This window comes from Cyclobacterium sp. 10D3-21 (assembly GCF_055809755.1).
In genome coordinates this window covers 5,915,001-5,972,671 of sequence record NZ_CM147924.1, presented here as the reverse complement: position 1 = coordinate 5,972,671, position 57,671 = coordinate 5,915,001, and the positions used below count along the sequence as shown (strand labels likewise).

General features: G+C 39.0%; 48 protein-coding genes and 1 tRNA gene (2 of these 49 cut by a window edge). 31 read left to right on the top strand and 18 right to left on the bottom strand.

Translation table 11 applies throughout. The features are described 5' to 3' along the window. Positions 1-1,090: the 3' portion of a carbon starvation CstA family protein gene (locus AC0L7T_RS23090; RefSeq protein WP_473338726.1), read on the top strand. The gene continues 545 nt to the left of window position 1, outside the view; only the last 1,090 of its 1,635 coding nucleotides appear in the window; the start codon falls outside the window, past its left edge; the stop codon is at positions 1,088-1,090. Positions 1,091-1,286: 196 nt separating this feature from the next. Here AC0L7T_RS23090 and AC0L7T_RS23085 read toward each other — a convergent pair whose 3' ends face one another. After that, on the bottom strand, positions 1,287-1,871 hold the full coding sequence (locus AC0L7T_RS23085) for a porin family protein (protein ID WP_473338725.1): 585 nt from the start codon (positions 1,869-1,871) through the stop codon (positions 1,287-1,289). A gap of 231 nt (positions 1,872-2,102) precedes the next feature. On the opposite strand from AC0L7T_RS23085, the gene AC0L7T_RS23080 reads away from it, so the two are divergent. Further along, positions 2,103-2,879, top strand: a complete 777-nt coding sequence (locus AC0L7T_RS23080) for a hypothetical protein (RefSeq protein WP_473338724.1) — start codon at positions 2,103-2,105, stop codon at positions 2,877-2,879. A gap of 276 nt (positions 2,880-3,155) precedes the next feature. On the opposite strand, the gene AC0L7T_RS23075 is transcribed toward AC0L7T_RS23080, so the two are convergent. Together AC0L7T_RS23075 and carB are read right to left on the bottom strand one after the other, a co-directional pair. Continuing rightward, positions 3,156-3,410 (bottom strand): DUF4834 domain-containing protein, encoded by a 255-nt coding sequence (locus AC0L7T_RS23075; protein ID WP_473338722.1) that lies wholly within the window; start codon positions 3,408-3,410, stop codon positions 3,156-3,158. A gap of 194 nt (positions 3,411-3,604) precedes the next feature. Next, positions 3,605-6,424, bottom strand: coding sequence for a carbamoyl-phosphate synthase large subunit (gene carB / locus AC0L7T_RS23070; protein WP_473338720.1), 2,820 nt, complete (start codon positions 6,422-6,424; stop codon positions 3,605-3,607). 444 nt (positions 6,425-6,868) lie between these two features. Between carB and AC0L7T_RS23065 the strand changes: the two genes are divergently transcribed. The 4 genes from AC0L7T_RS23065 (at position 6,869) to AC0L7T_RS23050 (ending at position 9,128) form a co-directional block, all read left to right on the top strand. Further along, positions 6,869-7,366: an META domain-containing protein gene (locus AC0L7T_RS23065; RefSeq protein WP_473338718.1), complete on the top strand. Its 498-nt coding sequence runs from the start codon at positions 6,869-6,871 to the stop codon at positions 7,364-7,366. A 69-nt stretch (positions 7,367-7,435) separates the two neighbouring features. Beyond that, positions 7,436-7,639, top strand: a complete 204-nt coding sequence (locus AC0L7T_RS23060; protein WP_473338717.1) for a hypothetical protein — start codon at positions 7,436-7,438, stop codon at positions 7,637-7,639. 48 nt (positions 7,640-7,687) lie between these two features. Continuing rightward, on the top strand, positions 7,688-8,077 hold the full coding sequence (locus tag AC0L7T_RS23055; RefSeq protein ID WP_473338716.1) for a PIN domain-containing protein: 390 nt from the start codon (positions 7,688-7,690) through the stop codon (positions 8,075-8,077). A 451-nt stretch (positions 8,078-8,528) separates the two neighbouring features. Next, a complete protein-coding gene (locus AC0L7T_RS23050; RefSeq protein WP_473338715.1) occupies positions 8,529-9,128 on the top strand; it encodes a DUF4202 domain-containing protein in 600 nt (199 codons plus the stop codon). 3 nt (positions 9,129-9,131) lie between these two features. Here AC0L7T_RS23050 and AC0L7T_RS23045 read toward each other — a convergent pair whose 3' ends face one another. From AC0L7T_RS23045 to AC0L7T_RS23030, 4 genes are all read right to left on the bottom strand, one after another. Next, entirely contained in the window at positions 9,132-10,076 is a 945-nt protein-coding gene (locus AC0L7T_RS23045) for a sugar phosphate isomerase/epimerase family protein (protein WP_473338714.1), read from the bottom strand. 78 nt (positions 10,077-10,154) lie between these two features. Continuing rightward, the gene (locus AC0L7T_RS23040) at positions 10,155-10,814 is read right to left on the bottom strand and encodes a YiiX/YebB-like N1pC/P60 family cysteine hydrolase (protein WP_473338712.1); all 660 of its coding nucleotides are present in this window, start codon (positions 10,812-10,814) and stop codon (positions 10,155-10,157) included. A 2-nt stretch (positions 10,815-10,816) separates the two neighbouring features. Beyond that, on the bottom strand, positions 10,817-11,098 hold the full coding sequence (locus AC0L7T_RS23035) for a hypothetical protein (protein WP_244948115.1): 282 nt from the start codon (positions 11,096-11,098) through the stop codon (positions 10,817-10,819). Positions 11,099-11,100: 2 nt separating this feature from the next. Next, the gene (locus AC0L7T_RS23030) at positions 11,101-12,756 is read right to left on the bottom strand and encodes a helix-hairpin-helix domain-containing protein (protein WP_473343397.1); all 1,656 of its coding nucleotides are present in this window, start codon (positions 12,754-12,756) and stop codon (positions 11,101-11,103) included. 360 nt (positions 12,757-13,116) lie between these two features. Between AC0L7T_RS23030 and AC0L7T_RS23025 the strand changes: the two genes are divergently transcribed. From AC0L7T_RS23025 to AC0L7T_RS23000, 6 genes are all read left to right on the top strand, one after another. Next, positions 13,117-14,706: a transcriptional regulator gene (locus AC0L7T_RS23025; RefSeq protein WP_473338711.1), complete on the top strand. Its 1,590-nt coding sequence runs from the start codon at positions 13,117-13,119 to the stop codon at positions 14,704-14,706. Positions 14,707-14,756: 50 nt separating this feature from the next. After that, a complete protein-coding gene (gene pyrR, locus AC0L7T_RS23020; protein WP_473338710.1) occupies positions 14,757-15,305 on the top strand; it encodes a bifunctional pyr operon transcriptional regulator/uracil phosphoribosyltransferase PyrR in 549 nt (182 codons plus the stop codon). A gap of 5 nt (positions 15,306-15,310) precedes the next feature. Next, the gene (locus tag AC0L7T_RS23015) at positions 15,311-16,234 is read left to right on the top strand and encodes an aspartate carbamoyltransferase catalytic subunit (RefSeq protein WP_473338708.1); all 924 of its coding nucleotides are present in this window, start codon (positions 15,311-15,313) and stop codon (positions 16,232-16,234) included. A 117-nt stretch (positions 16,235-16,351) separates the two neighbouring features. Then, positions 16,352-17,719 carry a cystathionine beta-synthase gene (locus tag AC0L7T_RS23010; RefSeq protein ID WP_473338706.1) on the top strand — a complete coding sequence of 456 codons (1,368 nt, stop codon included), beginning with the start codon at positions 16,352-16,354 and terminating at the stop codon, positions 17,717-17,719. 34 nt (positions 17,720-17,753) lie between these two features. Next, positions 17,754-18,389: a DUF2189 domain-containing protein gene (locus AC0L7T_RS23005; protein ID WP_473338705.1), complete on the top strand. Its 636-nt coding sequence runs from the start codon at positions 17,754-17,756 to the stop codon at positions 18,387-18,389. Positions 18,390-18,560: 171 nt separating this feature from the next. Beyond that, entirely contained in the window at positions 18,561-21,116 is a 2,556-nt protein-coding gene (locus tag AC0L7T_RS23000) for an ATP-binding protein (protein ID WP_473338703.1), read from the top strand. Here AC0L7T_RS23000 and AC0L7T_RS22995 read toward each other — a convergent pair. Together AC0L7T_RS22995 and AC0L7T_RS22990 are read right to left on the bottom strand one after the other, a co-directional pair. After that, on the bottom strand, positions 21,113-22,477 hold the full coding sequence (locus AC0L7T_RS22995; RefSeq protein ID WP_473338700.1) for a sigma-54-dependent transcriptional regulator: 1,365 nt from the start codon (positions 22,475-22,477) through the stop codon (positions 21,113-21,115). The two genes, AC0L7T_RS23000 and AC0L7T_RS22995, sit on opposite strands and share 4 nt — an antisense overlap. Positions 22,478-22,574: 97 nt before the next feature. Then, positions 22,575-22,949 carry a hypothetical protein gene (locus tag AC0L7T_RS22990; protein WP_473338699.1) on the bottom strand — a complete coding sequence of 125 codons (375 nt, stop codon included), beginning with the start codon at positions 22,947-22,949 and terminating at the stop codon, positions 22,575-22,577. A 281-nt stretch (positions 22,950-23,230) separates the two neighbouring features. Between AC0L7T_RS22990 and murI the strand changes: the two genes are divergently transcribed. The 3 genes from murI to AC0L7T_RS22975 all read left to right on the top strand — a co-directional run bounded on the left by murI (position 23,231) and on the right by AC0L7T_RS22975 (position 27,142). Next, positions 23,231-24,046, top strand: coding sequence for a glutamate racemase (gene murI / locus AC0L7T_RS22985; RefSeq protein ID WP_473338697.1), 816 nt, complete (start codon positions 23,231-23,233; stop codon positions 24,044-24,046). 144 nt (positions 24,047-24,190) lie between these two features. Beyond that, the gene (locus tag AC0L7T_RS22980; protein WP_473338696.1) at positions 24,191-26,077 is read left to right on the top strand and encodes an amidophosphoribosyltransferase; all 1,887 of its coding nucleotides are present in this window, start codon (positions 24,191-24,193) and stop codon (positions 26,075-26,077) included. A 12-nt stretch (positions 26,078-26,089) separates the two neighbouring features. Beyond that, positions 26,090-27,142 (top strand): M42 family metallopeptidase, encoded by a 1,053-nt coding sequence (locus tag AC0L7T_RS22975; protein WP_473338694.1) that lies wholly within the window; start codon positions 26,090-26,092, stop codon positions 27,140-27,142. A gap of 46 nt (positions 27,143-27,188) precedes the next feature. Here AC0L7T_RS22975 and AC0L7T_RS22970 read toward each other — a convergent pair whose 3' ends face one another. Then, positions 27,189-27,638: a hypothetical protein gene (locus AC0L7T_RS22970; RefSeq protein WP_473338693.1), complete on the bottom strand. Its 450-nt coding sequence runs from the start codon at positions 27,636-27,638 to the stop codon at positions 27,189-27,191. Further along, positions 27,631-28,230 (bottom strand): acyl carrier protein phosphodiesterase, encoded by a 600-nt coding sequence (locus AC0L7T_RS22965; protein ID WP_473338691.1) that lies wholly within the window; start codon positions 28,228-28,230, stop codon positions 27,631-27,633. The genes AC0L7T_RS22970 and AC0L7T_RS22965 overlap by 8 nt, the downstream gene beginning before the upstream one ends. Positions 28,231-28,354: 124 nt before the next feature. Here AC0L7T_RS22965 and AC0L7T_RS22960 point away from each other — a divergent pair, with 124 nt between their 5' ends. Next, positions 28,355-30,232, top strand: a complete 1,878-nt coding sequence (locus AC0L7T_RS22960) for an AAA domain-containing protein (RefSeq protein ID WP_473338690.1) — start codon at positions 28,355-28,357, stop codon at positions 30,230-30,232. A 10-nt stretch (positions 30,233-30,242) separates the two neighbouring features. Here the strand turns inward: AC0L7T_RS22960 and AC0L7T_RS22955 are convergent, their stop codons facing one another. The 3 genes from AC0L7T_RS22955 to AC0L7T_RS22945 are packed head-to-tail and all read right to left on the bottom strand — an operon-like array spanning position 30,243 to position 31,384. Further along, a complete protein-coding gene (locus AC0L7T_RS22955) occupies positions 30,243-30,782 on the bottom strand; it encodes a DUF4924 family protein (protein ID WP_473338689.1) in 540 nt (179 codons plus the stop codon). Positions 30,783-30,794: 12 nt separating this feature from the next. Further along, entirely contained in the window at positions 30,795-30,998 is a 204-nt protein-coding gene (locus AC0L7T_RS22950) for a hypothetical protein (RefSeq protein ID WP_473343396.1), read from the bottom strand. 23 nt (positions 30,999-31,021) lie between these two features. Beyond that, a complete protein-coding gene (locus AC0L7T_RS22945; RefSeq protein ID WP_473338688.1) occupies positions 31,022-31,384 on the bottom strand; it encodes a hypothetical protein in 363 nt (120 codons plus the stop codon). Positions 31,385-31,532: 148 nt separating this feature from the next. Here AC0L7T_RS22945 and lepA point away from each other — a divergent pair, with 148 nt between their 5' ends. From lepA to lpxB, 10 genes are all read left to right on the top strand, one after another. Further along, positions 31,533-33,326: a translation elongation factor 4 gene (gene lepA / locus AC0L7T_RS22940; RefSeq protein ID WP_473338687.1), complete on the top strand. Its 1,794-nt coding sequence runs from the start codon at positions 31,533-31,535 to the stop codon at positions 33,324-33,326. 117 nt (positions 33,327-33,443) lie between these two features. Next, the gene (locus AC0L7T_RS22935; protein ID WP_473338685.1) at positions 33,444-34,343 is read left to right on the top strand and encodes a bifunctional 5,10-methylenetetrahydrofolate dehydrogenase/5,10-methenyltetrahydrofolate cyclohydrolase; all 900 of its coding nucleotides are present in this window, start codon (positions 33,444-33,446) and stop codon (positions 34,341-34,343) included. Between the two features lie 56 nt (positions 34,344-34,399). Further along, positions 34,400-35,029 (top strand): 7-carboxy-7-deazaguanine synthase QueE, encoded by a 630-nt coding sequence (locus AC0L7T_RS22930; protein WP_473338684.1) that lies wholly within the window; start codon positions 34,400-34,402, stop codon positions 35,027-35,029. A gap of 7 nt (positions 35,030-35,036) precedes the next feature. Beyond that, a complete protein-coding gene (locus tag AC0L7T_RS22925; protein ID WP_473338683.1) occupies positions 35,037-36,956 on the top strand; it encodes an OmpA family protein in 1,920 nt (639 codons plus the stop codon). A 159-nt stretch (positions 36,957-37,115) separates the two neighbouring features. Then, the gene (locus AC0L7T_RS22920; protein ID WP_473338682.1) at positions 37,116-40,091 is read left to right on the top strand and encodes a SusC/RagA family TonB-linked outer membrane protein; all 2,976 of its coding nucleotides are present in this window, start codon (positions 37,116-37,118) and stop codon (positions 40,089-40,091) included. Positions 40,092-40,097: 6 nt separating this feature from the next. After that, on the top strand, positions 40,098-41,537 hold the full coding sequence (locus AC0L7T_RS22915) for a RagB/SusD family nutrient uptake outer membrane protein (protein WP_473338681.1): 1,440 nt from the start codon (positions 40,098-40,100) through the stop codon (positions 41,535-41,537). 11 nt (positions 41,538-41,548) lie between these two features. Beyond that, on the top strand, positions 41,549-42,361 hold the full coding sequence (locus tag AC0L7T_RS22910; RefSeq protein WP_473338679.1) for a DUF4843 domain-containing protein: 813 nt from the start codon (positions 41,549-41,551) through the stop codon (positions 42,359-42,361). Between the two features lie 203 nt (positions 42,362-42,564). After that, a complete protein-coding gene (locus AC0L7T_RS22905; RefSeq protein ID WP_473338678.1) occupies positions 42,565-45,960 on the top strand; it encodes a S8 family serine peptidase in 3,396 nt (1,131 codons plus the stop codon). Positions 45,961-46,277: 317 nt separating this feature from the next. After that, a complete protein-coding gene (locus AC0L7T_RS22900) occupies positions 46,278-46,697 on the top strand; it encodes a 6-pyruvoyl trahydropterin synthase family protein (protein ID WP_473338677.1) in 420 nt (139 codons plus the stop codon). Between the two features lie 29 nt (positions 46,698-46,726). Then, a complete protein-coding gene (gene lpxB / locus AC0L7T_RS22895) occupies positions 46,727-47,833 on the top strand; it encodes a lipid-A-disaccharide synthase (protein WP_473338676.1) in 1,107 nt (368 codons plus the stop codon). Here lpxB and clpX read toward each other — a convergent pair. The 4 genes from clpX to AC0L7T_RS22875 all read right to left on the bottom strand — a co-directional run bounded on the left by clpX (position 47,830) and on the right by AC0L7T_RS22875 (position 51,316). Next, positions 47,830-49,053: an ATP-dependent Clp protease ATP-binding subunit ClpX gene (gene clpX, locus AC0L7T_RS22890; RefSeq protein WP_473338674.1), complete on the bottom strand. Its 1,224-nt coding sequence runs from the start codon at positions 49,051-49,053 to the stop codon at positions 47,830-47,832. The genes lpxB and clpX overlap by 4 nt on opposite strands. Positions 49,054-49,060: 7 nt before the next feature. Further along, complete coding sequence (locus tag AC0L7T_RS22885; RefSeq protein WP_473338673.1) at positions 49,061-49,732, bottom strand: ClpP family protease; 672 nt, start codon at positions 49,730-49,732, stop codon at positions 49,061-49,063. A gap of 82 nt (positions 49,733-49,814) precedes the next feature. Then, entirely contained in the window at positions 49,815-51,143 is a 1,329-nt protein-coding gene (gene tig / locus AC0L7T_RS22880) for a trigger factor (protein ID WP_473338671.1), read from the bottom strand. A gap of 91 nt (positions 51,144-51,234) precedes the next feature. Beyond that, positions 51,235-51,316 (bottom strand) — tRNA-Leu (locus tag AC0L7T_RS22875). Positions 51,317-51,545: 229 nt separating this feature from the next. On the opposite strand from AC0L7T_RS22875, the gene AC0L7T_RS22870 reads away from it, so the two are divergent. The 5 genes from AC0L7T_RS22870 to AC0L7T_RS22850 all read left to right on the top strand — a co-directional run. Further along, positions 51,546-53,765 carry a RelA/SpoT family protein gene (locus AC0L7T_RS22870; RefSeq protein ID WP_473338669.1) on the top strand — a complete coding sequence of 740 codons (2,220 nt, stop codon included), beginning with the start codon at positions 51,546-51,548 and terminating at the stop codon, positions 53,763-53,765. Positions 53,766-53,823: 58 nt separating this feature from the next. Then, positions 53,824-54,318 (top strand): Fur family transcriptional regulator, encoded by a 495-nt coding sequence (locus AC0L7T_RS22865; protein WP_473338667.1) that lies wholly within the window; start codon positions 53,824-53,826, stop codon positions 54,316-54,318. Positions 54,319-54,321: 3 nt separating this feature from the next. Next, complete coding sequence (locus tag AC0L7T_RS22860) at positions 54,322-54,672, top strand: STAS domain-containing protein (protein ID WP_473338665.1); 351 nt, start codon at positions 54,322-54,324, stop codon at positions 54,670-54,672. A gap of 109 nt (positions 54,673-54,781) precedes the next feature. Then, positions 54,782-56,053 carry an adenylosuccinate synthase gene (locus AC0L7T_RS22855; protein ID WP_473338664.1) on the top strand — a complete coding sequence of 424 codons (1,272 nt, stop codon included), beginning with the start codon at positions 54,782-54,784 and terminating at the stop codon, positions 56,051-56,053. A gap of 380 nt (positions 56,054-56,433) precedes the next feature. Further along, positions 56,434-57,671 carry the 5' portion of a PKD domain-containing protein gene (locus tag AC0L7T_RS22850; RefSeq protein WP_473338662.1) on the top strand. 1,147 nt of this gene lie beyond the right edge of the window, so 1,238 of the gene's 2,385 nt are visible here — the first part of the coding sequence; it begins with the start codon at positions 56,434-56,436; the stop codon falls past the right edge of the window.

Genomic DNA, 57,671 nt, shown 5'->3' with positions numbered 1-57,671 from the left:
AAATAAAAAATCTGCTTTCCTAATCTCCACCGTAGTAGGAGTGGTGGTGATGTATTATTTCGTCTACTTAGGAATGCAGATTCCATTCGAACTCAACTATCAGACTTGGGTTTATGTGTTGTTATTGTATGCATTTATTGCCTCGGTAACTCCAGTATCCATGCTTTTGCAGCCAAGGGATTATCTCAATAGCTTTTTGTTGTATGGATTAATCCTTGCAGCTATAGTTGGTGTAGTGATCGCAAATCCGACGATAGTAATGGACAATGAGGTTCATATCACCGATGAGAATCTTGGGTATTTGTTTCCGGTTTTGTTTGTTACCATTGCATGTGGGGCTATCAGTGGCTTTCACTCCTTAGTAGCTTCTGGTACCACCTCCAAGCAGTTGGACAAAGAAACCGATGCGAAGGTTGTAGGGTTTGGAGGGATGCTGATAGAATCCTTTTTAGCGATCATCTCTATTGGAGCGGTAGTGGTTTTGACCCGTTCAGATTATTTGTCCAGATTAGGTGAAGAAGGACCTGTTCCATTGTTTGCAGATGGCCTTGGTTCCATTATATCCTCTATGGGGATCTCAGAGACTTTTGCCATAGGTTTTGTTGCGCTCACAGTTTCAGCCTTTGCTTTGACTACTTTGGATACCTGTACCAGGCTTGCTCGTTTTACCCTTCAAGAGTATTTTGAAGATGTGGAACAGCCAATTGGTAAAAAATTGTCACAAAACAGGTACCTGTCCACGAGTGTGGTAGTTGTGTTGTCAGTACTATTATTGGGTAGTGGTGGATTCACCACACTTTGGCCGATATTTGGATCCGCCAACCAACTTTTGGCGGCACTTGCCTTATTAACTATTTCAGTTTGGCTGATAAAAAAGGACATCAACCCAACCTTTGTAACCATCCCTATGTTTTTCATGTTTACCGTAACATTGACTTCTTTGGGACTTTTTGCTTATCAAAATTTTCAAAAGGATGCCTATGTGCTTTCTTTTATAGCGGCCATTTTATTTGTTTTGTCCTTCGCTTTAATTTTCCTAGCACGTAAAAGTTTGATTAAAGAGGTCAAGTCCAAAGAACTTGTTAAATAAAAAAACCTACATCAACGGAGGATCCTTTGTTGATGTAGGTTTAATCTACTATAGCTTTTTCGGAGATTGAAATTTTTTGAAATCAGCTTATAAATGCTTTATAAGTAATGTCTCTGCTCGATTATCAATCCTTTAGCGCTTAAGTAATTGTTAAAAACAGGATATGTCCTTCCCAGACTTTTACTAAAGTGAGGAATTAAAAGAGATTGAACCCAAGGGAGAGCATGACCTGACTTTGCCTTTGGTCTGTAGGTATATCTCCGTAATTATTTACTGAATTGGTCAAAGCACCCTCATATTTTAAATCCAAAAACAAATTGCCTATATCTAGTCCAATGCCTGCCTGATAGCCGAAGGTAAAATCTTCAGTAGGTGGTATGAGTTTCTGCACGGAGTTTCCATCATTGACTTTTATGTCTCCATTCAAAAGATAACTAGCTACTGGTCCCGCCTGTATACGGAAAATGTTGCCTAATTTTAATCCCAACATTAAAGGGACGTCTAATCTATCAAAATCAGCGTCGTAACTAAAGGTATTGTTCTTAAAGGAACCGCCTGTGTTGGTGTATAGAAATTCTGGTTGTAAATATACTGCGGACAAATTGACGCGAGCAAAAATCCCCACATGGTAGCCCATTTGGGAATCATCTCCATTAAATCCATCTGAAACCTGAACATCTCCTTGTGAAATACCAATTTTTGGACCTACTGACAAGATCTGAGCATTTAGCTGTGCTATGCCTATTCCCGAAAAGAATAAAATAATTAATACTTTTTTCATTAGTTTGGCTTTTAGTTAAATAATAGTGCTTTCTTTCATTTCTTTTATAACTAATTCTATGCCGATTTAGTGTTGGGTAATGGAATAATGTTAAACTTTTTTAAAATTTTGAATGGATGAATAAAATTCCTGCTATAGCTATATTAAAAGGGTTGATTTCATCGTTATCTAAGCTAGTCTATTTTTCAAGGTGTTGAATATTAGTGAATTGTGTTATTTTGGATTTAATTTATGAAAAAGTTTACTTATAAAACATTGGTTTTCTTGTTCCTGACTTCTGGGTTTTATTCCTGTATGGAAAGTTCAGTTGAGAATAAAGAGGCCTTGTATACAGGCGTGTCGGCGGCAAGATGGGATGTGGGAAAATCCGCTAATTTTTTATTGTCCTCTGATCAATTTACAGCAATGGAGTTGGAGATGGTTTACATGGAAGGCTTCAAACCTTCGGATCAAATGGTCGAATTGATGGTGGCATTTCTGGAGAAATACACTTTTAAACCTGATGGAATCACTGTTGTATTGAAAGAAATACCTGCGATGAACCTGGGAGAATATACCACGGAAGACATTGCGAAAATTGAAGAGGATTATCGTGACCGTTACAATGAAGGAAATACCGTTTCTGTTTTTTTATTGGTGGTAGATGGAGACTTTAAGAAGAGTGAAGATGACTCTTTTACAATTGGAGCTGCTTATAGAAATACCAGTTTAGTGCTTTTTGGCAATCGAATAGTAGAGAATTCAGGAGGTGTCATAAAGCCCAGTAAAACCACGTTAGAGACCACAGTAGCACTGCATGAGATGGCTCACCTTATGGGCTTGGTGAATCTTGACAGTGACATGGTGGTCCCGCATGAGGACGATGAACATGAAAGTCACTGTGATAACAAGGATTGTTTAATGTATTGGGCCATTGAAACCAATAGTATATTTAATTACATGAAACAATCCATTCCAACATTGGACATTAACTGTGAATCGGACCTTAGGGCAAATGGAGGAAAGTAAAATTCTTCATGGTTCTAAAAGCGACTTTATCGAAATAGTGCAGTCAAATTATCCTTTGCCTTGAACCTATCAGGAAATCAGGGGCAAAAAAAAGAAACGTAATCATGAAGCAATTTTTGATTGAATAGTGACCTTTTAATTCTAAATAAGTATTTCTGACTTAATTAGAGCCATGTAGAAGGTTTCTGAAGTTTTGGTTTTTGTCTTTTTATTGAGAAATCGTGAAATTTTTTGGGTATCCCTCTAGGAGTAGCGCGTTTCTCACAAATCTAAACACTAGTCTTTTACTTCCTCATAGTCAATATAGTCTCCCCCAGTAATAGTGCCTGAAGAACCATTTTTTTTGTCTTTGGGTACAAAATCGACATTTACATTGCCGTCTCTTGGCTGGGTTTTTCTTTGGGTTTCTTCCCTGTGCGCTTCCTTTACCTGATCAGCAAATTTTTTGAGTTTGCTGTTTAAGAAAAACTTAAATAGACTAGAAAAGACCCATCCCAGTGCAATAAAGAAAATTATTATTTTTAAAATCATGATAAACAATTTTGAAAATTCACTAATTCGGTATAAGCAAACAAAGTGCCTTATCCAATAACGGAAAATAACCTCTTAGCATTCAATATTAAGAGAAAAAAAACACAAAAACCAATCCAAAGTGCGTTAAAAGTGCATTAAGTAAAAGTACCCGGCCTGAATATCAAGCCGGGTAAAGTGTTTATGTTATGGCTTTACCTGCTTAGGTAAAGATTTCTTTCCGCATAAATTTTCAGGAAATAGTCATCCATTAGGTCGTCTATGAAATAAATGGCTTCACCAGTTGATTTCATTTCAGGGCCTAGTTCTTTATTTACATTCGGGAATTTGTGAAAAGAGAAAACAGGTTCCTTGATCGCATATCCCTTTTTCACAGGATTAAATTTAAAGTCTGTAACCTTCTTCTCTCCAAGCATTACTTTGGTGGCATAGTTCACATAAGGTTCCTGATAAGCTTTGCAGATAAAAGGTACCGTACGTGATGCCCGTGGGTTGGCCTCAATTACAAACACTTTATCATTTTTGATGGCAAACTGAATGTTTATTAAGCCCTTTGTTTCCAAGGCCAAAGCTATTTTTTCCGTAATGGTTTCAATTTGGCGGATGACCAGGTCTCCAAGATTGTACGGAGGCAAGACTGCATAAGAATCTCCTGAATGAATACCAGCAGGCTCTATGTGTTGCATGATACCGATAATGTAGACATTTTCACCATCACAAATGGCATCGGCTTCTGCTTCTATGGCACCTTCGAGAAAGTGGTCAAGCAGTATTTCATTGTTAGGTATATCCTTAAGAACGGTTACTACATGCTCTTCAAGTTCCTTTTCGTTGATGACAATTTTCATGCCCTGTCCTCCAAGAACATAGGATGGTCTTACCAATAAAGGGAAACCAATTGTTTTGCAAAGTTCGAGTGCTTCATCCGTTCCATGAATGGTGCCGAATTCAGGGTAGGGTACGTCGTTTGCTTTTAGAAGCTCAGAAAACCTTCCTCTGTCCTCTGCAAGATCAAGTGCTCTATAGCTGGTGCCGAGAATTGGAATGTTGTATTTATCTAGTTTCTCAGCCAGTTTAAGGGCCGTTTGTCCACCTAGCTGCACTATTACCCCTTCAGGCTTTTCATGCAGAATAATTTCATAGATATGCTCCCAGAAAACTGGTTCGAAGTATAATTTATCAGCGATATCAAAATCGGTAGAAACCGTTTCAGGGTTACAGTTGATCATGATGGTTTCGTAACCACACTCCTTGGCAGCTAGTATACCATGCACACAAGAATAATCAAATTCAATTCCCTGTCCAACTCTGTTTGGACCGGAACCTAGTACAACTATCTTTTTTCGGTCACTAACTTTTGATTCATTCTCTTCTCCAAAAGAGGAATAAAAATAAGGGGTTTTCGCTTCAAATTCAGCAGCACAGGTATCCACAAGTTTGAATACCCTTTTGATATCCATTTCATCCCGTCTTTTATTGAAAACCTCACTTTCCAAACAACCCAATAGGTGCGCAATTTGCCTGTCAGCATAGCCCTTGTGCTTGGCGGTCTTCATGAGTTCTTTACTGATACTCTGTAGTGTCTCTTTGGCAAGAGTGTTGTCCAGGTGTACCAATTCCTCAATCTGCTTCAGGAACCATTTGTCTATTTTTGTAAGATCATGAATGGTTCTAAAAGAAATCCCCAACTTGAAAGCATCATATATATGGAAAAGCCTGTTCCAACTAGGATTGGCTAAGCTATACAGTATTTCAGCTTGATCTTTAAGTTCCTTGCCATCTGCTCCAAGTCCGTTTCTCTTGATTTCTAAAGATTGACAGGCCTTTTGTAATGCTTCTTGAAAGTTTCTTCCAATGCCCATTACTTCACCTACAGCTTTCATAGAAAGACCAAGTCTTCTATCAGAACCTTTGAATTTGTCAAAATTCCAACGAGGGATTTTTACGATTACATAGTCAATTGCAGGTTCGAAAAAAGCAGAGGTATTACCTGTAATCGAATTTTTCAATTCGTCAAGGTTGTAGCCAATAGCCAATTTGGCTGCTACTTTAGCAATTGGATAACCTGTTGCTTTTGAGGCAAGCGCTGAAGACCTGGATACCCTAGGGTTAATCTCTATGCCTATTATGGTTTGATTGTCAGGGCTGACAGAAAACTGTACGTTACACCCTCCAGCGAAATTACCAATGCCATTCATCATTTTGATGGCCAGGTTTCTCATGCGTTGATATACCGGGTCTGGTAATGTCATGGCCGGAGCTACAGTGATAGAATCACCTGTATGCACGCCCATAGGGTCAAAGTTTTCGATGGAACAAATGACCACCATGTTTCCGATACTGTCCCTCAATACCTCTAATTCGTATTCTTTCCAGCCAAGAATACTTTGTTCGATAAGTACTTCATGGGTAGGTGAGGCCTGAAGTCCAACACTAAGTGCTTTCTCAAAATTGTCAGGACCATCAACAAATCCACCTCCGGTACCACCAAGGGTATAAGAAGGCCTGATGACCAATGGGAATCCAATTTCCTGTGCGATCTCTTTGCCTTGCAAAAAGGAAGTAGCTGTACGTCCAATACAAACGTCCACTCCTAATTCCTCCATTAAAGCTTTGAATTTTTCTCTGTTCTCAGCAGTTTCGATGGCGTCAATATCAACGCCTATCATATTTATACCGTATTTTTCCCAGATTCCAGCATTGTCACAATCAATTGCCAAATTTAGAGCCGTTTGACCACCCATGGTAGGGAGTACGCTGTCAATGTCCGGATGCTCTTGTAAAATTTTAATGATCGATTTTTTCTCAAGTGGCAAAAGGTATACATTGTCTGCAGTCACCGGATCGGTCATAATGGTTGCAGGGTTGGAATTGATAAGGGTTACTTTTATACCCTCTTCCCTTAACGACCTGGAAGCCTGGGATCCTGCATAATCAAATTCACAAGCCTGCCCGATTACAATTGGGCCGCTTCCGATAATAAGTACATGTTTGATGCTACTGTCTTTTGGCATGCTTGATTATGTTTTGAAATAGTTTACTATTGGCTAAATTGGGGCAAAATTAATCAAATTTATTGAACATCCACGTGAATTCTTGATTTTACGCCATTCAAATCACAACTAATACTTTTTGCTTGTGCGCAATAGAAGCAATGGCCTTTATGGGGCTTTTCAATACTTCCTCCAAATCAAGCGTTTATTTTATAATTATCAATTATTAATTAACAATTACTCAATTAACAATTACCTCATTAACCATTAATCATTATTCCATTAAGATAAGTTGCTTTCCCATAGTTTTTTGTAGCGTTTATATGTTTGTTTACGTCTTAAAAAGAAAAAGAAAAAGAAAAAGATAAAAGGATTAGTAAATTTTTAAAAAAAACCTATATGTTTAGTAGTGTATTTAATCCTTTCTTTTTGCCAGAATGAGGTAGCAAATTAAATTTGTTTAAGATGAAGAAATTAGTGGTTTTTAAAGGCAAATGGATTTTTTGGGTAGGTATGGTTTTTCTTTTACCAATACTTGGTGGGTGCCAGGATGAGGAATTACCGGAGGGGGAGATCCGATTAAGTGAAATCCAGGATAACCCAGACTATGCGTCTCTTCCTCTTGTTGGTGCCCAGTGGAAACTGATCGGATTTGTGGATGGGAGACGGGAGAGGTTAAGATTAGCAGAGCCTGATGGGGAAAGCACCTATTTGCTAAAATTTAATGGCAATGGTGATTTAAGTGGACGGACATCTACTAACTCGGCCTATGGTCGGTATCTTTTGGGCAGTGATGGTCTCTTGGAAATTCTAACATTTACCAATACTACCGAGCTTAATGAGCTATTTGATGGTGGCTATTATATAGCTTCCATGAACGATGTTTTTTCGTTCGCTCTATCACCAAAAGGGTTGACACTCTACTATGATTCCGAAAAATCCATGCTTTTCCAACCCCAATAAGTGGTAGTTTTAATTACCATAACAATCTAAAAAAAAAACTTTATTTAAAGATTTTAAGTATATTTAAATATGCAGATTGAAAGAACAAATGGAGAGATTTTGATTCGGGTTCCCTCAGAAACTGACCTGGTGGGCTTACAACGTATTTTGGACTATATTAGGTTCAGGGAAATCGCCTCAAAAAGTAAAGCCAGTCAAATACAAATTGATAAGTTGGATATGGTTTCAAAATCATCTTGGTGGGATCAAAATAAGGAAAAATTCCTTAAGTGAAAGTTGTTGTTGACACCAAGATAGTTTTCAGTGCTCTCCTGACACCAAATGGGTCAATTAATTATAATTCTGCTAAATTCCTCTGGAACTTTTGATTTCTTTACGCCCACTTTTTTACTGGAAGAATTGGCACACCATCATCAGAAACTTTTAAAATTATCAGCCTATTCTGAACAAGACCTTTCTTTCATGAAAAGAATGGTTTTAAAAAAAATTGAATTTATTGATTTGGAATTGATAAGCGATCTCTTCTGGAAGAAAGCAATCAAGATGACCACTCCAATAGATGAGTTTGATGCTCCATTTGTTGCATTGAGCTTAGCGTTAGGAGCTTCTCTTTGGACGGGTGACAAAAAACTCGCGAAGGGATTGAGGCTACAAAAAATTGATTGGGCTGTGAATACTGCAGCCCTAGAGGTAATTAGGGATAGAAGCTGAAATTTACATTGATCTTTATTTTTCACAGTCCACAGGTTTTCTTCTCGGTTAGGTTTTTAATCCTTTAGAAAACCATTCGAGGTGCGCATAGCACTTACCTAAATGCCTTTTGTTCCCGGCATTACAAATGCCTAGTTTGCGATCCCATTCAGATACCTGGGATGTAGTTTCAAACTACACCCAGTTTGGGGCTTATGAAAGCTATAACACTTGAAATGGATTGTCTTTTACCGCTGCTACCTATTTGATGAGGATGATATTTCAACTATTTTTGGGATAAATCCGAAAAATACAACAGGCTATCTAATACATGGCAAAACCAATTCAAAATAAATCCCTTCATTGCTATTTGGAGATTAACTTGTGGGTTTACCCACTTATTACGAATCCTGTGGTATAAACCGGGTTTGAATTTTATAAAGTAAACAGCTTATTTGTAAAAGAAAGCGTTATGAAAAATGTTAAAGCCGGTGACTATGGAGCAGCAGTAGCAAAAATTGATGCCGCCAATGCGGAAGATCCGAACCTGGAAGAAGAAAAAGGGGAGAAAGTGCCCAAAGAGCTGTTGTATGGGAAGCGGATGGCCGCCATGATGGAAGAAACTTACCCGGAAGCAAATGAAGTATTTAAGCTAGCTGCAAGAAGTCAGCATATTCGGCGTTGGGAAATTCCAAGGGAATCCTATCCTATGGACAGAAAAGGCTATTTGCTATGGAGAACCAACCTCAAGGGGTTTCATGCCAACCTTGCCAAGGAAATCTTGCAAAGCAGCGGTTATGACGCTTCCGCATTACAAAAAATTGATGATTTAATTAATAAACGCAGATTGAAATCAGACCCTGAGACGCAGGCGCTGGAGGATGTGGTATGTCTAGTCTTTTTGAAATATTATTTTGATGACTTCATCAATAAACATGAAAAGGAAGAAGAAAAACTACTTGGAATCCTTCAAAAAACCTGGCATAAAATGTCGCCAAAAGGACATGAAAAAGCCTTGTCATTAAGCCACTCTGAACAAGCGTTGGCTTTAATCTACAAGGCTTTGAATTAAGTGTTATTTATAGGTAGTCGATTTATAGACTTTAACTTCTTTCGCAATTGCTGAGAGAATGACTTCTTTTCCAACAGTTGGGTTTTTATGGCCATGTTCCGCTCCACCGAGATCATATTCACAGTGTAGAATTTTAGGAATGTCGCCCATAAAACCAGGATGTTCCTGAAGGAGTTCGAATTTCACATTTCCCTCACCATAAGGTACATTGATAGGTTTATCACCTTTTCCATCCAGGTTGCCCCAAACAAAATCCTTCAAGTCAAAACTAGTGATTTGATCACTGATCATATTAAAAACATTTTCATAAGATTGGTAGCCTTCAACAGTGGCATGGCGCAAATCAAATTGAACGCCAATATGTTTAGGGTTGATGCCTTCTAATAAATGGTAAATTTCCCAAACGGAGCCACCTATTCTTGTGCCTGCATGGTTTTGATAATGACCTGTGACGCCATGTTTTTCATGTAGCTCGGCCAATTTCTTCATTGAGGAATTAAGCGACTTTAATTCTTTTATGATGTTTTTGGTCGTAAATGGAAGGTAACCCATTCGGTAATTCGAAATTCCCTCGCCAGAAAGTGTACGAAGATATTCGTCCATTTCATTCATGTGATTGAGGTTCATGTCTGTTGTAAGCACAGGCCTACTTAAACCCAATTTTTCACTTTCCTTTACAATGATGGGTAGTTTTGACTTTATCTCATCCCTATCAAAAAAACCATTTCTTCTTACAGGTAGGTCTACACCATCAAATCCTAGAGATTGTACAGTTTGCGGAACCTCTTCCAATGGAAGCCATTGTAACACCTTTGTAAACAGGTAAAATGGCGAAGGTGAGGCTTTCATGGTGTTTGGGATAAGATGCTCTAAAAACCCTAATTGGGGAGTCAGTAAACCTGTTCCGGCTACAGCCATCATTTTCTTAACGGAAGATCTTCTATTCATTTTGGGGTTATTAGTCTGTATAATTATGAAGACAAGATACTATTTTGCATTCATTGTATCAATAATTTTCGGCTTAACTTAAAGGTTTTCAAAATTATGGATTATATCCAACACAGGTGAGAGACTCATGCCTCCAGGGTTCAACCCAGGTTTTCCTTCCGGTATTTCTAAATTTAACCTTGTAAAATATTTTTCCCAAACAGGGAACGTCTCATTATTAGCGGGATCTTTAAAAGTCATTGGTGGGGTGTCAAAAACAGGCAATCCCTTATTGGCCTTCATTAAGGAGAAATGAATTAACTCCGAACAATAATAAGCATCATTTTTCAAGTCAAATCCATCGTCATAGGGTTTTCCGACCAGGGTTTTTCCATAGTCGATTGCCTTTGGGATCAAGTGTTGATAGGGAGCTTTAAGTCGGCCGACAAGGATCTTTGGATGGCCTTCCTGATTGGTGTGCCGGTTTAAGAAGACTTCCAGAGGTGTTATTTGGACGCCTGCACTTACGGCTTCTAAAACCATCCAATTACCATTTTCCTTTATCAGCATCCCATTGTGTGAAAAGGATTGGCCATTGTATCCGGAAGTCACCTTTTTAATGGCATCACAAAAATCTCCACAATCTCCATTCTGGAACAATATATCTCCTGTCTTCCAATTTTCCCATGGCTGCTCGCTATTACAGCTAAGGGTGAGTAGGCCAAAACCCAGTAATAGCACTGTTGTCAATTTTCTCATTTTCAGGCCAACATAAAAAAGAGTAGTGCCACAGCTAAAATCAAAGTCATCTTTTTGGCTTTTTCCTTTTGTCGTTCGCTTATTTTCTTCCTTCGGAGAACCAATACGGCAAGGCTTAGACCCAATAATTGTAAGCCAATGCCTAATCCTGCAAACAAACCCATATAGGCCATGTCTGGTTGAATCATTGCTTTCACCACCAATGGAATCACTGCGAAAACAATTCCCAGCATGCCCACTTGGAAGGATTGTTTTAGTAAATCGTCAGCTCCCTTTTGCATCATGCTCATTGTTTTTTTCTTTTTCGGTTTTCAAAATAGGTAGCTAATTCTTCCCTGCTTTTGGTATTAAGCGTCATTGCTTTTGTCAGTCCGCCTTTACGTCCAGCAATGACACCAAATTTCATGTGAGCGATGCCTACCTTTTCGTGGGCATCAGGGTTTATAGATAGCAGGACGCCTTTGTCCATTGCGTATCTTACCCATCTCCAATCCAGGTCCAGTCTTCGAGGATTGGCATTGATCTCTATGACTACATCATTAATGGCACAAGCATCAATTACTGCCCGGTGATCTATTGGATAACCCTCTCTACGTAACAACAATCGTCCAGTTGGATGTCCAAGAATGGTTGTGTAAGGATTTTCTATGGCCTTGAGCAATCGGGTGGTCGCTTTATTAATATCCATGCTCAAACCAGAGTGAACGGAGGCAACGATATAATCAAAAGTTGCCAGCACCTCGTCCGAATAATCCAGACTACCATCAGTAAGGATATCACTTTCTATACCTTTGAAGACACGAAATGGCTTCAGTGATTCGTTGATGCTGTCTATTTCCTTGTGCTGTTGGTGAATACGGTCTTCATCAAGACCATTTGCGTAAAATGCTGAGCGACTGTGATCCGCTATGCCGAAATAATCATAACCTTCCGACTGACAAAATTCTGACATCTCTTTCAAGGTGTTCTTGCCATCACTATAAGTGGAGTGGTTGTGTAAAGGTCCCTTGAGATCTTCTAAAGTTAATAATTCATCTAAGGAATGCGTTTTTACCCATTCCACTTCCCCTGTTCCCTCCCTTAGAGGTGCTGGAATAAATGGTAATCCGGCGGCCTCATAGGCCTCTTCTTCAGTATTGAAAGTTCCTTTGTAAAACAATTCCCCAATAGTCTGTCCACTTTCAGTTGGGGACAAAAGATGGGCTTTTGAAGCCGATTTGAGTAATTTTTGTTTGATGAAATCTTTTTTTGGTACGATCGTTATTATTACCCGGATTTCTGCTGCTTCTGAACTCCCCTCCCATCGGTAAGGACTGAGGACGCTAGTGTCCTGGATCAGCCCATCAACTTTGTTTATTTCAGCAATGGTTTGACCAGAATTATCTGAGCCTACTAAAAAAGTCAGTGATTCAATAATCTCAGCTTCCATCTCAAAATCCCCCACCATTGCGACCTTGTCTTCTTTGAGGCTCTTTCTTAGGCGTTCAAATATTTCTTTCGTTGGTGTCTCAATTTCAGCATAGAGCCACTTTCCTTGATTTGATGCTTTGTATTCCAAGGCTAGAATGATACTGTCCTGGGTCTTTTGCCCAAAACCTTTGATTTTTGCAACCTGGCCTGATTGACAAGCCTCCATCAATTCGTGAACAGAGGTAATGTTCAGTTCTTTCCAAAGGGTTTTTATCTTTTTGGGACCAAGTCCTTTTATTTCAAGGATTTCTAAGATTCCTTTAGGGGTTTCATTAAGAAGTTTATCTAAAAGCTCATGGCTGCCAGTCTCATTAATGGCCAGAATAGCCTCAGCTATACTTTTTCCAACTGACGGAATCTTTTGTAATTCGTCCAGTTTTAGATTCGCAAGTGGCTTGCCTTCTCTTTCTATACTAATGATGGCAGATTGATATCCCCTGATTTTAAATGCATTTTCTTCATGCAATTCCATTAATTGCAAGGTTAATTTGAGGGTCTTGACAATTTGTTTGTTATCCAAGGTGTTTTGAGATCTGTTGAGTACAAGACAAATGTCCATAATATTTGTTTTAAAATAAAATCATATGTCTTATCTTATGGAGTAAATTAATTGATCATATTGTAAAATTGGCACTACCAAAATACCATTAGGGCCATTACATCCTTTTTCTAAAGGTAATTAAAGGGTTAAATACTGTCTGTTGAGACAAGCGATCTTGTGAGGACAGGTTTATCTTCTACCCAATGTAAAATAGGGAGGAACACATTGAAGTGAAACATTTAATCGTTTGGTAAAGTTGGTACAGAAACAATAGCACAAAACCCTCAAGGAATGTTAAAACAAACCCTATTATTTCCAATTGCTTACCTGATGATGATGGGAATGGCCGTTGGCCAAGTTCAATTTACCCAAAGGTTCGAGGTTGAATCTCATTGGTCAGATGAGGACTTTTATGTATTGCCAAGCGAGGGTGGGCTTGTAGGCTTTAGAATGAAAGCAGAAACGCCATACGGGAAGAAAAACAGTTTTCAATACTTTACAGCTGATTTTCAATTGAAAGCTGAAATGCCCATTGAGAAAAAACTCGAAGATTTATATGAGTTAGTGGGGTTTGACCTGGACAGGGACTTATTGTATGTGTTATTCAATAAAGGATCCCAGTTTGATGATGAAAAAGCAATTTTTGAAATAAACCTTCAGGATAGAAGCTTGGTAGAACTTGAGCTCTCCAGTATTTTGGAAATGGAGCTTCAGGATTTCCTGGTCTTTAACAAGAAGGCCGTTTTTATGGGCAAATATGACTATCGTCCAGTAATTCAAATATTCGATATTGAAACCAAGGAGGTCATTACTGTTCCGGGGCTTTTTGAAAAGGATGCCAGAATATTGCAGATGAGAAAGGACCCCGAGCTGAATGTTTTTGATGTGGTGATGAGCAGGAGGGATACCTACAAAAATAAAATTGTTTCTATTTTGACCTATGACACCAATGGAAACAAACTTAGGGAAGTGAAAATTGAGGATTTAGGAAACCCATCTATGGAGATTGTTGAAGGTCTTTTAACCTCTTCTACCAATTACAAACAAGCATTAATAGGCCCATATGGTCTAAAGAAAAAAGAAGCGTACCAAGGTATGTATTTTACTAAAATCAATGAGTTTGGGGAGTATACCAATAGGTTTTATAATATTTCCGATTTTGAAAACTTTTACAATTATTTACCAGAGAAAGTACGCGAAAACAGATGGAAAAGAATAAAGAAAAGGCTTGATAAGGGCAAAAATACACCAATTAGAAATGTGTTAGTTACCAGGGAGATCCAAGCGTTAAATGGGTATTACCTTGTATACAATGATCATTTTATATCTTCATCTTCAAAGTATGTGCCTAGGGATGGGATGTATGCAAGCAATTTTTATCGATTGAACCCAATGATGGGTGGATATGGCGGGACATATAATCCATTGTGGATTGATCCCCGTTTTCGAAGCTCTCAGACTATGGAGCATTACAAGTTTCTTGCAGCGCAATTTATTCTATTGGATGAGGATGGCAATATTCTGTGGGATAACTCGGTGAGCTTGGACAATACCAATAAAATTGAACCCATGAAATTTGGCGAATTGATTTTTAATGGGAACAACCTATTTTACATGTTCCTAGATGAAGAAGAACTGATGCTTAGTCAAATAAATGGGGGTAATTTAGTAATGGAAAACGAGCCTTATCAAATTGAACTGGTAAATGAAAATGAAAGGATTGCCGAAACGATGGAAAGAAGCCTTCAACTCATTTGGTGGTACGATAATTATTACCTGCTAAGTGGCAAACAAAGGATAAGGTATCAAGGAGAGGATGGGAAAGAAAAAAGCAGGGAAGTGAATTTTTTTACTAAAATAAAAGTGGATGATTTTATATAGAGCCATTACCCCCCAATAAATAATTTATATATTTGCCTCAAATTTTAATCATGCAAAAAAGACTTGTTCTTGACCAAACCCAGATATCACTAACCATCAGCAGGTTTTGTCATCAATTGATAGAAAACCATGATGATTTTGACAATACAGTCCTTTTAGGTCTTCAACCTAGAGGAGCATTGGTGCTGGATAAAATCATTCAGCGCATGAAGGAAATCCAGAATATCTCTTTAAAATATGGCTATCTGGATGCTACCTTTCATCGAGATGACTTCAGAAGAAGAGACCTTCCCTTAAGGGCAAATGAAACGAAAATTGATTTTTTAATTGAAAACAAAAAGGTTGTTTTGGTAGATGATGTCCTGTACAAAGGTAGATCCGTCAGAGCAGCGATGGATGCAATGATTGCCTTTGGGAGACCCCAAAAGGTAGAATTAATGGTTCTGATCGACCGGAAATTTACAAGGGATTTCCCTATCCAGCCAGATTATTGCGGTAGGCAGGTAAATACCCTGGAAAGCCAATATGTAAGCGTAGAATGGCGATCCCGAGGATTTGAAGAAGATGCCATTTGGATCACTGAAAAAGAAAGTAATTAATACCAATGGAGCAGCTTAGTACCAGACATTTATTGGGAATTAAAGACCTGAGCCCATCAGATATTCAATTGATTTTTGATACAGCAGATAATTTCAAAGATATCTTGAATAGGCCAATCAAAAAGGTCCCTTCCCTAAGAGACATAACGATAGCCAATGTTTTTTTCGAAAACTCAACCAGGACCAAATTGTCCTTTGAGTTGGCAGAAAAAAGACTTTCGGCAGATGTTGTGAATTTTGCATCGGCCAGTAGCTCAGTTAAAAAAGGGGAAACCCTGATTGATACTGTAAACAATATTTTGGCCATGAAGGTTGACATGGTCGTTATGAGGCATTCCAGTCCTGGAGCGCCTCATTTTTTGTCCAAGCATATCAAGGCAAATATTGTCAATGCAGGGGATGGCACCCACGAACATCCGACCCAGGCTTTACTGGATGCGTTTTCGATTCGGGAAAAGCTTGGTGATGTGGCAGGTAAAAAAGTGGCGATTATCGGTGATATTCTACATTCCAGAGTCGCCTTATCAAATATATTCTGCCTGCAAAAATTGGGAGCCGAGGTAATGGTTTGCGGTCCAATTACTCTCTTGCCCAAATACATTGCGGATTTAGGTGTAAAAGTTGAGCATGATGTGTTTAAAGCCTTGCAATGGTGTGATGTCGCCAATGTCTTAAGGATTCAATTGGAACGTCAGCAGATAAAGTATTTCCCTTCCCTAAGAGAGTATTCCCTGTACTATGGGATCAATAAGCAGCTTTTAAATCGATTGGACAAAGAGATAGTAGTCATGCATCCAGGGCCTATCAATAGAGGTGTAGAACTAAATTCGGATGTGGCAGATTCTGAGCATGCCATCATCTTACAACAAGTCGAAAATGGTGTAGCGATTAGAATGGCGGTACTATATTTGTTAGCGGGTGTGAGATAAACACCATATACGCTATCTTTTTAGTGTTTGGAGTTACCGTTTTGAATAATTAGTTGGGGTTTAATTTGTCCAAAGCACAATTGTCTTTATATATTAAATTGCATTAAATATAATTCCATGATATACAATTCAATTATTGAAACCATAGGAAACACCCCTTTAGTCAGGTTGAATAAGCTAAACAAGGGTATAGAAGGAGAAGTATTGGTGAAAGTTGAATACTTCAATCCAGGCAACTCCATGAAGGACAGAATGGCTGTGAAAATGATTGAGGATGCAGAAAAAGACGGCCTTTTGAAACCTGGGGGGACCATCATTGAAGGTACAAGTGGCAACACAGGAATGGGACTCGCCCTGGCGGCGATCACCAAAGGATACAAGTGCATCTTTACCATGGCCGACAAACAGTCCAAGGAAAAGATTGACATTTTAAGAGCAGTAGGAGCCGAAGTGATTGTTTGCCCTACGAATGTATCCCCTGATGATCCTAGGTCTTATTATGCTATTGCGAAAAAATTAAACGAAGACATACCCAATTCATTTTACCCAAATCAATACGATAACCTCTCCAACTGGAAAGCACATTATGAAACTACAGGTCCTGAGATTTGGAGGGATACTGAAGGGACAGTGACTCATTTCGCTGCAGGAGTAGGTACAGGTGGTTCCATGTCCGGCACTGCCAAATTTTTAAAAGAGCAATCTGAGAAAGTGGTATCTGTAGGAATAGATACCTATGGATCCGTTTTTAAGAAATACAAAGAAACAGGAGAATTCGATGAAAATGAGGTGTATCCTTACCTTACAGAAGGTATAGGGGAGGATATTTTACCTAAGAATGTGAATTTTTCAGTAATAGATCATTTTATAAAAGTCACTGATAAAGATGCAGCTGTGATGACCCGTCGACTTGCCAGAGAAGAGGGGTTGTTTGTGGGTTGGTCTTGTGGGTCGGCTGTCCATGGAGCGCTAGAATATGCCAAAGAAAACCTTAAGAAAGGCGATGTAATGGTGATTTTACTTCCTGATCATGGTACTCGGTACCTGGGTAAAGTTTACAATGATGACTGGATGAGAAATCATGGGTTTCTTGAGGACAAAGCCTTTGGTACCGCTAGAGATATTGTGAATTTAAGAAATGATGCCTACCAATTGGTCGTTGTTAATAAAACTGACAAGATCAAGGATGCAATTGCCCTTATGAACGATAAAAGTGTTTCTCAGATCCCTGTAATGGAAGATGGGCAAGTGATAGGTAGTATTACGGACAATAAGCTTTTGCTAAAAATAATTGAAAACCCAGAATTAAAAGATGCAACGGTAGACCAGGTAATGGAGGATTCTATGCATTTCGTTGCGCTTGACAGTACATTGGATGTATTGTCTTCTATGGTTGAAAGAGAAAAGGCAGTTTTGGTAAGGGATGAATTGCACCGTGTGCATATCATTACCAAACATGATATTTTGGCGGCAATTACCAAGTAATTATAGTAAAAGTAAATAGTATAGAAGAATTAATATGGACAAAAAACATTTGGATCAGATCGTTGAAGGAAGTTTCGATTTTGACATCAAAGAGGCATTGACGAAAGGTTGGGAAACCTATAACAAAGTCACTATTTATTCAATTTCCTTTACCCTATTGATCCTTTCGCTCCAATTTTTATTCATGTTCTATGCGGAGGATTATGTTTTTGTATTCTCATTTTTCTTGGCGGGACCACTTTTCGCTGGTTTCTATTTGGTGGCCAATAAAATCAGTCTTGAGGAAAAAGTGATTTACCCTGATTTCTTTAAGGGGTTCAAATATTATCTTCCAGTGATTTCAGTTTGGATAGTAGGGCAGCTAATAACAGTATTGGGCATATTTGCTTTGATTCTTCCAGGTATCTATCTGATGGTGGGTTATATGTTTGGTGTTTTGATTAGTTTGTTTTCCGGCTTGGATTTCTGGCAATCCTTAGAGTACAGTAGGAAAATTGTTCACAAAAAATGGAGTAAGTTTTTCGTCTTTGGTTTGGTATTGGCTGTATTGAACCTGGTCGGAGCACTTCTTATGGGAGTTGGATTGGTAATTACCATACCGGTTACTTACTATTCTATTTACCATGTTTTTGAGGGGCTAAACCAAGGCTTACCTATCGAAGAGGAGTAAAATATTCTCCCTTGGTTAAATATACTTTTTGGTCTTTATGTGGGTAATTAGTAAAATTTTTCAAAAAGCCCTTCATTTTCAAAGGTTTAAAGGCTTAATTTGTAATTGGAGATAAATTATTCATTACAAATAGTTTAATGCTATGAAATCTTTTAAAAACAGGCCCTAATTATGAGATTCAATGCAAGAATAATGGTGATTCTCGGGTTTTTCCTTGGTATTTGCCTCATTGTTGGAGTAGGTGCTGTCACTTACTTTAGTGTTAAAAAGTTACTGGAATCTGTAGAATCGCTATCCGAACCCAATGAAAAATTAAGAAACCTTAATCAGCTATTAGCAGATATATATCAGCTGGATAAATCCAGGAGTGTATTTGTAGAAGAGGATACTACCCATAATCTGGATTATTACAATCAAATTCAAAATGAGATAAAAAAGTTAGAGGCGATAGTCTCTGATTCCTCAGAATTAAAAAAGGTAAAAAGGATCAGCTATAGTGTTAATGAGTTGATGGTTGTCTACAAGGGGCTGGAAGATGTAAAGAAAAACCTTTATAATCGCAATTTCAGCAATGAAGCCCTATACAATATAGAAAGGAAAATTAAACGAAAAGAGGAATTAAGTAGGTTACAGAATTTAGGAAAAATACGAATAGGCATTGACCCCTCTGCTCGAAAAGACCAAGGGAATTTGGCTGATAAAACCTCTAAAGCAAGAAGCAAAGACGTGGTCGCCTCAGGTACCTTGGCGGGAGATGGGAAAGAAGACATGGATAAAATAAGAGGGACTTTGAGAACCAATCTTAATAGAGTAAATCCTATAGATTTAGATGTCCCGTCCGATTCTGACTCTATAATTTACACTGTTAGACAAATGGTTCTGGATATCAATAATGAGGAGCAGTACCTAAGATCCAGGTTAGGGGAACTTGAACAGGAGCTAAATGATAAAAATAGAGCCCTGATAATGAATATTCAGGACATCGTTACCTCACTGCAAAATGAATCACTCCTGAGATCAAAAGCGGAAAATGATTCTGCGTACACATTGACCTATAAACTTTCAATACTGCTTGGTGTTTTAATAGCTGTTGGAGTCGTCGGATCTTCTGGTTTTATTTTTAGTATTGTAAAGGAGATCAAGAAATCAGAAGCGTATCAGGACAAACTTGCTGAGGCCAAAAGGCGTTCTGATAACCTTGCAAAAACCAAACAGGATTTTCTGGCAAGTATGAGCCATGAAATCAGAAACCCTCTTCATGTAATTCAGGGTTATAATGATGCCCTTCAAAAGACAAGTTTGGCAGGAGACCAAGCTGAATACGTGAGAATGATCCAATTTGCTTCGGGTACTTTATTAGGGATCGTTAATGATATCCTGGATTTTTCTAAGTTGGAAGCTGGAAAAATAAGGCTAGAAAAATCAATAATTGATCCGGAGTCATTTTTTAAAGACATCCATTCTTTCTTCAAGCAAAAGGCAACAGATAGTGGCCTTTCGTTGGTGTTTTCTGTGGTGCTTCCCAAAAACAAATATTTACTCGGCGATGACCTGAGAATTAATCAGATAATGAATAATTTGGTGTCAAATGCAGTAAAGTTCACAAGTCAAGGGAAAGTCTCTGTGAAAGTTTCAGTAGATGAAAAAAGCAACCTGGTGTTGGAGGTGGAGGACACGGGCATGGGGATGGATGAAAAGCTTCAAACTAACCTTTTTAAAGAGTTTAACCAGGGGGACGGCACTATTTCCAGAAAATATGGAGGCACAGGCTTAGGTTTGGCTATAGTGAAAAAGCTGGTTGATCTTCAAGATGGACAGATAAGCATTGCGAGTAAGCTAGGGGAGGGTACTTGCGTTAAGGTTTCTATTCCAACTACTTTACTGGATAAAAAGGAAGAAAGTGCTGAGCCAATAGTGGTAGCAGATAAAGTGGACGGCTTAAAAGTGCTACTTGTGGATGATGATGAAATGGGCTTAAAGTTCGCCACTCTTCTGCTCAATGGCCTGGGAGCCGAAGTGGTGTCCTACATAGGGGGAGTGGAATTCATGAATGAATTTGTAGAGGAGGACTTTGACCTAATCCTTCTGGATATTCAAATGCCAGAAGTAGATGGTTATCAAGTGTTTAATGAAGTGAGGAAACGACAAATATACGAGAAGGTACCTGTGCTGGCAATGACGGCAAATGTTTTCGCCAAGGATAGGGAAAGTATGATGAAAGAAGGGTTCGATGGCTTGCTATTGAAACCTTTCAATGAAACTGACCTCATTAAAAAAGTCATGGAATTTGTAAATCCGTCTCAGGACGGGATTATTATTGCAGAACCTACTAAATTGAGTCCCTATATTGAGATGGAGATAGGCGATGATTGTGCTGATGGAGCGGATTATAGTTTAGAGGACATAAGGAGATTTTGCATGGGAGATGAAGCCTTGTTAAAAGAAGTGATTGAAGGGTTTTATTCTCAAACAGGGTTAGATTTGATCATGATTAATAAAGCCTGTGATGAGAAAGATTACAAAAAAATACAAGCCATAGCTCATCAGCTTTCAAGTCGCCTTGGCCAGTTGAGGTTTAAATATAAAAATCTCGCAATAGCAATTGAAAATGACTTGAAGAGGGATAATACCGATGATATTCAAGAAAAAGTATGGGGGTTGACAGAAAAAATCAATACCCTTTTAGAGGATTTAGCTACACAATTTGGTTACGCTATGGCAGATTAATCTAAGCCATATTTTTCAAGTTTATTGTAGAGGGTTTTCCGATCCATATTTAAAACTTTTGCGGTTTTGGACTTATTAAAGCGCATCTCTTCGAGGGTTTTAACGATTAGAGATTTTTCATGATCTTCAAAGGAACTTTTAAGGTCTTTGGCGGAATTGATGTCGACGGGCTGAAATGGTTCAAAATCCAAAAGCTCGGATGGAATGACTTTAGTTTGAATAATGCCTTCTCCTGTAAGTAAAACCGCCCTTCTAATAATATTCCTAAGTTCACGGAGATTCCCTGGCCAGTGGTATTCTCTAAATATTTGCTCTACCTCTGGGCTAAACCCTGTCACGTTCCTTTCAAGGTTTATATTGCTTTTTTGCATGAAAAGATTTGAGAAGAACATTAGGTCCTCCAGTCTTTCTCTCAAAGGCTGGGCCCTTAAACTGAATTCGTTTAATCTATGGAAAAGGTCTTCTCTGAATAGCCCTTGCTTGGCCAATTCTTGCAAATCTTCATTCGTAGCAGCTATGATTCTTACATCTACAGAAATGTCCTTACTGGCACCTATTTTTCTGATTTTTCGCTCTTGTATTGCCCTGAGAAGTTTGATCTGGATCTCATAACTGAGGTTTCCTATTTCATCCAGAAAAATGGTTCCGCCATTTGCATTTTCAAAATGACCAGTTTTATGATCAATGGCTCCTGTAAAAGCACCTTTGACATGTCCAAACAATTCACTTCCAGCCAATTCCTTTGACAATGCACCACAATCAACGGCCACGAAAGGACCATTAAATCTTTTTGATTTTTGGTGTATTCTTTTAGAAATGTATTCTTTTCCGGTTCCGCTTTCTCCTAAGACTATTATGCTTAAGTCAGTAGGGGCGACGAGCCCTATATGTTCCTCAATTTGTAGTGCTTCTTTACTTTTACCGATTTGATAATCCAATTCGGAAGGCTTAGTCTCTGATGGGGTAGATTTGGCTATCTTTTGGGTTGGCTTTTGCTTTTTTTCATTTTTTAAAGCCTGCTGAACAGTTAGTAAAAGTTCGTCCGGGTGGATTGGCTTGGTAATGTATTCAAAAGCCCCCATTTTCATTGATTTTACAGCCGTTCTAATGTCTGAATAGTTTGTAATCAAAATTACAGGTAATTCGGGGTGGTTATTTAGGACATGATCCAATACCTCCATACCCGTGCCATCCGGTAACCTGTAATCTGTGATGATTAAATCAATTGGAAACTTTTCATAAAAGCTGAGCCCCTCGGCCACTTTTGCACTACTGATTACCTCATATCCATTTTTCTCCAAAAACTTACTAATGATTTTAGAGTAGGTTAGGTCATCCTCAATTAAAAGAATTTTCGCCATATAAAATTAATACCCATTAAAGTTTAAATATAAAGTAAAAGCACCGATTTCACAATCAGTGCTTTCAAGTAAACGTTGGCTTAGCTGTTAATTTCTTTCACAGTTGGGACACAATGATTCCATTTTTATCATACATGACTATTATATTAAAATAATCCGTATCCTTAAAACAAACGTCATAGTAGTCGCCATTATTTTGGGATATTTTTTTTACTGTCCGTATTTCAAGATTTTTTATAAGGCTATCTGTTTGAATAACTTGCCTAATACTAGGAGGCAAATCAGAAATAGAGATATTGACTGTGTCCGAAGTACCTGCTTTAAAATTGTATACGGTAGATTCAAACAGAGAGTTGTCTTTATTTTCCCCAAACAGCATTTGACTTTCCCTCTGAGACTTAATCAGTGGAATAGTCAAAATTAGAATAAATAGTGTGCCAATCCCCAGCCACAGAATAATTTCACGTCTCATGATTAAAAGATTATTGGTAATGAAAAGCATTAATTGTGCCAACCCTCAATAAGGGTGATAATCCAAAATTGGCTTGATAAAATTTGGGTAAATTGTGCCCATATTGATGACCTGTACAACTCTTGGAACATAAAAAAACTTTACTAACTTTGTTATACTCGGTTTGTGCAATGAAATCATTATTGCGTATTTTGAGTAATTATTCAATTGTTTTAACCTTCGCTTGCATTTCCCCGGATGCGTGAATCCGGGGAATTTATTTTCCTAAATTTCTAGTAAATATGGCCATCGATGCACAATCACCCATCGGGATTTTTGACAGTGGGATAGGGGGATTAACTGTAGCCAAAGAAGTGAAAAAATTGCTCCCCAATGAGCAGATTATTTACTTTGGTGATACTGCTCATTTGCCCTATGGGGATAAAAGTACCGCTGCTATACAGGCCTATTCCGTGAAAATTGCAGACGTTTTATTGAAGGAGAATTGTAAACTTATTCTTATTGCCTGCAACTCGGCTTCCGCTGCAGCATTTGACCTTGTAAAAGCCTATGTGGCTTCCAAGGCACTTGTTGTAAATGTAATCGATCCAGTGGTGGATTTTATGGGTAAAAGCCATAAAGGGGAAACAGTGGGGTTAATTGGTACCAAGCAAACCGTGACCTCTGGTGTTTATTTGCAGAAAGTCAATAAATTGGGCGTAGGCATACATATGAAATCCTTGGCCACCCCTTTGCTGGCGCCTATGATTGAAGAGGGCTTTCATTTGCAAAACATAAGCAAGGATATTATTGCCTCCTATTTAAGCCAGTCCGAACTAGAAGATATTCAGACTTTGGTGTTGGGCTGTACCCATTATCCATTGATAAAAAATCAAATAATGGAGTTTTTTAATGGAAAAGTAGAACTTATAGATGCTTCAGAAACAGTGGCAAAGTCAGTCGCCGAGATCTTAGGCATGCAGCAGCTTTTGGCTGAAAGTTTTTCAGGACAGAAAGATAAATTTTTAGTGTCGGACTACACGGCTTCTTTTGAAGAAACAACCAAGCTTTTCTTTGGCAAACAGATTAAACTTCAAAAATATCCCTTGTGGGAATAGGCCTTTATCAGAATTTACACCATTTCATGGAGGTCCATAAAGTTTTTTAGTTATTTTAAATCCACGTCAAGTTTGGTAGATTACGGGAACTAATTCTTAAAAAAAGGCGTAACTTTGGTTCATATTATACTCCTTTAGAACGCTATGAGTGATCAGATCAAACACGAATGTGGGATTGCCATGATTCGGCTTAGAAAACCTTTACAATATTATATTGATAAGTACAATACGCCGTTTTATGCCGCCAACAGGTTATATGTATTGATGCAAAAACAGCTCAACCGTGGGCAGGATGGTGCGGGTTTGGCAAATATTAAAATCAATACACCTCCTGGAACAAGATATGTGAGCAGGTATAGGTCTGTCGAATCTGAAGCTGTTACCAAGATTTTTCAAAAAATCAATAAAAAGTACAAAAAAGCAAAAAAGTTAGGTTCCGCAGCGGATTTGATGAATGCTGAATGGATAAAGGAGAACACCGCTTTTTCAGGTGAGGTTTGGCTGGGACACCTTAGGTATGGTACTCATGGACAAAATAGCATTGAAACTTGCCATCCATTTTTGAAACAAAACAATTGGAGAAGTAGGAATTTAGTCATGGCTGGTAATTTCAACATGACCAATGTTGAAGAGTTATTTGATATTCTAGTTAATTTAGGCCAACATCCTAAGGAGAAAACAGATACAGTAACGGTAATGGAAAAAATCGGTCATTTTCTGGATGAAGAAAACCAACGGATTTTTGATAAATATAAAGATAAATTTTCTAACGAAGAAGTCACTGAGGTAATCGAGCAGGAGCTTGACGTTGCCAGGATTTTGAGGCGAAGTTGTCGGGATTTTGACGGGGGATATGCCATGGCAGGACTTATTGGTAATGGGGCAGGATTTGTTGTTAGAGATCCTATAGGTATTCGACCGGCTTACTATTATGCGGATGATGAGATAGTAGTAGTGGCTTCAGAAAAGCCTCCTATCAAAACAGCTTTTAATATAGACTACAAACAAATCAAAGAGATCCAACCTGGTAATGCTTTGATTTTTAATAAGGATGGTTCTTACGGAGAATTTGAAATTATTCCTCCAAAAGAGAAAAAATCCTGCAGTTTTGAAAGAATTTACTTTTCCAGGGGTACGGACCCTGATATCTACAAGGAACGAAAAAATCTCGGAAGGGCACTTGTACCTCAGATATTAAAAGCCATTGATTTTGACCTCAAAAATACTGTTTTTTCCTATATTCCAAATACGGCGGAAACTGCTTATTATGGAATGATAGAGGGACTTGAGGATTACCTTAGTGAAAAAAGGAAAGAAATTCTTATAGAGGGAAAACCTCATCTTGACGATTTAGAGGAGTTGCTTAACTTTAGGCCTCGGGTAGAGAAATTGGTAACCAAAGACGTCAAATTAAGGACTTTTATCACCAATGATTCTGACAGGGATGTGATGGTGTCTAATGTATATGACACAACCTATGAAGTGATTCGCTCTGGAGTAGATACAATAGTGCTCATTGATGATAGCATTGTCAGAGGCACCACTATAGAAAAGAGCGTGCTAACCACTTTAGATAAACTTAAACCTAAGCGTATAATTATTGTTTCTTCTGCTCCTCAGATTAGATTTCCTGATTGCTATGGAATAGACATGTCAATGATGAAGGATTTTATAGCTTTCAGAGCAGCTGTTGCGCTTATAAATGACAGAGGGGGGATGGATGACCTATTGCAAAGGGTATATAAGAAGTGTGTAGCGGAGCCAAATGGGCAAGAGAACTTTGTTAAAGAGATTTACGAGCCTTTTACTGATCAGGAAGTTTCTGACAAAATAGCTGAAATCATTACTTCTGAACACATAGAGGCTGAAGTGCATGTAATTTATCAGACTGTACAAAATTTACATTTATCCTGCCCTGCACATACTGGCGATTGGTATTTTACAGGAAACTTCCCGACTGATGGAGGGATTCGTGTGGTGAAAAAGGCTTTTGTTAATTATATGGAAGGAAAAGAAGTAAGAGCTTATTAACCAGGGATACTAATGATTGATGTTGCTTTATTAAAAGAAATTTGTGAATTGCCTGGGGCCCCGGGTTTTGAGAAGAAAATAAGGGATTTCATTGTAGAAAAAACCAGCGGATTGGTGGATGAAATCTCTATAGATAATATTGGGAATGTTATTGCCATAAAAAAAGGCGTTAGGAATCCTGATAACAAACGGGTAATGGTTGCCGCTCATATGGATGAGATTGGCTTCATTGTTACCCATATTGATGAAAATGGATTTATAAGATTCCATACATTAGGAGGATTTGATCCCAAGACACTGACTGCCCAGCGTGTCATCATTCATGGAAAGAAAAAGGACTTAATGGGGGTAATGGGAACCAAACCCATACACGTAATGAGCACCGAGGAAAAAACAAAGCTTCCAAAAATATCAGATTATTTCATTGATCTGGGAATGGATAAAGAAGAGGTAGAGCAGTGGATTCAGGTAGGTGACCCAATTACAAGAGAAAGAGATTTGGTGGAAATGGGAAATTGTGTCAATTGTAAATCTATTGACAACAGAATTTCCGTCTTTATACTTTTGGAAACATTGAAAGCATTAAAAGCTCCGGCTTATGATGTGTATGCGACCTTTACAGTTCAGGAAGAAGTGGGAATACGCGGAGCCCAAGTTTCGGCACATACTATTGATCCTGATTTTGGAATAGCTTTGGATACTACGATTGCTTTTGATCTTCCTGGAGCAGCTGCCCATGAAAAAATAACAGAACTCGGAAAAGGTACTGCCATAAAAATTATGGATTCCTCTGCTATTTGTGACTACCGAATGGTCGCTTTTATGAAGGAAACAGCTACTAAAAACGATATTTTATTCCAAACAGAAATACTGACTGCTGGAGGAACTGATACCGCTGGTGTACAGCGAATGGGCAGGAAAGGAGCCATTGCGGGTGCTATTTCTATCCCTACAAGGCATTTACATCAGGTAATTGAGATGGCCAACAAGAGTGATGTGTTGGCTAGCATTCAACTGCTCAAAGCCAGTTTGGAAGAAATTGATAGTTTTGATTGGTCGCATTAGGGACCATTACCTCCTGAATCTTCAATAGCTATTGTAAATTCAGGATTTAATTTTTTACTTTCTTTTTCCCAGCCTTCTTTGCCAGATAACGTTTTAGCTCATCATAGCCCAGATGCTCGTGGTTGCTTATTGCAAAAGAATATTTATCGGCGAACACTAAAATTAGCTGCTTAAAGACTTTTTTGTTGGCCATTACCTCTTCCTCTTGCCAAGCCAAAAGATCTTCAAGCTTGTATTTTCTTCGTTGGCCTTTTAATGGCAACCAAATTTCTATTTTTTCATTTCCTGCAGCTAAAAACTTGTAACCCGCCATCATCTTTACCAGGATAAGCAATAATACCACGGTAATGATACTACAGCCAATTAGGTAAAAAAGAAACGGAAATTCACGGGTGTGGTTAAAATCGTACAGAAGATAACTTAACCCTACAAATAATAGCAGGACGACGATTCCTAACGATAGGAAGGTGCTTTTTTTAGGTTTACAACTAACCATCTCTTTTTTGTAATTGCTTCAGTTTATTCTTTGAAAAATGAATCAAATCAATGAAAAAACGTTCAAAATAGGACTCGAATAGGGCATGATTTTCTTGAAGGAATTGCGGTGCTAATTCCATTTTAGAATCAAAAGATGTGCGGTAAGACATTCCTGTAAACGATCGTTGAATTCCCGGCAGCGTGCCATAAGCCATGAGCCAATTTTCCTCTCTCATATATTTAAAGGTCCTAAGGAATTTATTTGGAAGGATTTCCCTTTCAGATTCCAACAAGTCGTAGACTGATTTTGTGAAATCAGCAATCGTAAGTGGGCTGTAATTTCGCCAGTTTTTAGAAAGAAAGTAGTCAAAATACATGTCCGTAATTACAGAGGAATACCTTGCGAATTTCGGTTTTAAAATTATTTGCGCTTCTTTAACCAAGGGATGTTTATCAGTGTAGCTGTCAATCTCCCTATGTAACATTATTCCTGTGACAATATCTCTTTCAAATTGATCTTCTAAATTGCCCCTAACAAAATCACCGATGAAATTACCGACTAATACTTTGGGATGGTCAAAAGATAAATAAGCGTGTGCTAGGAAATTCATGCGATTAAAGAATGGCTGATTGATTATTATTAGGAATGATTTCCTTAACCTTGGGTAATCAAACAAGAAATTACAAATGGTAAATATAACTGAAGAATTATTATATACTATAAAACTTTTACAAATGGAATGGATTGAAGATCTCGCTCAATTCAGAAATTTAACTTTTAGGAAATCAATAAAAGACAAAGTTCAGGCAGGAGTTTGTTGGTATCCGGTACAATTGAATAAGATAAAGTGGACATTCTCAGATCAGTTGGTTGTCGAAATATCTGTAAAAGAAACACTATCAAATCATGGGTTTCATTCGGGTAAATCCATTAGCCTGTTTTCAAATGCTCAGGAGAATGACATTCAATCCACTTATTTGAATGGGGTAGTGAATAATGTGAAAGGAAATGTGATGACCCTTAGCCTGAATACAGAAAGCCTACCAGATTGGGTAGGTGAAGGAAGAATAGGTGTCAATTTGATGTTTGATGACACCTCTTACAAAGTGATGACAAATACCATGAATACCTTGGTAGCATCAGAGAATGACAGAAATGCTTATTTAAAAGAAGTGCTTTTAGGACATAGAAGCCCAGGTTTTGAAGCCCAGGAAAGCTTACCAAGCACTCTCTTGAATGAAGGGCAAAACAAAGCTTTGGCCTTAATAAATAATGCCAAAGATTTGGCCATAGTCCATGGACCTCCAGGTACAGGAAAGACCACCACACTTATTCAGGCGATTGTTTCCGCTACTGAAAAGTTTGATCAAGTGATGGTTTGTGCACCAAGCAATGCAGCGGTGGATTTGTTGGTTGAAAGAATGGTTGAAGCAGAAGTGGATGTGCTCAGATTGGGGCATCCTGCAAGAGTGGATGAAAATATAATTCAGCGAACATTAGATGCGAGAGTATTGTCCCATCCTTCTTATAAGGAATATAAAAAATTAAAGAAAGCTGCTGATGAATACCGAAGAAAAGCCAATAAATTTAAACGGAGTTTTGGGCATGCAGAAAGGGAAAGTCGCAAAATGCATTTTTATGAAGCAGGCCGTTGCCAGGCGGAAGCCAGGCAATTGTACGATTACATGACCCAATCAATTTTGGCTTCGTGTCAGGTGGTTGCTTGTACACTAGTGGGGGCTGCATCCTCATTGCTGAAAGGGAAGCTTTTTGAGGTGGTGTTCTTAGATGAAGCAGCGCAAGGATTGGAGCCAGCAACCTGGATACCTATTTTGAAAGCCAATAAGGTGGTTTTGGCAGGAGATCATTTCCAACTTCCTCCTACCATTAAGTCAAGAGAAGCTGCCAAAGGTCTTCAAAAGACCCTTTTTGAAAAGGCCATTTCCAATCAACCTGAAGCCGCTCAATTGTTATCCTTACAATATAGGATGGCAGCTGCAATTATGGGTTTTTCCAATGCGGCCTTCTATGACAACCAGTTAAAAGCGGCTCCGAATACCAAAACACATTATTTAAATGAAGATGAACCGTCGCTGGCCTTTATAGACACTGCAGGAAGCGGATTTATGGAATTTAAGGACAGGGAAACGCTAAGTGTAAGCAATAAGGAAGAGGCAAAAATGGCACTAACGCTGCTAAAAGAACTTTTGAAAAGGGTAGGTATTAAAGACAGTGACAATAAGCCCTGGAATGTCGGCCTAATAGCTCCATATAGCGCCCAGGTTCGTTTATTAAAGGAAATGATAGCAACAGAATCAGAATGGTTGTTTTTCAAACAAATGGAGAAAGACCTGACCATAAGTACCGTAGATGGGTTTCAAGGGCAGGAGAGGGACATCATGCTCATTAGCCTCACCAGATCTAATCCACAAGGAGAAATTGGGTTTTTGGCAGACACCCGAAGAATGAACGTAGCACTAACCAGAGCAAAAAGGAAATTAATTGTACTGGGAGATAGCGCAACCATCGGGAACAATGATTTCTACCAATCCTTTCTGGATTTTGTGCAAGAGGAAGGGGCATACCACAGCGTATATGAATTTATGGAGTAAAGAGTATCTTTTACTCTTTCGCTTCAAGGTAGTTGTTCATATAGGCGTGGTTGATACAGGCCAAGGCGTCTCCAAAACTTGTGGCGGCATCCATTATTTCAATAGGTATTTTCTTTCCATTTAATTTGCTGAGCAATATTCCATATAGCGTATTTATAAATACTTGGATTTCATGCTCAGGAAAATTCTCCTTAGTATCGGAAATCATTTGGAGTAAATGGGCTTGGGTTTTTCGATTAATAGAGATGTATTCTGGTTCTTCTTTAAGAAGTTGCCAATGGATTTTAGCCAATTCATCTACCAATTCTTGCGTTTTTTGCAAATGTCCCTTTTCCTGGATGCCTTCTTCAAGCATTTGACTTGCCATATCCGATAGCCAAGTCTTGGTTTCCTCCTTGTCCTTAGTTCCAATGTTTTTATGTCCCAATACATAAGAATTGATTTCCCCCATATCAAATTGGTAAGCTCTAAGTAGGTCTTCCATTCTGTACAAGTACAATACGTACTCTATTATATTCTCTTTTTTCTTCTTTTCGGCAATTGATTTCATGTACTTGTCGTTTTATTCTTGTTGTAAAGATTGCAACTCTGATTGGAGAAAACTATCCCATCTGGCTTGCATCTCAGGTTGGTATGGCTTAGTAGATTGGGCATCATATTGTGAATCTAGCCGTTTCCAATCTTTAAAATTCTCTCGGATGATATTATTTAACTGTGTTTTATGTGCTTTTTTATCAAATTGAAAATTGTTTACTGCTTTAAGTATTCGGTATCCTATGATTTGAGCGATTAGAAAATGTCCATTTTCATGATGAAGGACTCTTTTTTTGTTTGCTCACTCCTGGTATTGAAAAAATCATTTTTAACCTGACTAAGCTCCTTTTGAAGATTAATTTTGACGTTTATAGTAAGCTTTGCATACGCTTTTTTCTGCGTAATTTTCAGAATGTCTATTTCGCAAGTACTTTGAGTGATGGCATTTATAGTTGATCTATCGCCGATTAAATCTACCCTTTTGAAATCATCCCATTTGAGGGGTCGGTTTGGATGAATCAATACCTTCCCCTCAATTTTCGTGGGGGTATTGATTTCCGGGCCGATTTCAGAAAATAACATCTGACAACCAAAAAACAGGAGAAGATAAAGTCTCATTTGAAGCATTATTTTTCAAAAATTAAAGAATTTAAGCATTATCCAATCACCAAGTGAACGGCCTTTGCAAGGCCACTATTGGTAAACTTCTAATTTATATGGCCAAAACATATTAAAACACTAACTATTTACTACTTTTGCACTTAGTATGAACATGCAAAAAATAAGAAATTTCTGTATAATTGCCCATATTGACCATGGCAAAAGTACACTAGCAGACCGACTTTTACAATTCACAAACACTGTGACGGAGCGGGAAATGCAGAACCAGCTATTGGATAGTATGGATTTAGAACGGGAGAGGGGGATTACGATTAAATCTCATGCCATCCAAATGAAGTTTCCTTACAAAGGAGAGGAGTATACATTGAACCTTATTGATACTCCTGGTCATGTGGATTTCTCCTATGAGGTGTCCCGTTCAATTGCTGCTTGCGAAGGTGCCCTATTGATAGTTGATGCTTCTCAGGGAATAGAGGCGCAAACCATCTCAAACCTTTACCTTGCTATTGGTCATGATTTGGAAATTATTCCGGTTTTGAATAAAATAGACCTGCCAGGTGCACAACCAGAAGTTGTGGCCGATGAGGTGATGGAAATGATCGGTTGTTCCAGAGAGGACATCATATTGGCATCAGGAAAAGAAGGCATTGGAATAGAAGATATTCTTAATGCAGTGGTAGAAAAAGTCCCGGCTCCTAAGGGAGATGAGGAAGCGCCTTTACAAGCCATGATCTTTGATTCTGTTTATAATCCATTCAGAGGAGTGGAGGTTTTGTTCCGAATATTTAATGGTACCATCAATAAAGGAGACAAGATCAAATTTGTCAATACAGGAAAAGAATATGAGGCTGACGAAATTGGTGTTTTGGGTTTTCAACAAAAACCTCAAAAACAATTACAAGCCGGAAATGTAGGCTACCTGATTTCAGGTATAAAAATAGCCAAGGAAGTAAAAGTAGGGGATACCATTACACATGTTAAAAGACCATGCAGTGATACTATCCAAGGTTTTGAGAATGTTAAACCGATGGTTTTTGCTGGTATTTATCCTGTAGAAACCACCGATTTTGAGGAGCTTAGGGCCTCTATGGAGAAGTTACAACTCAATGACGCTTCTTTGGTCTGGGAACCCGAAACATCTGCAGCTCTTGGTTTTGGATTTAGATGTGGTTTCCTGGGAATGCTTCACATGGAGATCATTCAGGAGCGTTTGGAAAGAGAATTTGACATGACGGTGATCACCACCGTTCCCTCAGTACAGTTTAGGGCATTGATGAATGATGACAACTATAAGTTGGTGAATGCGCCTTCAGATATGCCTGATCCTAATCTTTTCAAACACATAGAAGAGCCCTATGTAAAAGCAGCCATTATCACAGCTGCTGATTATGTGGGGCCAGTAATCCAACTTTGCATGGATAAAAGAGGGCAGATAAAGAATCAGGTTTATTTGACCTCGGACAGAGTGGAATTAACCTTTGATATGCCTTTGGTAGAGATTGTTTTTGACTTTTTTGATAAACTCAAAACCATTTCTCGAGGATATGCATCTCTGGATTATGAATTGATTGACTTCAAGCAATCCCATATGGTGCGTCTTGATGTCATGCTTAATGGTGAGCCCGTAGATGCGTTATCTGCAATTGTCCACAGAGACAAAGCCTATGAATGGGGCAAGAGACTTTGTGAGAAGCTAAAAGAATTAGTACCTAGACAAATGTTTGAAATTGCCATACAAGCAGCCATCGGAACTAAGGTTATCGCCAGAGAAACGGTCAAAGCATTGAGGAAAAATGTACTGGCAAAATGTTATGGTGGTGATATTTCCAGAAAAAGAAAACTTCTGGACAAACAGAAAAAAGGTAAAAAACGGATGCGACAAGTGGGGAATGTGGAAGTACCTCAGGAAGCATTTATGGCAGTGCTTAAGCTGGATTAAGCTCCGTTATTTAGGGATTGTGAATGGCTGTTTTCAGCTTACATGACAATAAAATTGAGAAAAGGGGCAACCCTTAGCTATTAAATATTTTAGGCGATTTTGGATAAAAAAACACCTATGCAACAAAGAGAAGAGTTAGTTAAAATCGATGGTAAAAAAACCGCTGCGGTTATCAAGGATGAAATAGCGGCAGAAGTTGTTTTACTTAAAAACAGTAATAAAAAAGCACCTCACCTGGCAGCTATACTTGTTGGGAATGATGGGCCAAGTCAAACGTATGTTGGCGCAAAGGTAAAAGCCTGCGAGCAGGTAGGGTTTGGCTCTACCTTGGTTCGTCTTGACGAGACAGTGTCAGAGGCAGATTTACTTAAAGAAGTAGAGAAAATAAATGACAATCCGGACATTGATGGATTGATCGTACAATTGCCGCTTCCTGGGCATATATCTGTGGAGAAAGTTACGGCTAAGATAAAACCTGAAAAGGATGTGGATGGCTTTACCCCAGCGAATGTTGGGCGGATGACCTTAGGTTGGCCAGCTTATATTGCCGCAACACCTTACGGAATTGTAGAGTTGTTGAAAAGATATGAGATTGAGACTTCTGGCAAGCACTGTGTAGTAATTGGAAGAAGCCATATTGTAGGATCTCCTATGAGTATTTTGATGGCCAGGAATGCTTATCCTGGAAACTGTACAGTTACCATCACGCACAGTAGAACCAAAAATTTAAAGGAAATTGCCCAAAGTGCAGACATTCTGATTGTGGCCATCGGAAGAGAAGGGTTCGTGACCGGAGATATGGTGAAAGAAGGTGCTGTTGTGATTGATGTAGGTATTCACCGAATTCCGGATGCTACCAAGAAGAGTGGCTTCCGTTTGGTTGGTGATGTAAACTTCGAAGAAGCATCAACCAAGGCTTCTGCTATTACACCTGTACCTGGGGGTGTTGGCCCGATGACCATTGCCTCATTATTGTACAACACCCTTTTGGCTGCCAAAGGGGAAGTTTACAAATAGAGGTGAATTAAACTATTTTAAATGAAGCGGTTCAATTACCCGCTAAACCAAAAATTATGGAAGGTAATAAAAATGCGCTTCTCAGTGGTGAATCACTGCCACTGATGGAAGCTTTCTATACAATTCAGGGTGAAGGGATGTTTTCCGGACAGCCTGCCTATTTTATTCGTTTAGGTGGATGTGATGTCGGCTGTGTATGGTGCGATGTGAAAGATTCTTGGGATGCTGAGAGATGGCCAATTGTACCGATAAAGGAAATTGTAGCTGAGGCAGAATCCTATCCTGCCCGTTTGGTGGTGATTACTGGAGGAGAACCTTTGATGTACAATTTGGGGCCATTAACTGGCATGCTGAAAGAAAAAGGTTTTCAAATTAACATGGAAACTTCAGGAGCCCACCCATTTAGTGGGAAGATTGACTGGACCTGCTTGTCACCCAAAAAGTTTAAGCAGCCCTTGCCTCAAGTCTACGCACATGCAGATGAATTAAAGGTAGTTGTATTTAATAAAAGTGATTTTGATTTTGCGCTAAAACATGCCCAGTTGGTGAATAAGAATTGTCATTTACTCCTACAGCCAGAATGGTCAAAAGCGGAAATTATGACACCTTTAATTATTGATTTTGTGAAGGAAAATCCTGTCTGGAGGGTTTCACTTCAGACACATAAATACATGGAAATACCTTAAAGAAGCCATGCTAAAAAAACTCCTTATTGTCATATCGTTTGTTGGAATGTGTTTTCAGGCAATGGGACAAGAGTTTTCTATACTTGATAAAAGGGCGATTAAATACTTCGAAGAAGGGAATGCATTTCTACACAGAAAACAACTTCCTGAAGCCCAGAAAAAGTACCAGGCAGCCTATGAAAGAAGTAGTGATTTTTACGAAGCCTATCTAAAACATGCCCAGGTTCTATTGAGTAGAGGCCTGGTAGATGAAGCTTTGGTTGTGACTAAAAAAGGGCAATCCAGACTACCCATCAAAAGCAATGATTACTTCAGAGGAAAGTTAGCTTGGCTTGAAGGGGAGATTTATCTTTCTCAGGGAGCTTTCCAAAAAGCCATATATACCTTTGAAGAGAATCAACCCTATTTTGATGATGAATTTTTAAATTCGGACGAATACCAAAAAAAACTACGGCAATTAGAGATCATAGCAGAGGGTATAAAAAACCCAATTGAGATCAGTAAAAAGAAGCTTCCCCATCCCTTAAATCAATTTAAACTACAATACTTCCCTGTACTTACAGCAGATGGTAAACGTTTGTTTTTCACAAAAAGAGATGGTGTGTCTGCCAAGCAAAATGAAGACATATTTTTTTCCGATTTGGAAGGTGAAGCATGGTCTGAACCGGAAACAATCTCAACCTTAATCAATACTTCCTATAATGAAGGCACATGCACCATTTCTGCCGATGGGAATCTATTGATTTTCACTTCCTGCAATACCCCAGCCTCTCATGGAAGTTGTGACCTTTACATTACCGCCAGGCTAAATGGAGAATGGCAAAGCCCTATTAATATTGGAAACAACGTCAATACGAGATATTGGGAATCTCAACCCTCGCTTTCAGCAGATGGCAGTTTATTGTTTTTTTCTTCAAATAGGCCCGAAGGGGAAGGTGGCATTGACATTTGGGTATCTGAGCGACTTCAGGATGGCAGTTGGTCCAATGCGAAAAATCTTGGACCCAATATAAATACTAGTAAAGACGAGGTCTCTCCCTTCATATTTTTCAACAATACAGTGCTGTTTTTTGCTTCCGATGGACATCCTGGTTTTGGTGCAAAAGATATTTTTAAAAGTTCAATTGAGCGCAATGGATTTGGAAAACCAATGAACATGGGTTTTCCAATAAATGATGAAAAAGACCAATTGGCATTGTTTATTACGGCACAAAAAGATTTCGCGTATTATACAGAAAATGATTATGAACAGGGGAAAGTTGACAGCTCCTTTTTGTACCGTTTTGATTTTCCTAAAGAAATTGACCTAGGACATGAATTGATTGTAACCCGAGGAAAGGTAATCAATGAGGAAACAGGAGAAGCTGTCGAGGCATTACTTTCTTTGATTGATCTCGACCAAGACAGTACGATGTATAATTTCAGGTCTGATGGCAAAGATGGTACTTTCACGATGATTTATCCTGACAAAAATAATTCAGGGCTTTATGTAGAGAAGCAAGGCTATATGCCTAAAATTTTTAATGTAGATCGTGATAGTTTAAGAAATAAAGAAGGGTTTCAAATTTTTTTGGAACCGATAGCCACAGGGAAACATTTTATTTTTGAAAATATCTTCTTCGATTTTGATCAAACAATATTAAAAAACACCTCCTTAAGTTCCCTTAAAAAACTTCATAAATTTTTACTGGATCATCCCCAAGTGAACCTTTTAATCACAGGGCATACAGACAATGTTGGAAAAAACAGCTATAATTTGGAGTTAAGTTTGAAAAGGGCTCAAAGCGTAAAAGAATTTTTAAATGATGCGGGAATTGATGTGACGAGATTGAAAATAGAAGGTAGAGGGGCATCTGAACCCATAAGGCCTAATGATACAGAAGAAAACAGGGCTTTTAACAGGAGAATAGAGGTTTTTATTTTGTAGTTACCTATAAAAAAGTAATTGATTAGTTGAACTCAACCTCGTTTACATCGTTATTATTCTACGGTCATCTTCTGATCATTGTTTATACTTCACCAAACTGATTGGAATATTCAGCGAATTTGTATAAAATTGACTGATTGTTCATTTCAACATTATTATATGAGGAAAGCCATACTACTTGTTATTACACTTCTTTCCGTGAATTTTTTAGTACAGTCGCAAACCAGGACTGTTCGAGGTAGGGTGACTGCTTCCGAAGATGGCTTGCCAATTCCCGGAGTTACAGTGATGGTCAAAGGATCTACTAACGGAACAGTTTCAGACATTGATGGAAATTATCAATTAGAGATAAATGAAAACGATAATGTGCTGGTATTCCGCTTTGTGGGGCTTCAGTTTCAGGAAGTAATCATAGGGAACCGGAACAATATAGATGTTGCTTTAAATCCGGACATTACTTCGCTGGATGAGGTGGTGGTGACTTCCTATGGAGACCAAACGAGAAGAGAAGTTACTGGTGCAATCGCCTCAGTTAAAGGTGAAATTTTCCAGGATTTACCAATGCAATCCTTTGATAGGGCCATGCAGGGCAGGGTAGCAGGGGTGCAGGTCACATCCAGCTCAGGCCAACCTGGCGGCACATTAAATGTGCAAATAAGAGGAGTAGGCTCTATCAATGCAGGTACATCGCCTCTTTATATTGTGGACGGCGTCCAAATCCCCACCGGAAGTTTATCGGGACAGGGAACACAAAATGCACTCGCTTCAATCAATCCAAATGATATTGAATCCATTGAAGTGTTTAAAGATGCCGCAGCGGCAGCCATTTATGGTGCTCAGGCTGCCAATGGAGTGGTTTTGATTACCACCAAGAAGGGAAAACAGGGAAAAACAAGGATTCGGGTATCTGCTCAGGAGGGGCTTGTTCAGCCTTTAGGGTTCTATGACATTATGGATGCAGGACAACTCGCTTCCATCAAACGCCAGGCTTATATTAATGCGGGACTTGATCCAAGAGCAGCAGAAAGCATCTTTGGTAACCCCAGCGATACAGATTTACAAAACTCAGACTGGTTAGATGCTTTGTACAGAGAGGGGAGATTGAGCGTATATGACGTATCGTTATCAGGTGGCGATGAACGTACCAAATTTTTCTTATCAGGATCACATACCTTCCATCAGGGGCAAATCATTCAGTCTGATTATTCCAGATCGACTGGCAGGATGAACCTTTCCCATCAAGTAACAGAGAAATTAACCATTAGTGCCAACATATCCCTTGCCAGACAAATTACCAATGGATCAATTGACAGAGGTAATTTTGTCAATAGCCCTTTTGTCGCAGGATATGTTGCCAGACCCAATGTGCCCATTTACGACGAAGATGGAAGTTATGCTGAATATCCCACGGACCACCTTTTTGGGTACAATATAGTACAAGGCGTCAACCAGGAATTAAGAAGAGGAACAAGTTACCAGTCAGTATCCAATCTTCAGATGAACTATAAAATTTTACCATGGCTGGGTTTCACAGGATTTGCTGGGTTGGATTTTTCAGACAACAGAGACGAAAACAATCGACCATCCACCATTCCAGCATTTGCCAGTTATGGTGGCTCCTCCTACTTTTTAGATCGGAGGATAGTTAATACCAACGCGAATGCCAATTTCAATGTCAACAAGAACTTTTTAGATGTTCACACCATTAGTGGCATTCTGGGTTACGAATACAAAATGGAAACCCAGGAGTCCAACTCTGCAACAGGTAGAGGCTTTGCCAACCCTGTTTTGAGATACCTCCAAAATGCGGCACAACCTTATGATGTTAGCGGGTTTTATACAGAATACATTAGGGCAGGATTTTTCGGCCAAGCCAAATACGATTATGATGATAAGTACAATGTTGACCTGACCATAAGAAGAGATGGTTCTTCGAGGTTTGGAAACAATTCCAGATGGGGAACATTTGGCGCCATATCTGCAGGGTGGAGGATTTCTTCAGAATCGTTTATGGCAAATGCAAGTTGGGTTGATAATTTGAGACTCAGGGCTTCTTATGGTATTACTGGAAATTCTGCTATTGGAAATTTCGAATCCCGAACCCTGGTAAGTTCTGCAGGCCAGTACCTTGGAGGACCAGCCTTAAGTTTTGTACAACTCGGAAATGACCTACTTACCTGGGAAGAATCTGTCTCAACTAATATAGGCGTGGACGCAACCTTATTCAATGGAAGGATTATCGTCACTTTGGATGCCTGGAGAAAGGATTCCAGGGAATTACTTTTTGAAACAAGACTACCGCTGGATTCAGGGTTTGGTGCCATTCAGCGAAATGCCGGTAAATTGAGAAATCAGGGATTTGATTTTGATTTGCAAACAATAAATTTGATCATTGGTAAATTTCGCTGGTCCACGGCTTTTAATACCTCTATCTTTTCCAATGAATTATTAGAACTCTATGAAGGTCTTGAAAGAGTGGGGAATGATTTGATTGTCGGAAAACCTATTCGATTTTTCTACGGTTATGAATATGCTGGAGTCAATCCTGCCAATGGGTCTCCCATGTATTTCGATGAAAATGAGGAATACACCTATCAAATTACAGATGATGACCAGAGGTACCTCGGAAGTGCCCTTCCTTGGACTTATGGCGGATTGTCCAATACATTTAAATATGGGCCAGTAAGTTTGGAGGTGTTCTTTCAGTATCAGTATGGCAACAAAGCTTTCAACCAGGATTTATACAATTTGGCGCAATCAGGGTCAGTCGGTCAGGACAATCAAACGGTGGACCAATTGTATTTTTGGAGAGAACCTGGTCAGATCACCAATGTACCAATTCCTTATGAAGGGGGTAGAATTCCTGGGCATTCCGGCTATCAGCAAATGTCCACACGGTTTATATCCGACGGAAGTTATATTAGGTTAAAACAAGTGTCGCTTAATTATGACTTGCCTAAATCCTTGCTTAACAGGGTAAAAATAGAAGAAGTAAATGTATTTGTACAGGGGATAAACCTTTGGACCCTTACCAAATACAATGGATTGGATCCCGAAGTGAATTCTTTAGGAGAAACCTACGGGACCTACCCGAGTTCAAAACAAATCACCGCAGGTATCAACCTTACATTTTAAATTAAGATGATAAATAGGATCAAAAATAGGATGTTTTATTCAGCTGTGATGGTTTTATTGGTCGCATGTACCGATCTTACTACTAATCCACGGCAGAGCCTTACCCCTGAAATCGCTTTAAAAGATGTATCTGGTTATCAGTCATTGGCCAACTCTATGTACAATAGAGCAACGGGTTTTGGCTATTATGGGCAAACAATGATGATTGCACCAGATATTTTGGCAGACAATTTAAAATTGATAGCCAATACTGGAAGGTACCAGGGGGAAGAAGCCAATGGAGACCGGGACCATATCAATATTTGGGGCTTGAATGTTTTCGGAGCAATAAATGATGCAAATCTGATCATTGAAGGAATAGACAATGAAAATGTAACAGGCACGGAAGACGAAAAGTCTTTCATTAAAGGAGAAGCCTATTTTATGCGTGCCTTGTTGTACTTTGACCTTTGTAGGGTTTATGGTTATGAGCCAGGCAGGGAAATAAATGGTTTTAATCTTGGCCCAATTCTAAGGTTAACACCTACTCTTCAAGCTTCAGACGCAGACTTCCGGGCAAGAGCAACAGTGGAGGAGGTATATCAGCAGATAGAAAGTGATTTACTGCAAGCAGAATCAATGGTGGGTTATGCCCCTGTAGGGTCTCAATGGGTGTATTATGGCAATATTGGAGCTGTATATACACTACTTGCCAGACTTTATTTGTATTGGGGGCGCATGGAAGATGCGGAAGCATTTGCTTCTGATGCCATGGCAATTTTAAATTTACGTACCAATGGAGATGGTTTGGTGGAGCCCGATCAATATGTGCAAGCATTTTCACGGGCACCTCACCCCGAATCCATTTTTGAACTGGAAATAAGACAAGTGGACTGGAACGGTGCAGATGGAGTAAATAATTCTCTCAATTCTCTGGTTTCAGACAATGAGCCAGCTGCTCAGTTTATCCTTTCAGCTTCTGATGAATTGATGGCTGCCTACGAAGAAGGAGATGTAAGGAAGGATTGCTGGAGAGCTACCACCAGAGATGGAATTGAAGGGGAGGTATATGCAAGTAGGAAATGGACAGGTTATAAGGGTGATTTCTTAGAAAATCTCCCCATTATAAGGGCCTCAGAACTTTACCTGATCAGGGCAGAGGCCAGGTATGAAAGCAATCCTGCAGGCGCTCGTGCTGATATCAATGCATTGCGGTTCCGACGAGGTCTTGGAGCCATTGACAATTTGCTTTCTGGAGAAGCTTTACTCAACAAGATTTTACTGGAAAGACGCTTAGAATTTGTACTTGAAGGTCATCGATGGTTTGATTTGAAGAGAAATGAAAGAAATATCAGCAAACATGGGAATTTTTTAGAAGTACCCTATACTGATTACAGGATATTGGCAAACCTGCCTTTGGATGAAATTACGCTGAATGAGTTACTAGAACAAAATCCAGGATACTGATGATAAAGGGTATGCAACATAAAATTTTTGGTTTTGCATTTATGATTGGCTTACTATTCAGTAACGCTTCCTGTATGGAAGAGTCTGGTTTTAGCATTGTATGGGAAGGTTTAGAGGTAGAGTTTGACGAGGCCTCCTTACCAAATAATACCATTAAAAAAATCGTAACCAAAACAAGTAACAATCAGGTAAATCAGGATAAAGTAAGAATAAACTTAGTGGGTCGCCAGGTGAATGCTCCCCTAGAAATAGAATTGGCTGTAGACCCTACTTCTACAGCCATTGCTGGAGTTCATTACAGGCTGGAAAACACTAAAGTTACCATTCCTGCCAATAGTAGCTTTGTAGATGTTCCTATAGAAATTCTTACAGGAAATCTGGCTAGTGAGGAGTTACCTGACCTTATTCTCAAAATAATTGATGCAGGAGAAACTAAAATCAGCACCAATTATCACCAGGTGACCATCGAAATCAGGTTGTCCTGTCCTTCCGATTTGGCAGGTACCTACACTTCAGTGACTGTGGGTTCCTATGGTACGATTAATTATCAGGTAACAATTACAGAATTGGAGCCTTTCACCTATAGGATTTCAGACATTACGGGTGGTGTGTATTCTCAGTTATATTCAGAGGATGACAATCCTGCTGTATTTACAGAATTGTGTGGGGTAATCACCATGACAGACCAAGCGGACAATGTTTTTGATAGGGGTTTCTTTAAAGGCTCCGGTAAGCTAAATGCAGATGGAACCATTAGAATAAGTTGGGAGAATGAAGTAGGCGAACTAAGTGGCGTTACTACACTCACCCCCACAGGAAATTGAGGTTTCCGTTGGGCAAAATAGATTATGGTTTAACCCATAGCTAAAGGATAGAATTAAACTTATTGCCCCATAAGGTGGAGGTAATGTGCCCTAAAAAAGCAAGTAAGGGGGACCTGAAAATGTTTTCCTTCCAATAAAACAAAGCAAATCGGATGAGAAAAGGTATCGTTTTAGTCATTTTTCTTTTATTAACGTGGCTTTCTATGGCACAAAATCCTGGAATTCAGAATGACGGCATGCAAAAAGTCAGGTCTGAGGTATATCAGAAATTGAAACAGAGCGTTCGTCAATACAGTCTTAACCAGGAGGAAAAAGTAGCCATTACCAGGTCTTTAGGTATTCCTCTTAATATACGGCTTGCCGATCAGCATTCCGCCTCTTTTCAATATTTGGATGAAGAGTCCCATCCTGTCTATTATACAACGTATAATTTAAAAGCTGCCAAAGCCACTTCCACAGATGCTTTGCAAGTAGGGGGAAGCTTAGATTTAAATTTGACGGGGCGCAATATGATTGTTGGTATTTACGACCAAACACGTCCTAGGGCCAACCACAATGAATTTCTAAATAGAGTCACTCAGATAGATGGGTCCACAGAGGAAATCAGTGACCATGCTACTCATGTTACCGGTACTATTCTCGCCTCCGGGAACAATCCCAATGCAAAAGGTATGGCTACTGAAGCCACAGGATGGGCCTTTAATTGGGATGCAGACATTTCAAAAATGACACAAAACAGCTATGACCCACAACTTAGTCCAGAGGGTCATCTGGTTTCCAACCATTCTTATGGCAACCTTGTAGGCTGGTATAGAGATAGCAATCAAAATTGGAGTTGGGCTGGTAATGAAGGAGTGAACAATCAGGAAGATTATCGTTTTGGCTATTATTCCAATAAATCAAGGCAGTTGGATGAATTGGCTTTTGCCAAGCCTTACTACACCATTGTCTGGGCAGCAGGAAATGACAGGTCGGATGTGGGAGATGGTACAAAAGCATCGGATGGACCGGAAGATACCATCGGACCTGAAGGTGCTGCCAAAAATAACATTACTGTAGGAGCGGTGAGTTTGCTTGATGACTACAAGGTGCCAGCAGATGTGTTTATGAGTGGTTTTTCCAGCTGGGGCCCCGTAGATGATGGCAGAATTAAGCCTGATCTGGTAGGCATGGGAGTCAATGTTTTTAGTGCCGCTACAACCAATGACGGGAATGGAGATGGCTATGCTACCTATAGTGGAACCTCCATGGCTTCTCCCAATGTCACAGGTTCATTATTGCTCTTGCAGGAATTGTATCATGGAAGGAATGCTGGAAGATACATGCGCGCTGCAACACTAAAGGCGCTATCAATCCAAACTACCAAAGAGGCTGGTATCAGTCCGGGGCCGGACTATATGTTTGGATGGGGGCTGTTGGATGCAAAAGCAGCCGCACAAATGATAATAGACGAAGATGGTAGTTCCAAAGTGTTAAGGGAGTTGCAATTGGTGAACAATGAAACCTATCAATTCGAATTTATTTCGAATGGGGTGGATCCCATTAAAGCGACCATTGCCTGGACAGACCCTGCCGGTGCTCCACCGCCAGCACAATTAAACCCAAGCAGTTTAATGTTGGTTAATGATCTAGACATGAGGATTATAGATGGAAGTGGGACTGTTTTTTACCCGTGGACACTCAATCCCACTCAGGGTTCTGGTGCAGTGGCTGTCAGAACTGCCGATAATTTCAGAGACAATGTAGAACAAATCCTAATTGATACTCCCAGCCCTCAAAAATATACCCTTCAAATTACACACAAAGGAAGTCTTACCAATGGACAGCAACCTTTCAGTCTGGTTTTTTCCGCAGGCGTTTCTGACGGACAATCCAGTACCTTGTATTGGATCGGAGGAAATGGCGATTGGGAAAATCCAGTAAACTGGTCCCTTGAGTCAAATGGACAAAGCGCAGGAAGGATTCCTGATGGAGGCACCAGGGTGGTGGTTGATCTACCAGCTACTGGGCAAGCTATCAGGCTGAATGAAGTTGCCAATGTGTTTAGTCTAAATGTTTTTGGGGATGAGAACTTTGATTTAGATTTGAATCAGCAAAGTTTAATTGTTCAGAATGGTTTCCGCTCTGGAAATCAAAACATGGAGATTAAAAATGGAAATATAATTTTGGAGGGTGAGGAACAAAAAGAGAGTATTATTGATTTTGGGCAGGTCAGTTTTACAGGGGTAGATGTCCAGTTTAACAAAGGTCGTTGGCAAGTGTTATCCATGCCGGAATTGGATAGATTAAGTGTTAATGCAGCCGAGGTTGAAGTACTAACGGACAGTCTTTCTTTGCTGGATTTTACCATGTCCTCAGAAGCTAAACTGAATGGATCGCTGAAGACCATCGTATTTAATGGTCAGCTTTTAATTGAAGAGAATGCAACCATTAACAGTTCTCTAAATTTGGTTTTCGCCGGAGCGAACGGGGTTTATCAGGATTTGCAAGAGATTGAAGGATTTTCACTTTCAAATAGAGGCGTGAATTTAGACATTCAATCCTCCGGTGCTTTAGAAACATTGGACCTTTCCGGTGAAACCAATCTTTTAGCTCCACAAATGTCGGTTAAAAACCTGATCTTATCTGAGGATGCACAATTGGTTTTGACCGATGGCAGTACCTTAACAATTTTAGAAACAATTAGTCATGAGGATAAACCTGGAGGGGCAGGTTTGATTCGTTCGTTGGGTAAAGCCTATGTTTCACATGACCGCTACAACAAATATTGCTTTCAAGGATTAAGTGTGGAGAATGTGGACCTACTTGGTGAAGCCATAATTAATTTGGACCCAGAATCCACAGCAATAAATGCAGCAAATTGGAGTAATATTTCTTGTGAAGATGTGATCTTTGTCAATTTCGAAACCCGTTTCAATTGTGCAGGAGGAATTACCGAATTTATTAATTTAAGTGAAGGAAATATTACTGCCTTTAGCTGGAATTTTGCTGGACTTGGTTCTTCACTTATCGAAAACCCCACTTATGTATTCAATTTCCCCAGATCTTACCAGATTAGTTTAGAGGCCAAAGGGCCTTCAGGTACAAAGACCTTACAAAGGAATGTCTCAATTACTTCAAATTCTCTGAATCGTCCGCTGATCGTAGTGAACGGATCTCAATTGAGCTCTCAATTGCCTGCTTCTGCTTATCAATGGTATAGGAATGGAAGGCCAATTGTGGGTGCCACTACCAGGTCTTATATTGTAAACGATGAAGGGACCTATCAGGTAGCTGTAATCGATGAGCAGTGCAATAGGATTTCTGATGTAGTAGTGATTTCCGGATCGGGTGATCTTACGCCTAATAGCAGAGCAGGTTACGCCATAGGTCCTAACCCTGTTTTAGAAGAACTTTCGCTCTTTATTAACAATGATTACCTGGGCGAAGTAGCTGTGAGTTTGTACGATGGCACAGGCAGTAAAAAACTCCAGGATACGTTCGTGAAGAATGAACAAGGAATTGAATACCTGATGGATTTTAATTTCCCAAAAGGACTTTACTTGCTTCAAATCCAAGCGGGAAGAGAATTGCATTCTTTCAAAGTGTTGAAGGAATAAGGACTTTGAATTCTTTAAGGACTATTTATTAAACATTTAGAGCGCTAAAAATAGGGGACAGTGCAATCGGAATTTTTTTTCTGTTTCTCTATGGGCTGAATATTTCCTGAAATAGGATCCGGCTAAAGTGTAAATACTGGGAGCCATCAATGGATTTTCCGTGTTTGACAAGATATTGCTATTAATTCTAAGTACAAAAAATGATTGCTTAAAGGGAAGTAGGTTAAGAAAGGCAGAAGAAAAAGGTATCCAAACCACAAAGCAGTGAATTTTATGTCTTTTTTATGTAACTTTGTGGCCTCAATTGAATAGAAAAAATGGTACACGTTTGTCGGAAGGAGCATTTTAATGCAGCCCATAAGTTATGGAATCCGAAATGGTCTGAAGAAAAAAATAAAGCTGTATTTGGTCCTTGTTCCAATGCAAATTGGCATGGGCATAACTTTGAACTTATAGTCACCATCAAAGGTCGACCAGACGAAGACACAGGCTTTGTGGTGGATCTAAAGCAATTAAGCACCCTTATTAGAAAGGAAGTTATTGACAAAGTGGACCATAAAAACCTCAATGTAGATGTGCCGTTCATGGCTGGGAAAATGGCCAGTTGTGAGAATTTGGTTATGGAATTTTGGAAAATTCTTCAGCCAAGAGTCAATAAAATTGTAAAGGATGGCGGACTTTTTAAGCTGACTTTATATGAGACGCCCAGAAATTTTGTAGAGTATTACGGGGAATAAATACCCCATCTTCTTTAAACTACCTGCCCTTGAAATATTACATTATCGCTGGAGAGAGATCAGGAGATTTACATGCATCCAATCTTCTGCTTGCTTTGAAAAAGAAAGATCCCGATGCCGAGTTTCGTGGCATGGGGGGAGAGTATATGGAGGAGGCAGGGTGCACACTTTTTGCCCATTACAAAGAAATGGCTTTGATGGGTTTTGTGGAGGTGCTGATGCATTTTAGGAGGGTTTTTCGATACCTCTCTGCCGTAAAAAATGACATATTGGATTTTCAGCCTGATGCATTAATTCTGGTGGATTTTGCTGGCTTCAATATGAAAATAGCAACTTTCGCTACCCAAAAGGGCATTAAGGTTCACTATTATATAGCGCCTAAGGTTTGGGCCTGGAACCAAAATAGGGCTTTTAAGTTGAAGAAAAACGTAGACAAGCTGTATACCATTCTGCCATTCGAACCTGAATTTTTTAAAAAATTCGACTGGGAGGTAGACTATGTGGGAAACCCACTATTAGATGAAATCAATAAGTTTAAGCCGGATCAGGATTTTTTAAGTCAATACCAGCTGGGAGGCAAGCCCCTCATAGCACTCCTTCCAGGGAGCAGAAAGCAGGAGGTTGACAAGATGTTGACTACCATGATTGCCTTAAAAAGCAATTTTCAAGAAGTGGATTGGGTGATAGCAGGAGTACGTAATTTGCCTTCGGAAGTCTATGAAGCGGCAAAAATTGCAGGTATTCAGGTGGTTTATGATAAAACTTATGATATTTTGCTACATGCTAGGGCCGCCGTAGTTACCTCCGGAACCGCCACTCTAGAAACCGCACTGTTTAATGTTCCTCAAGTGGTGGTTTACAAAACAAGTAAGATCTCTTATGCCATTGGAATGCAATTGATAAAAGTTGCATTTGCCTCGCTTGTAAACTTAATAGTAGATAGAGAAGTGGTCAAGGAACTGATTCAGGGAGCGTATGAACCTCAAGCTGTAGACGCTGAACTTAGGAGGATTTTTGAAGATGGTCCTAAAAGGGAAAAAGTATTGGAAGGTTATGTTGAATTGAAGGGGCTTTTGGGCAATAAAAAAGCCTCGCAGGAAACTGCAAGGCTTATTATTGAAAGTCTGTCAGGTTAAGCTACCTGAAGCTTTTTGAATTTTGATTTTTCGAATTGTGTACGGGCATATTCTTCATTAATGACCAGTGTATGGTCTCCTTCTTCAGAAGGAAATTCGTACATGGCATCAGTGATGATTGCTTCACATATAGACCTTAGTCCTCTAGCACCCAGATTAAATTCTACCGCTTTCTCTACGATAAAATCAATCCCTGACTCTTCAAAAGTTAGGGCAACATTTTCCATTGCCATCAGTTTAACGTATTGTCTTGTCAAGGCATTCTTGGGCTCAGTGAGGATTAGCTTCAAGGAGTCCTTATCCAAAGGATCAAGGTGAGTAAGTACAGGAAGTCTGCCTATAAGTTCAGGAATAAGTCCAAATGCTTTAAGATCTTGAGCCGTTACATATTGCAACAGGTTGTTTCTGTCGATCAAATCTGCATTCGTCTTTTTACTGAATCCCAAAGGCTGGGTATTTAACCTTCCAGCGATGTGTCTTGCGATACCATCAAATGCTCCTCCACAAATGAATAGAATATTTTCTGTATTTACAGAAATCATCTTTTGATCAGGATGTTTTCTTCCGCCTTGAGGTGGTACATTCACAGAAGTACCTTCAAGCAGTTTAAGCATGGCTTGTTGCACGCCTTCTCCACTTACATCTCTGGTAATGGATGGATTGTCTGATTTTCTGGCGATTTTATCAAGCTCATCTATGTAGACAATGCCTCTCTCTGCCGCTTCTACGTTATAATCTGCCGCTTGAAGCAAACGTGTTAGAATACTTTCCACATCTTCCCCCACATACCCTGCTTCTGTCAATACCGTAGCATCGGCAATACAAAAGGGAACTTCAAGCGTTTTCGCCAAAGTTTTGGCCAGGTAAGTTTTACCAGTACCGGTGTCACCAACCATGATAATATTGGATTTTTCAATCCTTACATCATCATCATCCTGCTTTTGTCCCAGTCTTTTATAATGATTGTATACAGCAACGGTCAAGACTTTCTTGGCCTCTTGTTGCCCAATAACGTATTGATCCAGATAGGCAGTAAGTTCCTTTGGTTTCTTTAATTTAAACTTAGGTTTCTTACCCTCCTTTTTTGTTTTATCTTCTTCCCCTAATATTTGGAAAGCTTGCTCTATACAAAAATTACAGATATGCGCAGAAATACCGGAAACCATAAGGTCCACGTCTTTCTTATTCCTCCCACAAAATGAACATGTTACTTGCGCCATTCAGATTTTATTTTTCTTTTTTCGTCAGTACTTCATCAATTAGACCATATTCTTTGGCTGCTGATGCTCTCATCCAGTAATCTCTGTCCGAGTCCGTTTCAATTTGTTCGATACTTTTACCACTGTGTTCAGCAAGTATCTCATAAAGTTCTTTACGTAATTCCAGAATTTGTTTCACTGAAATTTCCATGTCCTTAGACTGACCCTGCATTCCTCCAGAAGGCTGGTGAATCATAATCCTTGCATGAGGCAAAGCTGCTCTTTTTCCAGCGGCACCTCCAGCAAGCAATACAGCTCCCATTGATGCAGCTAAACCAGTACAGATTGTCCCTACTTCTGGATTTATATATTGCATGGTGTCATAGATTCCTAAACCTGCATATACAGAACCACCCGGGCTATTGACATACAATAAGATGTCTTTTTTAGCATCAACGGACTCCAGAAACAACAATTGAGCAGTGATGATATTTGCAACATGGTCATCTACTCCTGTCCCCAGAAAAATAATTCTGTCCATTATTAACCTTGAAAATACATCGATTTCCCGGAAATTGGTAGGACGTTCTTCAATGACTGCACGCGTCATGTTTTCCACAGAATGGATATATTGGTCAAAGGTATTGCCACTAATGCCCTGTCCTTTGACTGCGAATTTTCTGAATTCCTCTTTATACATTTTTACTTTTCTCTTTGTTAATGTTACAAAAATAAAAAAAGCCCTTAGATAAGGACTTTTTATTAACAAAAAATTTTTAAAATTAGTTTTCGAGAAGCTCTTTAAACTTTTCTGCTCCTATTTTTTCTTCCTTCAGATCGACTTTGCTTTTGACAAAATCAAGTACTTTTTCATTTTGAACTGAGGTCATCATCTGCATATAATTCTTGCCCTCGTTCCCTTGAAGGTAATTTTGCAAAAACATATCCATGTTCTCCTCAAGTTGTGCGCCCATTCCTGAAGAGGCCAACTGCTCACGAATCATTTCTTTGGTTTTTTCCATGACATCCTCATGTTCCGCTTTGATGTCATTGTCTTTTGAGATTTTATTAGAAATCAAAGACCATGTCAATTGCTTGGCATAAGCAGGGTATTCCTTTTCTACATCTTCGTTGCTAACTTTGCCTTCATTGGCTCGGATTAACCATTCTTTTAAAAATGCTTCTGGAAGATCAAGTTTATGGTTAGAGATCAGACCGTCTTTGATCTGTTCTTCATTGAATACCTTTATTTCTTTTTGATAGTTTTCAGATAAGATGCTCTTTACTTTCTCAAGAAATTCTTCTTCAGTTGATACCTGATCTGGACCAAATACTTTATCGAACAATTCCTGATCCAATTGCGCTTCTTCAGTTCTGTTAATGTTTTGAACGGTGAAAGTGAAATCCCCTTTAAGGTTTTCAGCAGCTTCTTTACTAATGTTTAAAGCTTCTGCAAGATCACCTTTTATAGCCTTGGAAGGATCAAAAGAAATGGAATCTTCTTTTTTAACACCCAAGAACTTTTTAACGGTTCTACCATCCAGACTAGACAAAGGAATAGAAAGTGTTTCTTCGTATGAGCCATCATCTGCTTTAAGGTCGCCATAAAGAAAATCATTTTCTTCACTCACCTCAGGATTGGTCATTTTACCGTATTGCTTTTTGATATTGTCAATAGCTTCATTCACTTCTTTATCAGAAAGTACTATCTCATATACCTTTGCATCTATTTTTTGGTCCAGGTTTAGGTCAATGTTTTCAACAAAACCTATTTTATAACCAAACTCGAAATCTTTTTGTTTTTTCCAGTCAATATTCTTGCTGTCTTCTTCAGAGGGTAAAGGATCACCCAATACTTCAAATTCCTGTTCTTTTAAAAAATCGCTAAGGGATTTGGACAAAATGGCATTTATTTCTTCAACTAAAACTGAGGTGCCATAAAGATTTTTAACCATTGTAAAAGGTGCCTTACCAGGTCTGAATCCTTTAATATTGGCTTTTTTTGCATAATCTTTTATTTTAGCATCAACCGTTTTCTGATAATCTGCTTCCCCAAGTTTTATTTTTACTGAGGCTTCATTGGCAGCATGTTTGTCTAATGTAATTTCCAAGGGATATGAATTTAATGTTTACCTATAACAAAAACCCTCCATCCTGAAATACCTAAAAGGTAGCTATCAAGATCGAGGGATTTAATGGGTGTGCGGATGGAGGGACTCGAACCCCCATGCCTCGCGGCGCTAGATCCTAAGTCTAGTGCGTCTACCAATTTCGCCACATCCGCAAATAAATAAATAAATTGTCTACTAATATTACCTTATGTAATAAACGGGAAAACAAATTCCATCATCCCTGTCTATCTTTAGAACCAAGTCTACTTGAAGGCTTGTTTTTAATGTGGATGCAAAGGTAATAATCAATTTTAAAGATTCAATAGTTTGGGCAAAAAAAAATTAAAATATTACTTAACAAATTGATTCCGTAGTCTAAAATTATTTTATAACTTGTATCATATGATCAAAGTTGATATAGAAGAAGAGCGAAAAGAGATTCTTAAACGTTATCGCAAACTTTTGAGACTTGCAAAGCCTTTGCTTAAACCGGGTGATGCCAAGTTGATCAAAAAAGCTTTCAATGTAGCTAGCGAAGCACATAAGGAAATGAGGCGTAAATCCGGAGAACCTTATATTTACCATCCCTTAGAGGTAGCACTAATCTGTGTTGAGGAGATAGGATTGGGTACCACGAGTATTATTGCAGCATTACTTCATGATGTAGTTGAGGATACGGACATGGAGTTGGAGGATATAGAGAGAGAATTTGGTGTGAAGGTAGCCCAGATCATCGATGGACTTACTAAAATAGCAGGCGTATTTGACTATGGCTCTTCTCAACAAGCAGAAAATTTCAGAAAGATGTTGCTTACGCTTTCTGATGATGTGCGTGTAATTCTTATCAAATTGGCTGATCGGCTAAACAATATGCGGACCCTGGAATCAATGCCAAGGCACAAGCAATTGAAGATTGGCTCTGAAACCAAATACCTGTATGCGCCACTGGCGCACCGCTTGGGTTTGTATTCAATTAAGTCCGAGCTTGAGGATTTGTACCTTAAGTTCATGGACAAAGATGCTTATGAATTTATTTCCAAAAAGATCAGTGACACCAGGGTTTCACGAAATAAATTTATTAAAACCTTTATTACACCCATAGAGAATGAGTTGAAGGAACAAGGGTTTAAATTTGTAATTAAAGGAAGGCCAAAATCTGTTTATTCTATCTACAATAAAATGAAGACGCAAAACATCCCTTTTGAAGAGGTGTTTGATTTGTTTGCAATTAGAGTAATCATCGATACAAGCTATGAAAATGAAAAAGCCGCCTGCTGGCAAGTTTATTCCATTGTTACTGACTTTTACCGACCAAATCCCAACAGGTTGAGGGATTGGATAAGTACCCCTAGAGCAAATGGGTACGAGTCTTTGCACACCACTGCGATGAGTCAAACCGGCCAGTGGGTTGAGGTTCAAATCAGAACCCAACGAATGGATGATATAGCAGAAAGAGGGTATGCCGCACATTGGAAATACAAGGAAAAAGAAAATGCGCCAGAAAAAGCAGCAGGTAGCCTGGACGAATGGATAACCCAAGTGAGAACCCTATTGGAAAACAATGATGGTTCGGCCATAGAGTTTATGGACGACTTCAGGGGTAATTTATTCCATGACGAGGTTTTTGTTTTTACGCCAAAAGGAGACCTTAAAGTGTTGCCTTTCGGGGCTACGGCTTTAGATTTTGCTTTTGAAATACACACTGAAGTAGGTGGCAAATGTATTGGAGCGAAGGTGAATCAGAAACTTGTCTCGATTGGTCACAAGTTAAAAAATGGGGACCAGGTTGAAATCCTTACCTCCAATAAACAAAGACCGAACGAGGATTGGCTAAAATCGGTAGTAACTTCCAGAGCAAAATCCAAAATAAAAGATGCCCTTAAAGATGAAAAGAAGGGCCATATGATGGATGGGAAAGAGATTGTACAAAGAAAGCTAAAACAAATGAAGCTAGACTTTTCCTCAGAGATAGTTGAACAGTTAAGGGCTTTTTTTGAAACTAAAACGACATCTGAGTTTTATTATAAAGTTGGGAAAGGGATCATAGATGCCACATCAATAAAAAGTTTTAAGGACTTTAAACAGCAGAAAAAAGCCAAGAAAGGCCCGCAAGTAAGTTGTACGGATGAAAAGTCATTTACCAAAGAGATTAAGAACCTAAAGGGGCCTGACCATGATCAGCTATTGATTGGTGAAGACATGGATGTGGTGGATTATGTATTGGCAAAATGCTGTAACCCCATCCCTGGAGACGCTGTTTTTGGATTTGTAACGGTCAATGAAGGAATAAAGATCCATAGAACAGCTTGTCCAAATGCACTAGAACTTATGTCCAATCATGGCAATAGAGTGATCAAGGCACGATGGACCAGTCAACAGCAGATAGCATTTTTGGCGGGTTTAAAAATTATTGGAACGGACAGAGTGGGTTTGATAAGTGATCTCACCAAAGTTATTTCCAATGAATTAAAGGTAAACATGCGTTCCATTACAGTGGATTCAGATCGGGGGATTTTTGAAGGAAGCATTAAACTTTATGTAGACAGTACCAATCATCTTGAAAAATTAATCGAGAATTTATCGAAAGTACCAGGTGTTCTTAAAGTGTCTAGGTTTGATTAGCCGAGTTAAACCACCCATTTTTAAATAAGAACAGTATATTTGTAAAAAAAATGAAAGTATGGCTTCAATAGAAAGTCTTTACGAAAAGGTAAAGAAAATATTTACTGCCTATTTGGAAAATAAAAAACTCAGGAAAACACCGGAGAGGTATGCGATTTTAGAAGAGATTTATAGTAGGGGAGGGCATTTTGATGTAGAAGGGCTCTACATTAGTATGAAAAACAAAAACTACCGCGTAAGTCGTGCTACGGTTTATAATACCCTTGACTTATTGGTAGAATGCGACCTTGTCACCAAACATCAATTTGGCAAAAACCTGGCGCAATATGAAAAGTCCTATGGTTACAAGCAACATGACCACCTGATTTGCACCGAGTGCCATCAGGTTAAGGAGTTTTGCGATCCCCGAATTCAAAATATCCAAAATACTGTAGGTGAAATTTTAAATTTCAATATTATTCATCATTCACTTTTACTTTATGGTAATTGTACGGACGAGAAATGTGAAAATAAAATTAATCCACCGGAAGTAAAAGTTAAAAATAAATCATAATCAATGAAAGCAGAATTTCATTCCAATATAGAAAACAATTCTTTGCTACTAAAGATCAAAGGTGATTTGATCGGTGATGATTCTGGTCCTCGATTGGTCGGGTTGGTTTCAGACGGGTTACAGGATGGTATAAGAAATTGTGTAATAGACCTAAGTGAGGTCAGGTATATTAGTTCAAGTGGAATAGGTGTGTTGATAACAGTACTTACCAAAATGAGAAATGCTGGTGGGGAAGTTTATCTTGCATCGCCATCCGAACATGTCAAAAAATTACTTATTATCACCAAACTAAATAATATTTTCAACGTGTTTGATACCTTAGACGAGGCACTACAACAAGTAAAATTAACATAAAGCCATATTTGTATAATAAAATTTAGCCGGGAAGTTGTAAATTTTTATAAACATGACAATCTTCACGGCAAATTTTGATAGAAGGCTATAATACTTATTTAAAAATAAAATGAAAATGGACGTTCTTTTAGGTCTCCAATGGGGTGACGAAGGCAAGGGAAAAGTAGTGGACTATCTAGCGCCGAACTATGAAATGGTAGCCAGATTTCAAGGGGGCCCCAATGCCGGTCATACCTTAGAGTTTGACGGGATTAAACATGTTTTGCATCAAATCCCAAGTGGAATCTTTAGGGAAAACATCCAAAATATCATTGGCAATGGCGTAGTTCTTGACCCAGTAGTTTTGCAAAAGGAAATCAAAAACTTGGAAAAGTTCAATATAGATTTCAATAAAAATATGGCCATTTCTAAAAAGGCCACCATCATACTGCCTACCCATAAACTATTGGATGCAGCCTATGAGAAATCCAAAGGAGATAAAAAGATTGGTTCAACCTTAAAAGGAATAGGACCAACTTACCAAGATAAAATCGGTAGAGTAGCTTTAAGGGTAGGAGATATGTTGTCTCCTGACTTTGAAGACAAATACCATGAATTGGTTAAAAGACACAAATCCGTGTTGAACTATTATGATTTCAGTATACAGGATTTGCCTTCTATGGAAGCCGATTTCTTTAAAGCGGTAACATTCTTCAAATCACTAAGGCTTGTTGAAACAGAGTTTGAGGTAAATGCAGCCATAAGATCGGGAAAAAAGGTCCTCGCTGAAGGTGCACAAGGCTCTCTTTTAGATGTTGATTTTGGTAGCTATCCATTTGTTACCAGTAGCAGTACGATGGCAGCAGGTGCCTGTACAGGATTGGGAGTTCCACCATCAGCTATTGGTGAAGTGTTTGGGATTTTTAAAGCTTATTGCACCCGCGTGGGCAGTGGCCCTTTCCCTACCGAGCTATTTGACAAGGACGGGGAACAAATGCGTAAAGATGGAAATGAATTTGGATCTACTACAGGTCGGCCTAGAAGATGTGGATGGTTAGATCTTCCAGCACTTAAATATTCAATCATGATCAATGGGGTTACCCAATTGTTTATGATGAAGGCAGATGTGCTTAATGGATTTGAGAACATTAAGATTTGTACCGAATACAAACTTGCGGATGGTGATTCCACGGATCAGCAATTTTTGAATGGTACAACTGAAGGGATTCAGCCAGTTTATGTAACGATGGAAGGCTGGAATTGCAGCCTTTCTGGAATTAGTGAATATGAAGATTTCCCTGATGCGCTTAAAGCGTATGTTACTTTTCTGGAAGAAGAACTTCAGGTTCCCATTAAAATGGTGTCTGTGGGTCCAGATAGAAAAGAAACTATACTCAAATAAGGCTATTTAGTAATATTTATTTTAAGGCTTCTTCCTAACTATCAGGAAGAAGCCTTTTTTATTTATTTTTTAATTGATTATCTTAAGTCCCTAATCGTTGCATTAAACTTGGATTAAATAAATGAACTTGTGATAACCTGTATCCATTCCCCCGCGATAAGGGCTGAAATTACAAGGAAATAGCAACGGTTGGGTGTTTTAAAAGTGATTCCATCAAATAGTAGAGCTATTTATTGGTATGGGGTTTAATGAAGCATCATATAATACCCTTAAAAATTAACCTATTTCGCTACCATGGAAAGCTATTCTGCCTCAAGATTAAATGTACAAGATTGGAAGAAGAAATGGGGCTTGAAAGAATTGTATTTTTTTAATGCTTTATGAAAAGGCTTAATGTCAGGTACCTATGGATATTAATTTTCCGGAATTGGGTTTCAGGTGCAACCATGAAAGGGATCCTTTTTTATTTAATATTAATAACACTTTCAATTGAATTGTTGGGTCAACAAGGTTTTCCTTATTGTGAATCCTTTCAAGAAGCGATAGAAAGGAAAGAGACTGTTTTGGGAGGCCATGCTAAGATTTTAGATGGCGTACTTCGGCTTACCGATGCCACCAATGATCAGAACGGTTACGTTTATATCAATATTCCTTTCTCTTCAAGTTTTGGGGTAAAGGCTTCTTTTGAATATTTTTGTTATGGAGGGACTGGAGCCGATGGATTGACTGTTTTTTTATTTGATGGAGCAACTACTTCTTTTTTACCTGGTGGGTTTGGAGGATCCTTGGGATATGCCATGAACGGAAAAGTGGGGGGACTAACTAACGCTTATATGGGAGTAGGCTTTGACAGCTTCGGTAATTTCGGTAACAACTCGGAAGGGAAAACTGGAGGTTTTCCATCTGGTGGAAATATTTTGCACTCCAATGCCATAGTGATTCGCGGGCCAGGAAATGGATACAATGGCTACCATTTTATTGCGGGGGTGAAAACCAACGAGGGGGGAGCTTATGGACTCCCTGCAGATCAGCGATTTCCTATTAGTTCTGGTGGGCCAGGAACAAGGAGAGTAACAGATCCTGAAAAAAATGGATACCGTAAAGTGATTTTTAAGTTGAGACCAAAAAATGGAGGGACAGGCTTTAACCTGGATGTAGAGATGATTTTTACTACTGCTGATGGTAATCCCCGGCAAATTACACTTATGGATAATATAGACTATCCTTACCCTTCACCTAAAACCTTGAAAATAGGTTTCGCCGGATCTACAGGAGGAGAGACCAATATTCATGAAATTAGAAACCTCTTGGTAGAGGTGGCAGACGAGGACAACTTAAAAAGACCAACAACCAGTGCAATTGAAGCTGTCGTGGTTTGTGAAGGACAGGAAAATCAACTGGAAATTCCAGAGGGCAAATTCAATTTGCCCAACAAAGATTCGCGGGTTAGCTGTCTGAGATTTTATGAATCGATGAAAGAAATTGAGGATATTGAGACTGATCCTTGCCTTGCGGGAACTTGTAGTGAAGAAGAGAGGATGCTGGCCATGCCTCAGGGGACTTTTCAATACACCGGACAAGGTACAATGTTTTCATTCACTCCCAATTCCGGATTTGC

Excerpts from the sequence above, each read along its gene's own strand:
- AC0L7T_RS22955 (WP_473338689.1), bottom strand. The coding sequence starts at position 30,782 with ATGAAATCAATTGCCGAAAAGAAGAAAAAAGAGAATATAATAGAGTAC.
- clpX (WP_473338674.1), bottom strand. The coding sequence starts at position 49,053 with ATGGCGCAAGTAACATGTTCATTTTGTGGGAGGAATAAGAAAGACGTG.
- AC0L7T_RS23030 (WP_473343397.1), bottom strand. The coding sequence starts at position 12,756 with ATGGAATTGCATGAAGAAAATGCATTTAAAATCAGGGGATATCAATCT.
- AC0L7T_RS22915 (WP_473338681.1), top strand. The coding sequence starts at position 40,098 with ATGATAAATAGGATCAAAAATAGGATGTTTTATTCAGCTGTGATGGTT.
- AC0L7T_RS23055 (WP_473338716.1), top strand. The coding sequence starts at position 7,688 with ATGGGTCAATTAATTATAATTCTGCTAAATTCCTCTGGAACTTTTGAT.
- lepA (WP_473338687.1), top strand. The coding sequence starts at position 31,533 with ATGAACATGCAAAAAATAAGAAATTTCTGTATAATTGCCCATATTGAC.
- AC0L7T_RS22885 (WP_473338673.1), bottom strand. The coding sequence starts at position 49,732 with ATGTATAAAGAGGAATTCAGAAAATTCGCAGTCAAAGGACAGGGCATT.
- carB (WP_473338720.1), bottom strand. The coding sequence starts at position 6,424 with ATGCCAAAAGACAGTAGCATCAAACATGTACTTATTATCGGAAGCGGC.
- AC0L7T_RS23035 (WP_244948115.1), bottom strand. The coding sequence starts at position 11,098 with ATGATGCAAAAGGGAGCTGACGATTTACTAAAACAATCCTTCCAAGTG.
- AC0L7T_RS23045 (WP_473338714.1), bottom strand. The coding sequence starts at position 10,076 with ATGAATAGAAGATCTTCCGTTAAGAAAATGATGGCTGTAGCCGGAACA.
- AC0L7T_RS22900 (WP_473338677.1), top strand. The coding sequence starts at position 46,278 with ATGGTACACGTTTGTCGGAAGGAGCATTTTAATGCAGCCCATAAGTTA.
- AC0L7T_RS22905 (WP_473338678.1), top strand. The coding sequence starts at position 42,565 with ATGGCACAAAATCCTGGAATTCAGAATGACGGCATGCAAAAAGTCAGG.
- AC0L7T_RS22960 (WP_473338690.1), top strand. The coding sequence starts at position 28,355 with ATGGAATGGATTGAAGATCTCGCTCAATTCAGAAATTTAACTTTTAGG.
- AC0L7T_RS23040 (WP_473338712.1), bottom strand. The coding sequence starts at position 10,814 with ATGAGAAAATTGACAACAGTGCTATTACTGGGTTTTGGCCTACTCACC.
- AC0L7T_RS22925 (WP_473338683.1), top strand. The coding sequence starts at position 35,037 with ATGCTAAAAAAACTCCTTATTGTCATATCGTTTGTTGGAATGTGTTTT.
- AC0L7T_RS23050 (WP_473338715.1), top strand. The coding sequence starts at position 8,529 with ATGAAAAATGTTAAAGCCGGTGACTATGGAGCAGCAGTAGCAAAAATT.
- AC0L7T_RS23015 (WP_473338708.1), top strand. The coding sequence starts at position 15,311 with ATGGAGCAGCTTAGTACCAGACATTTATTGGGAATTAAAGACCTGAGC.
- AC0L7T_RS23025 (WP_473338711.1), top strand. The coding sequence starts at position 13,117 with ATGTTAAAACAAACCCTATTATTTCCAATTGCTTACCTGATGATGATG.
- AC0L7T_RS22990 (WP_473338699.1), bottom strand. The coding sequence starts at position 22,949 with ATGAGACGTGAAATTATTCTGTGGCTGGGGATTGGCACACTATTTATT.
- AC0L7T_RS22910 (WP_473338679.1), top strand. The coding sequence starts at position 41,549 with ATGCAACATAAAATTTTTGGTTTTGCATTTATGATTGGCTTACTATTC.
- AC0L7T_RS23005 (WP_473338705.1), top strand. The coding sequence starts at position 17,754 with ATGGACAAAAAACATTTGGATCAGATCGTTGAAGGAAGTTTCGATTTT.
- AC0L7T_RS23060 (WP_473338717.1), top strand. The coding sequence starts at position 7,436 with ATGCAGATTGAAAGAACAAATGGAGAGATTTTGATTCGGGTTCCCTCA.
- AC0L7T_RS22855 (WP_473338664.1), top strand. The coding sequence starts at position 54,782 with ATGAAAATGGACGTTCTTTTAGGTCTCCAATGGGGTGACGAAGGCAAG.
- AC0L7T_RS23010 (WP_473338706.1), top strand. The coding sequence starts at position 16,352 with ATGATATACAATTCAATTATTGAAACCATAGGAAACACCCCTTTAGTC.
- AC0L7T_RS23065 (WP_473338718.1), top strand. The coding sequence starts at position 6,869 with ATGAAGAAATTAGTGGTTTTTAAAGGCAAATGGATTTTTTGGGTAGGT.
- AC0L7T_RS23085 (WP_473338725.1), bottom strand. The coding sequence starts at position 1,871 with ATGAAAAAAGTATTAATTATTTTATTCTTTTCGGGAATAGGCATAGCA.
- AC0L7T_RS22975 (WP_473338694.1), top strand. The coding sequence starts at position 26,090 with ATGATTGATGTTGCTTTATTAAAAGAAATTTGTGAATTGCCTGGGGCC.
- AC0L7T_RS22930 (WP_473338684.1), top strand. The coding sequence starts at position 34,400 with ATGGAAGGTAATAAAAATGCGCTTCTCAGTGGTGAATCACTGCCACTG.
- AC0L7T_RS22945 (WP_473338688.1), bottom strand. The coding sequence starts at position 31,384 with ATGAGACTTTATCTTCTCCTGTTTTTTGGTTGTCAGATGTTATTTTCT.
- murI (WP_473338697.1), top strand. The coding sequence starts at position 23,231 with ATGGCCATCGATGCACAATCACCCATCGGGATTTTTGACAGTGGGATA.
- AC0L7T_RS23080 (WP_473338724.1), top strand. The coding sequence starts at position 2,103 with ATGAAAAAGTTTACTTATAAAACATTGGTTTTCTTGTTCCTGACTTCT.
- AC0L7T_RS23000 (WP_473338703.1), top strand. The coding sequence starts at position 18,561 with ATGAGATTCAATGCAAGAATAATGGTGATTCTCGGGTTTTTCCTTGGT.
- AC0L7T_RS22995 (WP_473338700.1), bottom strand. The coding sequence starts at position 22,477 with ATGGCGAAAATTCTTTTAATTGAGGATGACCTAACCTACTCTAAAATC.
- AC0L7T_RS22920 (WP_473338682.1), top strand. The coding sequence starts at position 37,116 with ATGAGGAAAGCCATACTACTTGTTATTACACTTCTTTCCGTGAATTTT.
- pyrR (WP_473338710.1), top strand. The coding sequence starts at position 14,757 with ATGCAAAAAAGACTTGTTCTTGACCAAACCCAGATATCACTAACCATC.
- AC0L7T_RS23075 (WP_473338722.1), bottom strand. The coding sequence starts at position 3,410 with ATGATTTTAAAAATAATAATTTTCTTTATTGCACTGGGATGGGTCTTT.
- AC0L7T_RS22870 (WP_473338669.1), top strand. The coding sequence starts at position 51,546 with ATGATCAAAGTTGATATAGAAGAAGAGCGAAAAGAGATTCTTAAACGT.
- AC0L7T_RS22980 (WP_473338696.1), top strand. The coding sequence starts at position 24,191 with ATGAGTGATCAGATCAAACACGAATGTGGGATTGCCATGATTCGGCTT.
- AC0L7T_RS22865 (WP_473338667.1), top strand. The coding sequence starts at position 53,824 with ATGGCTTCAATAGAAAGTCTTTACGAAAAGGTAAAGAAAATATTTACT.
- AC0L7T_RS22965 (WP_473338691.1), bottom strand. The coding sequence starts at position 28,230 with ATGAATTTCCTAGCACACGCTTATTTATCTTTTGACCATCCCAAAGTA.
- AC0L7T_RS22860 (WP_473338665.1), top strand. The coding sequence starts at position 54,322 with ATGAAAGCAGAATTTCATTCCAATATAGAAAACAATTCTTTGCTACTA.
- AC0L7T_RS22970 (WP_473338693.1), bottom strand. The coding sequence starts at position 27,638 with ATGGTTAGTTGTAAACCTAAAAAAAGCACCTTCCTATCGTTAGGAATC.
- AC0L7T_RS22935 (WP_473338685.1), top strand. The coding sequence starts at position 33,444 with ATGCAACAAAGAGAAGAGTTAGTTAAAATCGATGGTAAAAAAACCGCT.